46 protein-coding genes and 1 riboswitch (2 of these 47 only partly in view) are annotated in these 57,671 nt (G+C 67.2%); of the genes, 21 read left to right on the forward strand and 25 right to left on the reverse strand.

All coding sequences use genetic code 11. From position 1 onward, the window contains the following. Positions 1-583, reverse strand: partial view of a YibE/F family protein gene (locus ACZYZ7_RS09475; protein WP_463740778.1) — the beginning only. The gene continues 638 nt to the left of window position 1, outside the view; the window shows 583 of its 1,221 coding nt (coding positions 1-583); its start codon is at positions 581-583; its stop codon lies beyond the left edge, outside the window. 66 nt (positions 584-649) lie between these two features. Here ACZYZ7_RS09475 and ACZYZ7_RS09480 point away from each other — a divergent pair, with 66 nt between their 5' ends. Beyond that, positions 650-1,213, forward strand: a complete 564-nt coding sequence (locus tag ACZYZ7_RS09480) for a hypothetical protein (RefSeq protein WP_463740779.1) — start codon at positions 650-652, stop codon at positions 1,211-1,213. Positions 1,214-1,219: 6 nt separating this feature from the next. Here the strand turns inward: ACZYZ7_RS09480 and ACZYZ7_RS09485 are convergent, their stop codons facing one another. After that, positions 1,220-2,509 (reverse strand): pyridoxal phosphate-dependent aminotransferase, encoded by a 1,290-nt coding sequence (locus ACZYZ7_RS09485; RefSeq protein ID WP_167857696.1) that lies wholly within the window; start codon positions 2,507-2,509, stop codon positions 1,220-1,222. A gap of 236 nt (positions 2,510-2,745) precedes the next feature. Here ACZYZ7_RS09485 and ACZYZ7_RS09490 point away from each other — a divergent pair, with 236 nt between their 5' ends. Next, positions 2,746-2,988, forward strand: coding sequence for a hypothetical protein (locus ACZYZ7_RS09490; protein WP_135451939.1), 243 nt, complete (start codon positions 2,746-2,748; stop codon positions 2,986-2,988). A gap of 63 nt (positions 2,989-3,051) precedes the next feature. Here the strand turns inward: ACZYZ7_RS09490 and ACZYZ7_RS09495 are convergent, their stop codons facing one another. The 3 genes from ACZYZ7_RS09495 to ACZYZ7_RS09505 form a co-directional block, all read right to left on the reverse strand. Beyond that, positions 3,052-6,042 (reverse strand): (Fe-S)-binding protein, encoded by a 2,991-nt coding sequence (locus tag ACZYZ7_RS09495; protein ID WP_463740780.1) that lies wholly within the window; start codon positions 6,040-6,042, stop codon positions 3,052-3,054. A gap of 232 nt (positions 6,043-6,274) precedes the next feature. Then, a complete protein-coding gene (iniR, locus tag ACZYZ7_RS09500; protein WP_463740781.1) occupies positions 6,275-8,770 on the reverse strand; it encodes an isoniazid response ATPase/transcriptional regulator IniR in 2,496 nt (831 codons plus the stop codon). 9 nt (positions 8,771-8,779) lie between these two features. Next, entirely contained in the window at positions 8,780-10,570 is a 1,791-nt protein-coding gene (locus ACZYZ7_RS09505; protein WP_463740782.1) for an Hsp70 family protein, read from the reverse strand. A 197-nt stretch (positions 10,571-10,767) separates the two neighbouring features. On the opposite strand from ACZYZ7_RS09505, the gene ACZYZ7_RS09510 reads away from it, so the two are divergent. The 3 genes from ACZYZ7_RS09510 (at position 10,768) to iniA (ending at position 14,672) form a co-directional block, all read left to right on the forward strand. Next, positions 10,768-11,316 (forward strand): Rv0340 family IniB-related protein, encoded by a 549-nt coding sequence (locus ACZYZ7_RS09510; RefSeq protein ID WP_463740783.1) that lies wholly within the window; start codon positions 10,768-10,770, stop codon positions 11,314-11,316. A gap of 283 nt (positions 11,317-11,599) precedes the next feature. Beyond that, positions 11,600-12,739 (forward strand): IniB N-terminal domain-containing protein, encoded by a 1,140-nt coding sequence (locus ACZYZ7_RS09515; RefSeq protein WP_463740784.1) that lies wholly within the window; start codon positions 11,600-11,602, stop codon positions 12,737-12,739. Between the two features lie 94 nt (positions 12,740-12,833). Further along, positions 12,834-14,672 carry an isoniazid-induced dynamin-like GTPase IniA gene (iniA, locus tag ACZYZ7_RS09520; RefSeq protein WP_463740785.1) on the forward strand — a complete coding sequence of 613 codons (1,839 nt, stop codon included), beginning with the start codon at positions 12,834-12,836 and terminating at the stop codon, positions 14,670-14,672. On the opposite strand, the gene ACZYZ7_RS09525 is transcribed toward iniA, so the two are convergent. Both ACZYZ7_RS09525 and ACZYZ7_RS09530 read right to left on the reverse strand, forming a co-directional pair. Next, the gene (locus tag ACZYZ7_RS09525; protein ID WP_450069390.1) at positions 14,669-14,959 is read right to left on the reverse strand and encodes a hypothetical protein; all 291 of its coding nucleotides are present in this window, start codon (positions 14,957-14,959) and stop codon (positions 14,669-14,671) included. The genes iniA and ACZYZ7_RS09525 overlap by 4 nt on opposite strands. Continuing rightward, positions 14,956-15,270 (reverse strand): hypothetical protein, encoded by a 315-nt coding sequence (locus tag ACZYZ7_RS09530; protein WP_463740786.1) that lies wholly within the window; start codon positions 15,268-15,270, stop codon positions 14,956-14,958. Before ACZYZ7_RS09530 ends, ACZYZ7_RS09525 begins: the two co-directional genes overlap by 4 nt. 126 nt (positions 15,271-15,396) lie before the next feature. On the opposite strand from ACZYZ7_RS09530, the gene ACZYZ7_RS09535 reads away from it, so the two are divergent. Both ACZYZ7_RS09535 and ACZYZ7_RS09540 read left to right on the forward strand, forming a co-directional pair. Continuing rightward, positions 15,397-16,887, forward strand: coding sequence for a dynamin family protein (locus tag ACZYZ7_RS09535; RefSeq protein WP_463740787.1), 1,491 nt, complete (start codon positions 15,397-15,399; stop codon positions 16,885-16,887). A gap of 30 nt (positions 16,888-16,917) precedes the next feature. Further along, entirely contained in the window at positions 16,918-18,717 is a 1,800-nt protein-coding gene (locus tag ACZYZ7_RS09540) for an Hsp70 family protein (protein WP_463740788.1), read from the forward strand. Between the two features lie 58 nt (positions 18,718-18,775). Here ACZYZ7_RS09540 and ACZYZ7_RS09545 read toward each other — a convergent pair whose 3' ends face one another. Further along, positions 18,776-19,711: a type IV toxin-antitoxin system AbiEi family antitoxin domain-containing protein gene (locus ACZYZ7_RS09545; RefSeq protein ID WP_463740789.1), complete on the reverse strand. Its 936-nt coding sequence runs from the start codon at positions 19,709-19,711 to the stop codon at positions 18,776-18,778. A gap of 81 nt (positions 19,712-19,792) precedes the next feature. Beyond that, positions 19,793-20,251 carry a hypothetical protein gene (locus ACZYZ7_RS09550; RefSeq protein WP_450069385.1) on the reverse strand — a complete coding sequence of 153 codons (459 nt, stop codon included), beginning with the start codon at positions 20,249-20,251 and terminating at the stop codon, positions 19,793-19,795. Positions 20,252-20,376: 125 nt separating this feature from the next. Here ACZYZ7_RS09550 and ACZYZ7_RS09555 point away from each other — a divergent pair, with 125 nt between their 5' ends. Beyond that, positions 20,377-20,697 carry a hypothetical protein gene (locus tag ACZYZ7_RS09555; protein WP_463740790.1) on the forward strand — a complete coding sequence of 107 codons (321 nt, stop codon included), beginning with the start codon at positions 20,377-20,379 and terminating at the stop codon, positions 20,695-20,697. Positions 20,698-20,783: 86 nt separating this feature from the next. On the opposite strand, the gene ACZYZ7_RS09560 is transcribed toward ACZYZ7_RS09555, so the two are convergent. The 5 genes from ACZYZ7_RS09560 to ACZYZ7_RS09580 form a co-directional block, all read right to left on the reverse strand. Then, the gene (locus ACZYZ7_RS09560; RefSeq protein ID WP_450069383.1) at positions 20,784-21,716 is read right to left on the reverse strand and encodes an LLM class F420-dependent oxidoreductase; all 933 of its coding nucleotides are present in this window, start codon (positions 21,714-21,716) and stop codon (positions 20,784-20,786) included. A 21-nt stretch (positions 21,717-21,737) separates the two neighbouring features. Continuing rightward, positions 21,738-29,231, reverse strand: coding sequence for a BTAD domain-containing putative transcriptional regulator (locus ACZYZ7_RS09565; RefSeq protein WP_463741062.1), 7,494 nt, complete (start codon positions 29,229-29,231; stop codon positions 21,738-21,740). An 87-nt stretch (positions 29,232-29,318) separates the two neighbouring features. Next, positions 29,319-29,942 (reverse strand): TIGR03085 family metal-binding protein, encoded by a 624-nt coding sequence (locus tag ACZYZ7_RS09570; RefSeq protein WP_135451961.1) that lies wholly within the window; start codon positions 29,940-29,942, stop codon positions 29,319-29,321. Positions 29,943-29,960: 18 nt separating this feature from the next. Beyond that, a complete protein-coding gene (locus tag ACZYZ7_RS09575; RefSeq protein ID WP_463740791.1) occupies positions 29,961-30,509 on the reverse strand; it encodes a hypothetical protein in 549 nt (182 codons plus the stop codon). Positions 30,510-30,546: 37 nt separating this feature from the next. Continuing rightward, the gene (locus ACZYZ7_RS09580) at positions 30,547-31,266 is read right to left on the reverse strand and encodes an oxygen-binding di-iron domain-containing protein (protein ID WP_463741063.1); all 720 of its coding nucleotides are present in this window, start codon (positions 31,264-31,266) and stop codon (positions 30,547-30,549) included. A gap of 83 nt (positions 31,267-31,349) precedes the next feature. Here ACZYZ7_RS09580 and ACZYZ7_RS09585 point away from each other — a divergent pair, with 83 nt between their 5' ends. Continuing rightward, on the forward strand, positions 31,350-32,129 hold the full coding sequence (locus ACZYZ7_RS09585) for a hypothetical protein (RefSeq protein ID WP_463740792.1): 780 nt from the start codon (positions 31,350-31,352) through the stop codon (positions 32,127-32,129). 7 nt (positions 32,130-32,136) lie between these two features. Here the strand turns inward: ACZYZ7_RS09585 and ACZYZ7_RS09590 are convergent, their stop codons facing one another. The 5 genes from ACZYZ7_RS09590 to ACZYZ7_RS09610 all read right to left on the reverse strand — a co-directional run bounded on the left by ACZYZ7_RS09590 (position 32,137) and on the right by ACZYZ7_RS09610 (position 37,268). Further along, on the reverse strand, positions 32,137-33,288 hold the full coding sequence (locus ACZYZ7_RS09590; RefSeq protein WP_463740793.1) for a lipase family protein: 1,152 nt from the start codon (positions 33,286-33,288) through the stop codon (positions 32,137-32,139). Positions 33,289-33,350: 62 nt separating this feature from the next. Then, the gene (locus ACZYZ7_RS09595; protein WP_463740794.1) at positions 33,351-34,319 is read right to left on the reverse strand and encodes an ABC transporter substrate-binding protein; all 969 of its coding nucleotides are present in this window, start codon (positions 34,317-34,319) and stop codon (positions 33,351-33,353) included. A 29-nt stretch (positions 34,320-34,348) separates the two neighbouring features. Further along, complete coding sequence (locus ACZYZ7_RS09600; RefSeq protein ID WP_463740795.1) at positions 34,349-35,107, reverse strand: ABC transporter ATP-binding protein; 759 nt, start codon at positions 35,105-35,107, stop codon at positions 34,349-34,351. After that, a complete protein-coding gene (locus ACZYZ7_RS09605) occupies positions 35,107-35,946 on the reverse strand; it encodes an ABC transporter permease (RefSeq protein ID WP_450069377.1) in 840 nt (279 codons plus the stop codon). Before ACZYZ7_RS09605 ends, ACZYZ7_RS09600 begins: the two co-directional genes overlap by 1 nt. Next, positions 35,943-37,268: an aryl-sulfate sulfotransferase gene (locus tag ACZYZ7_RS09610; RefSeq protein ID WP_463740796.1), complete on the reverse strand. Its 1,326-nt coding sequence runs from the start codon at positions 37,266-37,268 to the stop codon at positions 35,943-35,945. Before ACZYZ7_RS09610 ends, ACZYZ7_RS09605 begins: the two co-directional genes overlap by 4 nt. Before the next feature lie 188 nt (positions 37,269-37,456). Between ACZYZ7_RS09610 and ACZYZ7_RS09615 the strand changes: the two genes are divergently transcribed. Beyond that, positions 37,457-38,428 (forward strand): LacI family DNA-binding transcriptional regulator, encoded by a 972-nt coding sequence (locus tag ACZYZ7_RS09615; RefSeq protein ID WP_463740797.1) that lies wholly within the window; start codon positions 37,457-37,459, stop codon positions 38,426-38,428. A gap of 24 nt (positions 38,429-38,452) precedes the next feature. Here ACZYZ7_RS09615 and ACZYZ7_RS09620 read toward each other — a convergent pair whose 3' ends face one another. The 3 genes from ACZYZ7_RS09620 to ACZYZ7_RS09630 form a co-directional block, all read right to left on the reverse strand. Beyond that, entirely contained in the window at positions 38,453-39,556 is a 1,104-nt protein-coding gene (locus tag ACZYZ7_RS09620; protein ID WP_463740798.1) for a DUF4272 domain-containing protein, read from the reverse strand. Between the two features lie 132 nt (positions 39,557-39,688). Beyond that, on the reverse strand, positions 39,689-40,066 hold the full coding sequence (locus ACZYZ7_RS09625) for a TetR-like C-terminal domain-containing protein (RefSeq protein WP_450069373.1): 378 nt from the start codon (positions 40,064-40,066) through the stop codon (positions 39,689-39,691). Between the two features lie 22 nt (positions 40,067-40,088). Further along, positions 40,089-40,301, reverse strand: a complete 213-nt coding sequence (locus tag ACZYZ7_RS09630; protein ID WP_463740799.1) for a TOBE domain-containing protein — start codon at positions 40,299-40,301, stop codon at positions 40,089-40,091. Between the two features lie 168 nt (positions 40,302-40,469). Between ACZYZ7_RS09630 and speB the strand changes: the two genes are divergently transcribed. The 8 genes from speB (at position 40,470) to lpdA (ending at position 51,100) form a co-directional block, all read left to right on the forward strand. Next, positions 40,470-41,471, forward strand: coding sequence for an agmatinase (gene speB / locus ACZYZ7_RS09635; protein WP_135451982.1), 1,002 nt, complete (start codon positions 40,470-40,472; stop codon positions 41,469-41,471). Between the two features lie 122 nt (positions 41,472-41,593). Next, a riboswitch (glycine riboswitch) is annotated at positions 41,594-41,686 on the forward strand. Positions 41,687-41,739: 53 nt separating this feature from the next. Further along, positions 41,740-44,613 (forward strand): aminomethyl-transferring glycine dehydrogenase, encoded by a 2,874-nt coding sequence (gcvP, locus tag ACZYZ7_RS09640; RefSeq protein ID WP_463740800.1) that lies wholly within the window; start codon positions 41,740-41,742, stop codon positions 44,611-44,613. Further along, a complete protein-coding gene (gene gcvT, locus ACZYZ7_RS09645; protein WP_450069370.1) occupies positions 44,610-45,719 on the forward strand; it encodes a glycine cleavage system aminomethyltransferase GcvT in 1,110 nt (369 codons plus the stop codon). Before gcvP ends, gcvT begins: the two co-directional genes overlap by 4 nt. A gap of 13 nt (positions 45,720-45,732) precedes the next feature. Beyond that, positions 45,733-46,131 carry a glycine cleavage system protein GcvH gene (gene gcvH / locus ACZYZ7_RS09650; RefSeq protein ID WP_463740801.1) on the forward strand — a complete coding sequence of 133 codons (399 nt, stop codon included), beginning with the start codon at positions 45,733-45,735 and terminating at the stop codon, positions 46,129-46,131. Between the two features lie 2 nt (positions 46,132-46,133). Continuing rightward, positions 46,134-47,402 (forward strand): serine hydroxymethyltransferase, encoded by a 1,269-nt coding sequence (gene glyA, locus ACZYZ7_RS09655; protein WP_463740802.1) that lies wholly within the window; start codon positions 46,134-46,136, stop codon positions 47,400-47,402. Between the two features lie 2 nt (positions 47,403-47,404). Next, positions 47,405-48,790, forward strand: coding sequence for an L-serine ammonia-lyase (locus ACZYZ7_RS09660; RefSeq protein ID WP_135451992.1), 1,386 nt, complete (start codon positions 47,405-47,407; stop codon positions 48,788-48,790). Between the two features lie 4 nt (positions 48,791-48,794). Beyond that, on the forward strand, positions 48,795-49,736 hold the full coding sequence (lipA, locus tag ACZYZ7_RS09665; RefSeq protein ID WP_450069366.1) for a lipoyl synthase: 942 nt from the start codon (positions 48,795-48,797) through the stop codon (positions 49,734-49,736). Next, complete coding sequence (lpdA, locus tag ACZYZ7_RS09670) at positions 49,733-51,100, forward strand: dihydrolipoyl dehydrogenase (protein ID WP_135451996.1); 1,368 nt, start codon at positions 49,733-49,735, stop codon at positions 51,098-51,100. The genes lipA and lpdA overlap by 4 nt, the downstream gene beginning before the upstream one ends. A gap of 514 nt (positions 51,101-51,614) precedes the next feature. On the opposite strand, the gene ACZYZ7_RS09675 is transcribed toward lpdA, so the two are convergent. Genes ACZYZ7_RS09675 through ACZYZ7_RS09685 form a run of 3 tightly spaced genes read right to left on the reverse strand, consistent with a single transcriptional unit; the run spans position 51,615 to position 54,163 of the window. Continuing rightward, complete coding sequence (locus tag ACZYZ7_RS09675; protein ID WP_450069365.1) at positions 51,615-52,400, reverse strand: creatininase; 786 nt, start codon at positions 52,398-52,400, stop codon at positions 51,615-51,617. Positions 52,401-52,418: 18 nt separating this feature from the next. Continuing rightward, entirely contained in the window at positions 52,419-53,219 is an 801-nt protein-coding gene (locus tag ACZYZ7_RS09680) for an SDR family NAD(P)-dependent oxidoreductase (RefSeq protein ID WP_286174606.1), read from the reverse strand. Between the two features lie 26 nt (positions 53,220-53,245). Continuing rightward, entirely contained in the window at positions 53,246-54,163 is a 918-nt protein-coding gene (locus tag ACZYZ7_RS09685) for an NAD-dependent epimerase/dehydratase family protein (protein ID WP_463740803.1), read from the reverse strand. Between the two features lie 184 nt (positions 54,164-54,347). On the opposite strand from ACZYZ7_RS09685, the gene ACZYZ7_RS09690 reads away from it, so the two are divergent. The 3 genes from ACZYZ7_RS09690 to ACZYZ7_RS09700 all read left to right on the forward strand — a co-directional run. Further along, complete coding sequence (locus tag ACZYZ7_RS09690; protein ID WP_463740804.1) at positions 54,348-55,850, forward strand: PucR family transcriptional regulator; 1,503 nt, start codon at positions 54,348-54,350, stop codon at positions 55,848-55,850. Positions 55,851-55,996: 146 nt separating this feature from the next. Beyond that, positions 55,997-57,622 carry a GMC family oxidoreductase gene (locus ACZYZ7_RS09695; RefSeq protein WP_135452004.1) on the forward strand — a complete coding sequence of 542 codons (1,626 nt, stop codon included), beginning with the start codon at positions 55,997-55,999 and terminating at the stop codon, positions 57,620-57,622. A gap of 8 nt (positions 57,623-57,630) precedes the next feature. Beyond that, positions 57,631-57,671: the beginning of a hypothetical protein gene (locus ACZYZ7_RS09700; RefSeq protein WP_450069361.1), read on the forward strand. It continues 352 nt past the right edge of the window; the window shows 41 of its 393 coding nt (coding positions 1-41); the start codon lies at positions 57,631-57,633; the stop codon falls past the right edge of the window.

Raw genomic sequence — 57,671 nt, forward strand, 5'->3', positions numbered from 1 at the left:
CCGCGAACGCCACGACGATGCCGATGATCGCACGCAGGCCCCGCCAGCGTGCCACCGCCACGATCACCACGGTGAACGCCGCGGCCAGCGCGATCAACGGCCAGGTGCGCTCGTAGTCGAAGAATGCGTAGCTCGTCGTACCGGCGGCATCGACCTGCCGGCTCACCCGGACATTGTCTCCGGCAACAAGATTCGGCTGCCCGGGCCCGGTGGTGAACTCGAGCAACGTCTTGGCGCCCTTGTTCGGGCCGGAATCGATGGCGACCAGGTTCTGCACACACGTGCCGGCACCCGGCTCGGCGGGCTGCGGCTTGGCTGTCAGCACACCTCCGGCCGACGGGCTGCCGCAATCGGCCAGCGTGCTGGACACCACGTGCCCGGCCTCGGTGGTGACGGCTCCGCCCGCGGCGTTCTGGAACGGCAGGGGGATGTCGACCCTCTGGTGGCTGGGCCACAGCACGGCCGCGCCGATGAGGACCGCGAGCCCGATGGCCACCAGCAGGCCGACGACGATGCGTGCGGCCAACGGGCCCAGCGGAGACGGGCCGGCCAGCGAATGGGAGTGGGAATGCGTGTGCGCCACCCGGACAGCCTAGAGCGGGTGGCTGTCGGGTTCCTGGCCTCCGCATGCGGCAGCGATACTGAGCGAGTGGGTAGGTGGTGGGTGTGGTTGCTCTGGGGCGGCCTGGCGTGCTGGCTGGTCGGGTTCTGGTGGCACTGGTCGCACACCTCGTGGTGGATCTTCGACATCCTGATGATCCCACTCATGGGCGCGCTGTATGTGTTTGGGCTGGTGGCGGTGGTTGTCGCGGCGATCAGAGGCCGCCGCTGGGTAGTTCTCGCGACGCTGGTGCCGGTACTGGTTGTCGTCACCGTAGTGGTGAACTCGACATGGATGGTGGCACCGCGAACCTGGTTCACGATGCACCGGCCGTTGTTCGAGCGGGCACTCGAAACCGATCCCGGGGCGGCGTATTACGGCAACGAATTGCCTTGGGCGTTACGGTTCCTCGTGGCTGAGGGGAGAGTGTCCAATCGAGGGGGTAGCCGCTTCTTTCCGCAATGGATCGGGATTCCCGACGATGCGGGCGGCTATCTGTACGACCCGAACGAATCCCCTGAAGGCGCCGACCTTTACGGCGACATCTGCACCAATCCCGTCGATCTCGGTGACGGATGGTGGATGTGCGGACTGCGCAATAACGGGTGGTAGTGGGCCTTACTGGCGGTAACTGGCCAGGAAGTTGCCCAGCCGCTCGATCGCGTGGGCCAGGTCCCGCGACCACGGCAGGGTGACGATACGCAGGTGATCCGGTGTGGGCCAGTTGAATCCGGTGCCCTGCGTCAACAGGATCTTCTCCTGCAACAGCAGATCGAGCACCAGTTGCTCGTCATCGTGGATGTCGTGCACTTCGGGATCCAGGCGCGGGAACGCGTACAGCGCACCGGCCGGTTTCACGCAGGAAACCCCGGGGATCTCGTTGAGCTTGGTCCAGGCGATGTCGCGCTGCTCGAGCAGTCGCCCGCCCGGCAACACCAGATCGTCGATGCTCTGATGACCGCCCAAGGCGACCTGAATCGCGTGCTGCGCAGGCACATTCGGGCACAACCGCATGTTCGACAGCAGGCTGATGCCCTCGATGAAGCTGCTCGCGTGCTCCTTGGGGCCGGTGATGACCAGCCAGCCCGAGCGGTAGCCGGCCACGCGGTAGGCCTTGGAAAGCCCGTTGAAGGTGAGGGTCAGCAGGTCGGGGGCCAGCGTGGCCAGCGAGATGTGCTTGGCGTCGTCGTAGAGGATCTTGTCGTAGATCTCGTCGGCCAACAGCAAGAGCTGATGCTTGCGGGCCAACTCGACCATCTGCTCCAGGGTTTCGCGGCTGTACACCGCACCCGTTGGGTTGTTCGGGTTGATCACGACGAGCGCCTTCGTGCGCTCGGTGATCTTTGACTCGATGTCGGCGACATCGGGATTCCAGCCCTGGGTCTCGTCGCACATGTAGTGCACCGGGGTGCCACCGGCCAGTGCGGTCGAGGCTGTCCACAGCGGGTAGTCCGGCGCGGGGATGAGCACCTGATCGCCGTTGTCGAGCAGCGCCTGCAGCGTCATGGTGATGAGCTCGGAGACGCCGTTGCCCAGATACACGTCGTCGATGTCGAATCGGGGGAAGCCCTCGACCAGTTCGTACCGGGTGAATACCGCGCGGCGCGCGCTGGCGATGCCCTTGGAGTCGGAATAGCCCTGCGCGTTCGGCAGCGCCTGGATCATGTCGCGCATGATCACGTCGGGTGCCTCGAAGCCGAACGGCGCGGGGTTGCCGATGTTGAGCTTGAGGATGCGGTGACCTTCAGCCTCCAGCCGTGAGGCATGTTCGTGTACCGGTCCACGGATCTCGTACAGGACGTCCTGCAGCTTCGTGGACTGGGCGAACGTACGCGGCTTCGGGTGCTGACCGGTCTGCCACGGCAACTGATGGGTAGTCACGCTCACCATGGTCTCATCACCGTCCACTGAATTTGGAATTTGCCGAACCAGTAGGTGGCCACCGCCACAACCGTTCGAGTTGCCAGAGCACATGATCTGTGGGCGCACCTGCCATTCGAATGGCAACCCGCTGTGGGTTCGCTTGGGTGGCCACGCGTGGGCCAAAAAGCTACGAAACCATGGCTGCAACGCAAACGGCGCTTGATTTCCCTAGGTCAGGGGATGTTTCGTGCCGCAATCCTCCGACACGATTGGCAGTCCACATGGCACGAATCAGCGGCAACATCCGGGTCCAGACGCTCGCCGCGGTAGTCGGCGGCAGCGCCGTCGTCGCAATGGGAGTCATTGCCGCGACGTTTGGCGGCGCACCGGAAGGTCCGGCAACCGTCGTCTCCGGCGGATCGATGACCCTCGGTGAGACCACGACCGTCACCTACACCGGCACGATCGCCCCGGTGGTCGCCGTGCCTCCGGTGAAAGCCCCGCCCTACGGCGCCAAGAGCTGATCCCGATACGCCGAACGGCCACCTCCGTTGTGGAGATGGCCGTTCGGTGCGTTAGGGACGTGCTCAGCGCTTACCGGGACGCTTGACCCCGGCCTTCATGCCCAGGCCCACGACCGGAGGTTCCGGCTTGGCGGGCTCGGCGGGCTTCTCCGCTGCCGGTTCCGGCGTCGGCTCGGCAGCAGGTGCCGCCGGGGCGGCCGGAGCTGCGGGCGCAGCCGGGGCGGCCTTCTTGGCCCCCGGACGACGCGCACCCGCGGCGATGCCCAGGCCCACGACCGGCGGTTCCGGCTTGGCCGGTTCTGCCGGTGCGGCGGGAGCTTCAGCAGCCGGAGCCGCAGCGGCGGCCGGTGCCGCCGGAGCAGCTGCCTTCTTGGCGCCCGGACGCTTCGCGCCGGCCGCCATGCCCAGACCCTTCACCGGGGCCGCAGGCGCGGCCGGGGCCTCGGCTGCGGGAGCGGGAGCGGCCGACGCTGCCGGAGCAGCAGTCTTCTTGGCGCCCGGACGCTTCGCGCCACCGGCGATGCCCAGACCCTTGACCGGGGCAGCCGGAGCGGCAGGTGCTTCGGCAGCCGGGGCAGTCGACGCGGCAGGTGCCGCAGCCTTCTTCGCACCCGGACGCTTCGCGGCACCAGCCATACCCAACCCGGTGACCGGCTTGGTGGCAGTCGCTACCGAAGCCGAGGCAGCGGGTGCCGCCTCAGCCGCCGGGGCGGCTTCCTCGGCGACCGCGGGTGCCGGTGCCGCAGCTTCGGCCTTGGCCTCCGCTTCGGCGCGTGCCTCGGCCCGCTTCTCGGATTCCTTTGCCGCCGTGCCCTTCTCGGGCAGCTTGATGGCGCTCTTGTCCAGCGAGTTCAGCAGCAGCTGAGCCACGTCGAGCACTTCGGCCTTCTCGACATTGCGGGCAGCGGCCACGTCGTCGACACCGTCGGTGATCATCACGCGGCAGAACGGGCAGCCGGTCGCGATGGTCGAGGCGGTGTCCATTGCCTCTTCGGTGCGCTCGACGTTGACGCGCTTGCCGATGTGCTCTTCCATCCACATGCGCGCGCCACCGGCACCACAGCACAGGCCGCGGTCGGCGTGGCGGGGCATTTCCTTCAGCGTCACGCCGGAGGCCTCGACCAGCTCACGCGGAGCCTCGTAGACCTTGTTGTGGCGGCCCAGGAAGCACGGGTCGTGGTAGGTGACCTCGGGGCCACCGGTGGACTTGACCGGCACGAGCTTCTTGTCCCGGACCAGGCGGTTGAGCAGCTGCGTGTGGTGTACCACGGTGTAGTTGGCGCCCAGCTGCGGGTACTCGCGGCCGATGGTGTTGAAGCAGTGCGGGCAGGTCACCACGATCTTGCGGTCGACGGTCTCGACACCCTCGAACAGCTCGTTGATGGTCTCGACGTTCTGCGCGGCCAGCTGCTGGAACAGGAACTCGTTGCCGGAGCGGCGAGCCGAGTCACCCGTGCAGGTCTCGCCGGTGCCCAGCACCAGGAACTTCACGCCGGAGGCGGCGAGCAGTTCGGCGACGGCCTTGGTGGTCTTCTTGGCGCGATCCTCGTAGGCGCCGGCGCAGCCGACCCAGAACAGGTACTCGAAGCCGTCGAAGCTCTCGACGTCCTCGCCGTAGACCGGCACGTCGAAGTCGACCTCGTCGATCCAGTTGGTGCGGTCCTTGGCGTTCTGGCCCCAGGGGTTGCCCTTGAGCTCCAGGTTCTTGAACAGCACGCCGAGCTCACCGGGGAACTCCGACTCGACCATGACCTGGTAGCGGCGCATGTCGACGATGTGGTCGATGTGCTCGATGTCCACCGGGCACTGCTCGACGCAGGCACCGCAGTTGGTGCAGGACCACAGCACGTCGGGGTCGATGACGCCGCCCTGCTCGGCAGTGCCGACCAGCGGGCGCAGCGCCTGCTCGGGGCCGGAGCCCTCGATGCGGGCGAAGCCGTCTTCGGGCACGCCGTGCCCGTGCAGGCTGTCGCCCAGCTTGGCGAAGTCGACCGAGCCGTCCTCGGGCATCGGCTTGCCCTCGATGATGTAGGGAGCCTTGGCGAACAGGTGATCGCGCAGGTTCATCATCACGAGCTTGGGAGACAGCGGCTTACCCGTGTTCCAGGCCGGGCACTGCGACTGGCAGCGACCGCACTCGGTACAGGTCGCCATGTCGAGGTTGGCCTTCCAGGTGAAGTCCTCGATGCGGCCCTTGCCGAACACCGCGTCTTCAGCGGGATCCTCGAAGTCGATCTTCTCGCCCTTGTACTCCATCGGCAGCAGCGGGCCGAGGCCGTCGGGCAGACGCTTGAAGGTGACGTTGATCGGGGCCAAGCCGATGTGCAGGTGCTTGGAGTGCAGCACGATCAGCAGGAAGGCCAGCATGACGCCGAGGTGGGCGAGCAGTGCCAGGCTCTCCAGCCAGACGTTGGCGGTGTGGCCCAGCGGAGCCAGCAGCGCGGCCATGCCGTCGGAAAAGAAGGCGCCGGACTGGTAGGGGAAGTTCTCGCCCAGCACGTTGACGGCCGCACCACGGAACACCGCGTAGGTCGCGATGACCAGGAAGATCATGATGAGGATCGTCCAGGCGCCGCCATTGTGCGAGCCGTAGAAGCGGGACTCGCGGCCCAGTTGCTCGGGGTTCTTACGGATACGGATGATCGCGAAGACGATGATGCCGGCCAGCACGGCGACGGCGAAGAAGTCCTGAAGGAAGCCCAGTACCGCCCAGCGGCCGACGAACGGGATGTGGAATTCGGGGTTGAACAGCACCCCGTAGGCCTCGAGGTACACCGTGGCGAGGACGAAGAAGCCCCACATGGTGAAGAAGTGCGCGATGCCGGGGATCGACCACTTCAGAAGCTTCGACTGAGCGAAGACTTCCTTGTTCTGGTTCAGGAAGCGCTGGACCAGATGGTCCTTGCGGCCACGCTCGTCGCCGACCTTCTGTCCCGAGCTGATCAGCTTGGTCAGCCACAGCACGCGCTTGGCGGCGAACGCCAAAACGACGAGCGTGGCGAGCACACCGATAATCAGCCGTGACAGAGTCAGGGTGTGTTCGAGACTCCCCACAGAAACGCCTCCATTTCGCGAGTTACCGGCCGGTAACTTAGGCATAGTTACCCGTCGGTAACTTAGCTTCCTTCAGCTCATAGTGACATTTAGGTGTTTCTCACCGCTACCGAGGCTTACCTAACTTTGAGGTAACTGTGGTACGGGTCTCAGCCCCCCCCGGCGATGGGGGCCACGTCAGTAATTCGAAAGTGGCAAAGAATGCGAATGTCGAAAACGGCATTCGCGCCTTCTAGCCCTGGGGCGCCAACATCGCCCGCAACATCGAGAGCATCTCCGAGCGGGACTCGGCGCCGAGCCGTCGCCGAATCCGGGCGACATGGTGCTCGACGGTCTTCGCCGAGATGAACAACTGACTGCCGATGTCGCGGTAGGGCATCCCGAGCAGCAGCAGTTCGGCCACCTCGCGCTCGCGGTCGGACAACTTGGTCGACGACGGCGTCGGTGCGGTCTGCGTCGAGGCGACGACCGGGGCGCCTGAAACGACCTCGACCTCCTCGACCGCACTGGTCTGCTTGAGATCGCGGGCCAGCTGCAGCATCGCCTGCGACACCCGGGCGTCCGGGGTCTGCAGCGCGGCCTGGCTGGCCAGCCGGGTGCCATCCCAGGTGAGGCCGAACTGGGACAGCGCCCGCGCAGCGGCCGTCACCTCGTCGATGTCGACGTGGTTGGCCAGCACCCGCAACCAGGTCCGCCCGCCATTGGCCAGCGCCCGGGCGAAGGCGCTCTGCCCGGCCGCGGCCGTCAATGCCTGCCCATGTGGGGCGACCGCGCCGGGGGAGTTGGCCAGAATCCCGGCGTGCACACCCGCCCAGTGCAGCGGCACCGACCACAACACCGGATTATCGAGGGCCGCAAGCAGATTCCACGCCTCGGCCAGCGTGTGCTCCAACCGGTCGACCTGACGCATGCGGGCACCGGCCACCCACAACTCGCCCAGCGGCAGCAGCGAGAACAGATCGATCGAATACTCAGCCAGGACTTCCACCGCGGCATACCAATACTTCTGTACTGCGCCGCTGTCACCGCTGCGCCGGGCGATCGCGGTACGCAGCGCGGCGGCCCACAACGCGTCGCGCCGGTGCAGATCCTCACCCGCCTCGGCGGCGGCAGCGTCCGCGCCGGCCGGACCGAGCTGACCGTCCTGCATCTTGACCCAGCCCAACAGCAAGCGGTGCCGAGCCGCGCTGAAGGCCTCGTCTTTTCCGCCCGCACGCACTGCGCGGCTGATCACACTGCGCGCCCGCACCGAGTCGCCACCGTGCAGCGCCGCCAGCGTCACCAACGCCGCCGGCGTATCGGGGGCGACGCCACCGGCCTGATATTCGGTCGTGACGGCCTGTCCCAGCCGGGCCACGGTCACGGAGAACGGCTGATCCAGCGACAACACCAAACCTTCGGCCAGGCTGCGGGCCGCCCGTGCTGTCGAGGTGGGCGGCCCGGCCGCCTCTGTGCCTGCCGATGCCCGCGCGGCCTCGCCGTCGCCGGCCGCGAGAAACGCCGTCGTGCTCGCCGAGCTGACCAGGACATCCGGATACGGACCGAGCCAACGGAACAGGTCGGCGGCTTGGGCGGCGCCGCCGTCGTGCATGGCGACACTGGCCGCGACCCGCACCGCGGTGGCCCGTTCGGCCGGGTCCTCGGAGCCGAGCAGTTCGTCGGCCATCCGCGCCGCGGTGGTGCAGTCCCCGGCCAGTGCCAGGGCATCGGCCAGGCGGGTGCTCACCGCCGCCGCGCCGGCCGTGACCGCGGCGCGGTAGAGGCGGGCCGCCCGCGCGGGCCGGGCGCGGCTGTGGGCGGCGTGTTCGGCGAGCGCCTCGGCCAGCCGATCGTCGCGTAATCCGTGCTCGGCCAGCCCCGCCGCGAGGTCGGCCGACAAGGTGGACAGCTCGAGTTGCGAAGCGAGAAGGGAGGTTTCGATCTCGTGGTGGCGGGCGGCGCCGGCGATCTGGGCGAGTGACTCGTGAACCATCCGCACGAACCGCCGGTCATGCGACGGCTCCACCAACCCGCCGGCCCGGGCCCGATCCACCAGGACCGACGCCTCGGCGCCGGTCAACCGCAGCGCCGCCGCGACGTCGTCGGGACCGAGATCGTGACTCAGTGACAGGATCAGCAGCGCATCGCGAGTGTCGTCGTCAACCCGACGCAACCGCTGCAGCAACGCGAACCGGGCCGCATCGGCCGGCGCATCGACCGCATCCGTGGCCGCCCGCAACAGGAATGGCAATCCGGCTGTCGCGGCCAGCACCGATCTGACGGTCTCCTGGGTGGCCGAGGCTCCCAGCGTCGTGCTCAGAAGCCGACCCACCTCGGCTGTCGGTATGGGCCCGAGGCGTGCCACCGGGTTCTCCCGCTCCAGCGTGGTGGCCAACGTGACCAACGGAGGGCGATGTGTCAACGGCTCGCTCGCCACCACGACGGTCGACGCTGGATCGGCGACTTTCTCTGTGAGAAAGCCGATTTCGCTGTCGCCGAGCAGATGTGCGTCGTCGACGACGAACGCCGCCTCAGGTGCGTCGTCCGGCCGGGGCGCACGGGTCAACACGACACGGTCGGCCTCACGCAGTGCGGTGCGGACCGCGGCGAGCACCGTGCTCTTCCCGGTTCCGATCCCGCCGGACAGCAGCAGCTTGACCGGTGCCGTCGGGTCGGCCAGCACCGCAGCGATCGCCGATCGGGCAGCCAACGGAAGCTCCGGAACGGACTCCGGTGCCGGGGCGGTCATGGTGACTGCCTAGGAGACGCCGTCGTCGGCACCCTCGGCCGCCGCAGTGGTCGTGACCGGCGGCTGGGTGGTGGTCGGCGGCTTCGTTGTCGTCGGGGGCTGCGTGGTTGTCGTCGGCGGTTGCGTCGTGGTGGTCGTTGTCGTCGGCGGCGTTGTCGTAGTCGTTGTGGTGGTCGTCGTTGTCGTGGTGGTTGTGGTCGGACTGGTCGTCGTGGTGGTTTCCGGTGCCGACGTCGTCGTCTCCGGCGGTGGCGGTGGCGGAACCACGACCGTGGTCGTCTTGACCCCGTCGGGACCCTCGGTCACGGTGGTGACCGGCTCAGGCGGCGGCCCCTCCGGAGACGGGCCCATCGAATAGGTGGTGCTGGTCTCAGTCACGGGCGTGGAATCACCGGTGGTGCTGGTCAAAGTCACCGCGAGGCCGCCCGCAGCCAACAGAGCGGCCGCGGCCGCGGCTCCGAACAGGATCGGCGGGCGTTTGTACCAGGCCAGCGGTGCCGGACCGGCGTCGAACATCTCCTCGTCGTGGCTGAACTCGACGGACGGTCGCGCCGCCGTCGTGCCCGCGGGAGTCTGGTAGTCGCCGCCCGCGTACGGCACCGGCTCGTTGCCGGGCGCGTCGTCCTGCGACCAGGCCAGGGCGCCGACATTCCCCGCGTCGGCGGCCGGAGCCTGACTCGTCGGGGCCATCCCGGTCGGTAAATCGGCGGCGGCCACCTCGGGAGCCAAACCCGTCGGCGCGTCGGCAGCCGCCACCATGGGGGCCATCCCCGTCGGCGCGCCCGCGTCGACGACCCGCTCGGCGACCAGCGCTGCCCCGGCCGCGACGTCGAACTGCGGGCGTGCGGTGGTGGCGACCGCTGCCCGCAACCGTTCCGACAGTCGCTGGGTAACAAGAGGAATCGCCGCACCGCCGCCCACAGTCGCCACCGCGGTCACACTCGACAGCGCAATGTTGTTGCGCTGCAACGTGTCTTCGATGACATCCAGCAGTCCCGCCAACGGCGCGGACACGAGTTGCTCGAGTTCGGGGCGGGTCACCCGGACATCGGAGTTGAATCCCGGCAGCTCGGTGCGGATCACGGTGGCGGTGTTGGCGGACAACTGCTCTTTGGCCTGACGGCATTCAGCCCGCAGCCGGGCCAGCGATCCGACGGCCGCGGTGCCCGCCGGGTCGGCATCGTTGGCCGACGCGACCCCGCTGAGCACGTGGTTGAGCAGGGCCTGGTCGATCAGGTCGCCGGAGAAATCGGGATAGCGCACGGTCGGACCGATGGTGGCGAACGCCGCACCGGCGTCGGCGAGTGTCACGCTCGTGCCGCTGCCGCCGAAATCGCACAACACCACGACGCCGTCGGCGGGCAGCCCCGGATCGGCCTGCAGGGCCGCCAGCGCGGTCAGAGAGTCCGGCACCAGGCCCGGCGCGGTGCCATTGGGGGCCAGTCCGGGATAACGAGGCAGTACATCGCGCAAGGCGCTGACGGTGCTCGGACCCCAGTGCGCCGGGACGGCGATCACCACCGGCGCTCCGCCACCGGCCAGGCGGGCCATCGCGGCCAACGCCTCGGCCAGCACCAGCTCGCCGCGGTGCTGGGACCCGTCGGCGGCGACCAGGGGAACCGGGTCGCCCACCCGTTCCACGAAGCCGGCCAGCGGCAACCCGCTGCCGGTGTACTCGCCCACGTCGGGGGCACGGTCGTTGTGCAGGGTGAGGATCGATCGGCGGATCACCGGGTGGCGGCCCTCGCGGGCTGCCACCAGGTTGGTCATCCCGATCGACAACCCCAGTGAGTCGGTCATCAGGCGTCACTCCTGTTGTCTCGGCCGAACCTCACCCTAACGGCTGAGACCGCCAGAGCCCGTGATTGATCCCCTAGTGGCGTCGATCCCCTAATGTCCACCCCCCTAATGGTGGGCGGGCAGGGGTGGGTTCGGCACCGATCCCAGCACCCTCACAGCTGGCTAACATTCAAATCGAACTGTTGAGGAGGTGGAGCATGGCGAACACATTGCTGGACTTTGTGATGTCGCTGGTACGCGACCCCGATGCCGCTGCCCACTATGCCGCCGATCCGGCCCAGGCCATTGCCGATGCCCATCTGACCGATGTGACCAGCGCGGACGTCAACAACCTGATTCCCGTCGTGTCAGAGTCGCTGTCCATGACCGGCACGAACACGGGGTTCGGCGATCTCGGTGCGGCCGACCCGGGCGGCAACGTCTGGGCCAGCGGTGCGGCGACGGCGGCGTTCGACGCCTTCGGCGATCACGTGCCGCTCGATTCCCCCAACGATGCCTGGGACTCGACCCCCGGCCAGGTCATCGATCAGTCGGGGTCGCTGGACCACCTCGTGTCCTCTGCGCCGGCCATCGACGATCCCGGCCTCGTGAATCAGCCGTTCGATGACGTATCGCTGCAGCTCAACGAACCTGTCATCGAGGATGCACCGGTCGTCGATGCAATGCAGGCTGACGGCTGGGCCCAGCCCATCGTCGACGACCAACACCACACCGACAGTGGCGGCGGATTCGACATCTTCGACTGATCTGCCCCAGCGTTCCAACAAGCGCACGACCCAAGTGGTCGTGCGCTTGTTGCGTTTACCTGCGGAAACGTCAATAGTCTCGGGGCTGGCCACCCCTGCCCCTACGTATCCCCTAACCCCCTACTGGGGCAGCCCCCTCCACCCCGGGTAGGGGCGATACGGGGAGGGGAATCGACCCCGTTTCCGGGGCTGCGGCGAATCCATAACGTTGTCTCCAGATCGCCGGACAGCCCGGCGGGGGGACTCACCAGAAACTCCCAGAAACATCCGAAAGGTTGGAGACATGACCACTCTGATCGACTTCATCCTCGAGCTCTTCCGCAGCCCGGCCGCCGCGGCGGCCTACGTCGCCAATCCCGAGGGCGCACTTCGGGACGCGGGCCTGCCCAACGTGTCGGCCGCCCAGCTCGCCTCCGTGGCGGCATCGGCCGCTCCGGCCGGCATCGCGTTGGGCAACGGCGACCCGGTGTACGGGCTGCAGCGAGCCGTGGCCGACTACCACAGCATCGGCTCCCCGTTCTCCCCGCAGACGGCCTTCACCTCTCAGCCGACGTTCGCGCCGGAGACCAACACCGATTTCATGAGCGGCAACTCCACGGATCTGGCCAGCCACAACAACACCCCGATCATGAGCCCCAACCAGGACGCGGGCGCCAACGCTCAGCAGGGCGCGTTCAACCTGGGCTTCGGTGACATCACGCTGGGCAACAAGACCACCACCACCAACACCGCCACCGACGGCGCCGTGGTCAACACCGGTCACTCCAGCGGTCCCATCGTCACCGGCGACGGCGCCGTGCTGGGCCACGGCAACACCGTCAACAACGGCGATGTCTGGGCAGGTTCGGGTTCCCACGTCAACGTGGGTGAGGGCAATGCCATCCAGGACAGCTCGCAGCACGCCGGCGGCAATGTCATCTCCGGCAACGACGGACCGGTGATCAGCGATGTCGACATGAGCGGCGGTCATGGCGGTGGCGCCAGCGCCAGCGGTGGCGGCGGCCTGCTCGGCATCGGTGGCGGACACGCCAGCGGCGGCGACGGCGGCAACGCGGGCAGCATCGTGATCAGCGACAGCTCCAACCACGCTGTCGGCGGCAACCAGACCACCGCCGGTCACGACGTGGGCAGCGGCAACAGCAGCGTGATCGACTCGTCGGTGCACAGCTCGACGACGACCACCAGCTCGACCACCAGCTCGACCACCAGCTCGGCCAACACCTCGCTGTCCGACCACTCGGTCAGCGACAACTCGATCCACGAGGACAGCTCGGTGCACAGCTCCAGCTCCGTGCACAGCTCGGTGACCGACGACTCCGTGCACCAGGTGGGCGGGCTCAACAGCAGCTTCGCGCCTGAGACCCACACCAACACCCACCTGGACACCTCGTCGCACAACGACGTCGGTTTCCACGGGTTCTGATCCGCACCAGTCAGCGACGGGCGGGGACTCCCAGACCTGGGGAGTCCCCGCCCCGTTCGTGCGCATACGGTGGATTCCGCAGGAGGGAACTTCCATGACCCAACCGACGCAACCGACTGACCCCCGCAAGGTCAAGGTGATCGTCGAGCTCATCGACCACACCACCAAGATCGCCGCCGCGCGGGATCGTGGCGATCTCGTGGAACGGCTGAAAGTGGCCAATGTGCGGATCAACGATCCGCAGATCCGGGTGGTCATCGCCGGTCAGCTCAAACAGGGCAAGAGCCAGTTGCTCAACTCGCTGCTCAACGTCCCGGTGGCCCGCGTCGGCGACGACGAAAGCACCGTGCTGGCCACCGTGGTCTCCTACGGCGACCAGCCCACGGCGCGGCTTGTGGTGGCGCGGCCCGACGGCGCCGAACCCGAGCTGATCAGCATTTCGCCCTCGGACCTGACCACGGATCTGCGCCGGGCACCCGAAGCCGGCGGCCGTGAGGTGCTGCGCGTCGAGGTGACCGCGCCCAGCCCGTTGCTCAAAGGCGGGCTCGCATTCATCGACACCCCGGGTGTGGGCGGGCATGGGCAGCCCCATCTGTCGTCCACGCTGGGGCTGCTGCCCGATGCGGACGCACTGCTGATGGTGAGTGACACCAGCCAGGAATTCACCGAGCCAGAGATGATCTTCATCCGGCAGGCGATCGAAATCTGCCCCGTGGCAACGATTGTCGCGACCAAGACCGACCTGTATCCGCACTGGCGGGAAATCGTCGGCGCCAACGCCCGTCATCTGCAACGGGCCGGGATAACGACCCCGGTCACTCCGGTGTCCTCGGTGCTGCGCAGTCATGCCATCCAACTCAACGACAAGGAACTCAACGAGGAGTCGAACTTCCCGGCCATCGTGAAGTTCCTGTCCGACCGCGTGCTCTCGCGCGAGAACGATCGTATTCGCGATCAGGTGGTGGCTGAAATCCATTCGGCCGCAGAGCATCTTCTGTTGGCGGTGGATTCCGAGCTTTCGGCCTTCAACGATCCGGGCGAACGTGAGCGGCTGACCGCGGACCTGGAACGGCGCAAGGAGGAAGCCCAGGAGGCGTTGCAGCAGACGGCACTGTGGCAGCAGGTGCTCAATGACGGTATCGCCGATCTGACCGCCGACGTCGATCACGATCTGCGCCACCGGTTCCGCAATATCACCGCACACACCGAGAAGGTCATCGACTCCGGCGACCCCACCCTGCACTGGGCCGAGATCGGCGCGGAACTGGAAGAAGCGGTGGCCATCGCGGTCGGCGACAACTTCGTCTGGGCGTACCAGCGGGCCGAGGCCCTCGCGGCCGAGGTGGCTCGCACCTTCACCGAGGCCGGTTTGGAGGCGGTGCAACTGCCGCAGATCGACGCCCGCGATATGGGCGCAGGATTCGGCGAGATGAAATCGCTGGCCCGCCTGGAGGCCAAGCCGATCAAGGCCGGGCACAAGGTCATCACCGGCATGCGCGGCTCCTACGGCGGTGTGCTGATGTTCGGCATGCTCACCTCCTTCGCGGGGCTGGGCATGTTCAATCCGCTGTCCCTCGGCGCCGGCCTGGTTCTGGGCCGCAAGGCCTACAAGGAGGACATGGAGAACCGCATGCTCCGGGTGCGCGGTGAGGCCAAGACCAACACCCGCAAATTCGTCGACGACGTGGCGTTCGTCGTCGGCAAGGAATCTCGGGACCGGCTCAAAGGCATCCAACGTCAACTGCGCGACCACTACCGCGGGATCGCCAACCAGACCACGCGCTCGCTCAACGAATCGCTACAGGCCACCCTGATGGCCGCGAAGATCGAAGAAAACGAACGCAATACCCGCGTCGCGGAACTGGAACGTCAGCAGAACATCCTCAAACAGGTCGTCCACCACGCCACGAATCTCGCGGGCGAGGGCGCCTAGGCTCCGGCGTAGGAGACAGCGAGGACGATGGCCGCGATCGTCGCGGTCAACGGAGCTGCCAGGCAGCCGATCAGCATTCCGAGGCCGACCTGCGTTGTCTTGCCGCCCGAGAAGTAGAACAGGCCCCCGATTGCAGCCACGATCAGGAGTGCGGGCAAGACAAAGTAGAGCAGGAAGATCACGAAGTATCCCATTGTCACAGCGGCGAATTCGAATATGAGGCTGGTGACCAGAGCCGCGACGAAGCTGAGGGGGCCGAACTTGGTCGGCGCGGGGTTGTCCGTCATTCGTAGATCCAGAATGCAGCGACCAGCCAACCGATCAACACCGCTGCCGCCGAGCCGGCGACGGCCAGGCCGACGCCGCGCAAACGCGAAGACCGAGCTTTGAAGAGCACGATGCTCATCACGAGGGCGATCACCGTTGACGTCGCGGCCCCGGCCGACATCATTGTCCGGTGCGTGTCGCCGACCAACACCCACTTTCCCGCCGCCCAGGTGGTCGCCAGGAAGAGTGTCAGCACCAACTGGAACACCAGCGGTACCGACCAGGTGGCTGTCCGCCAGGTGTCGGAATTGACTCTGCTCGCAGTTTCCATGTGCTGCACCTCCGTGCCGGCGGACCGAGAGGCTGACCCCGTGATCGCCTCGGTGAACATTCAACCGTGTTCGGCACGCTTTAAGCTCGAAGGGTTGACTGGCGGCGAAAGGTTGGACTCCGCAGCGTGAGCACGGCGGATCAGGTGCGTTCGATTCTGAGCGGCACCATGAAGGCGTACCGAGGTGACCCGGCCTATCGCAATCGGCCCGACGTGCACAACGAGCTCGACCGCATCGGGCGCCGGCTCAACCAGCCGATCCGTATCGCGCTGGCCGGCACGCTCAAGGCCGGCAAGTCGACGCTCGTCAACGCGCTGGTCGGGGAGGACATCGCGCCCACCGATGCCACCGAGGCGACCCGCATCGTCACCTGGTTCCGGCACGGGCCCACCCCCAAGGTGACCGCCAATCACCGCGGCGGGCGGCGTGCCAATGTGCCGATCGCGCGGGATCCACATGATCGCGGTCTCACCTTCAGCTTCGCCGGGCTCAATCCCGAAGACGTAGTGGACCTCGACGTCGAGTGGCCCGCCGCCGAGCTCATCGACACCACGATCATCGACACCCCGGGAACCTCGTCGCTGTCGCGAGACGTGTCGATGCGGACCCACCGGCTACTCGTCCCCGAGGACGGCGTGCCCCGCGTCGACGCGGTGGTCTTCCTGTTGCGCACGCTCAACGCCGCCGACATCGCCCTGCTCAAGCAGATCGGCGAGCTTGTCGGCGGGTCGTCCGGCGCACTCGGCGTGATCGGGGTGGCCTCCCGGGCCGATGAGATCGGTGCCGGCCGCATCGACGCGATGATGTCGGCCAAGGACGTGGCCAAGCGGTTCACCGAGGAGATGGACAAGACCGGGATCTGCCAGGCCGTCGTCCCGGTGTCCGGACTGCTCGCGCTCACCGCCCGCACCCTGCGGCAGAGCGAATTCGTCGCGCTGCAGAAGCTCGCGAGTATCGAGCCCGCTGATCTGACGAAGGCGATGCTTTCGGTGGACCGGTTCGTGCGCGAGGACAGTGCACTGCCGGTCGACGCCGCCACCCGCGCCGCGCTGCTGGACCGGTTCGGCATGTTCGGCATCCGAATCTCGATCGCGGTGATGCACGCCGGGGTGTCCGACTCCGTCGCCCTGGCCGACGAACTGCTGGAACGCAGCGGCCTGATCGCGCTGCGCGACGTGATCGACCAGCAGTTCGCGCAACGTTCGGAGCTGCTCAAGGCGCATACGGCGCTGCTGTCGCTGCGGCAGTTCGTGCAGGCGAATCCCATCTATGCGACGCCTTACATCCTTGCCGACATCGATCCGCTGCTCGCCGATACGCACGCCTTCGAGGAGCTGCGGCTGCTCAGCCTGTTGCGCTCGCGGCCCACGACGCTGAACGAGGACGAGATGGCCTCGCTGCGTCGGATCATCGGCGGCTCGGGTACCGATGCGGCAAGCCGGCTGGGACTGCAACCCGACGCCCCGTTCGACGGGCCTCGCTCGGCCTTCGCGGCGGCGCAGCGCTGGCGGCGGCGGGCCGATCATCCGCTCAACGATCCATTTACGACGCGGGCCTGCCGGGCCGCGGTGCGCAGTGCCGAGGCGCTGGTCGCCGAGTACTCGTCGCGCCACTAACGAATCAGGGCCCTCCGTCGACATACAGGTATGCGTGATTGCCTGGGGTTGTCCGTGGGGGCGACCAATCTGGTGGCGATCGCCGATCATGCGCCGCTGGTGCGGCGGGCGGTGTCCGCACTCGGCGACGGCTCGGTCATCGGCGGATTCGTCGAACGGGTCGGCGATCCGGTGCCGCTGGTCGCCGCCGACGGTTCGACCCATCACGCCGAACGGTTACTGGCCGGCGCCGTCGAGGCGCTGACGCGAGAGACCAGCCCGACGCATCGACCCGACGTGTCGGTTGTGGCGGTGCCCGCGCATTGGAATGCGGGTGCCCTCGACGCTGTGCGCCGCGCGATGCCCGGAGTTCGGGTGGTTCCCGATTCGGTCGCGGCGTTGACGGCCATCCAGTCGCATCCGGGTCTGCCCGCCCGCGGCGTCGTCGCCCTGTGCGATTTCGGCGGTTCCGGCACCAGCCTGACGCTTGCCGACGCTTCTGCAGGGTTCGCCACCATCGGGCAGACGGTGCGATACCAGGACTTCTCCGGCGATCTGATCGACCAGGAAGTGCTGCGACACGTCCTGAGCGACCTGGATGCCGAACCGGCCGGGACCGCAGGGGTGGCCGCATTGGGCCGGCTGCGCGAACAGTGCCGGGCCGCCAAGGAACGGCTGAGCGATGAGAGCGCCACCAGCTTGGCCGGTCCTGCGGGCGCGATCAGACTTACCCGCCCTGAGCTGGACGCGGTTGTGGATCAGCCGCTGGGCGGCGTGATAGAGGCTCTGCTGGACCTGCTGCGCCGCAACGGTATTCACCCGGCGCAGCTGGCGGCGCTGGTGACAGTCGGCGGCGGAGCGCGGATACCCCTTGTCACCCAACATCTTTCCGATGCTTTCCGATTGCCGGTCAGCACCGTGCCGCAGGCCCAGGTGATCGCGGCAGTCGGGGCTGCGCTGCTGGGCCGACGCGGTGCCGACGAGACCGCGACGCAGGTGGCGTACGCGTCTGCTCCCGTCCTCGGCACCGGGACGATCGCGACATCTGCTCTGGCGTGGTCGGTGTCTGACTCATCGGCTGAGGTCGCCGAGTTTGTTCCGGAATCGGTGACCGACGACTCGGCCCGGCCGGAGTTCGTGTTCTCCGAGCCCCCTGTGCCGCCCGCTGCTGCGCGTGTTCCCTGGTATCGGCGCGGGGGAGTGGTGGCGTACGCGGCGGTGTTCCTGGCCGTCGTCGGCACGGTCGGCATGGTGTTGTCGGCACGGGCCGACCGCCTCGATGCCGCCGCGACCGGATCCAGCCTTGCGGCGCCGCAGACGGTTCCGGCCGAGTCTCCGTTGGTCCAGGCCGCGCCCGCACCGCCGACCCGGACCGTGGTGGTGCGCGATCCGTCGTGGCCAGGACCTGGCGCGCCCGCGCAATCCGCGCCGCAGCCCGCAGCTGCGCCACGGTTGGTGCAGAGTCGTCAGACCGCGCCGCTTGCCCCGGCCCCACAGGCGCCCCAGCCTCAGCCTCGACCGGCCGCGCCGGCTCCTGTGCCCGTGCCTGTGCCTGTGCCTGTCGCGATCCCGCCGATTCCGGTGCCGCCATTGGTGTTTCCGCCGGTGACGCTCCCACAGTTGCCGATCCCGACGTTCAAGCCACCGGTGTCTGAGCCGTCGCCGTCACCGAGTCCTTCGCCGTCGCCTTCGCCCACGCCGGAACCCACTGCGGCGCCTGAGCCGACGCACACTCCTTCACCTTCGCCGGAGCCCACACATACCCCCGAGCCGACGGTTGAGCCCACACATTCGCCAGAGCCGACCAAGGCGCCAGAGCCCACACCCACATCGGTGGCGCCTTCACCCTGATACGGACTTAAATCGAGGATTCCTGCTTGATGTTGACTGGAATCCTCGGTGTTGACGACTACGCGGCGCGGTCGAGTCGAGTGAACTCACACCGCGGCCCACACGGGTGGCCGGCCACTGCGAGCCCGTGCCGTTGCAGCACCTGAGCGATCTTGCTCGCGGTCTGACACGGCCGGTCGAAGACTTGCCCGTAGGAGAGCCTGACTGTCGAACGGCCGTCGACGGCGGCGTCGAGATCCCGTTCGAAATCCGCATCCCGCCTGGTCGTCGAATCGTGGTGGACCCGGCCGTCGAGCTCGACGATGAGCTGTTCGCCGTACTCGGCATCGCGATAGCAGACACCGATGGATGACGCGGCCCGCTTCTGTCGCTTGGCCTTGGGTAGACGATGCGCGCGCTCGACGCGAACGAGATAGCCATGCTCGAGAACCGCGCAGGTGCCGTCGGCGATATCGACCAATACCGCGCGTAACCACCGGCGACGGCGTACCCGCGCCCGAGAATCGAGCACTCGCAGCAGCCGATGCGCAGTGGTTCGCCGCGATTGGCAGGCGTTGGCCAGGACCGCGATGGCATCGAGTTCGGACGCGGCGCGGCACGCGACATCAAGCGCGGCTTCGTCGTAGCGCATCCGCGGTGGGCTGACGTTCCACAGCACCCGCGCCTGAAGGTTCGCAAGGTGGTGAATGCGGACTCCCGCCGGTTCAGCCAACATCGCGCGCTGTTGCGCGACGGCTACATGGATGGGCAACGCGTCGGCTCCAAGGGCAGAATCGAAGCACAGTGCGGCCGGAGCCGCGTAAAGCACTGCCGCCCAAGCGCGTTGCGACCACGTCAGTGGTCCGGTGTGATCGACGTACACGCCCACGTGGACCCGCGCCCACTGATTGCGTCTGAGTAGTCGCCGGATCTCGTGCTCTTGCAGGCCCGCGTCCAACGCCTGCCGGCGCGAGATCACCCCATCCTGTTGGCGAAGCACATCGTCAACGTCCACCAACTCGATACTTCTGGAGAGCTGCGACGGCGGCCAGCAGCATTTCGAGGACCTGTGGATAACCAGCTGCGCCGCGTCAGGTTACGGATTACCCGCAGGCGTTGTCGTCGTCACCGGCGCAGTTGTCGTGGTGGTGGTCGGCGCGGTCGTCGTGGTCGTGGTGGTGGTCTCGGTGGTGGTTGTGGTTGTGGTCGTGGTGGTCTCCTCGACCGTCGTGGTGGTCGGCGCCACGGTCTCGGTGACAGTGTGAGTCGGCGCGGGAACCACCGGCGCCGTGGTGACGACCGATGTAGTGGTCGTCGGTGTGGTCGACGTGGTGGTTGTCGTGGACGTCGACGGGGAGTCTGACGAGAACAGCTGCACCAGGGCATAGATGACCAGCGCCGCGATGACTGCGCCCCCGGCGCCCATGCCGATCAGTGCGGCGGGCTTGCGGTACCAGGGAACGGGCTCGGGAGTGGGCGGCGCGGAAGGCTCGGAGTACTCGCCGTAGCTGGGGGCGTATTGGGTGGGCTCGTCGTCGTCGTAATAGTTCGACACGCGCCGATGGTAGGCGGGTTCAGCCGCCAGGTGCCGGATACAGCGTGCGTGTCACGTTGGTGCGGGGCCGGCTGTGCGTCGTGGTCGGGTACTCGCCGTAGCCGGCGCTGCTCGACTCCGTGGTCGTGGTAGTTGTCGTGGTCGTCGAGGTGGGCGAAGTCTCGGACGTGGTCGAGGTCCCGGAGGTCTCCGAGGGCGACGTCGTCGTGGTGTCGGACTCGCCCGGCACGCCGAACTCGGTGGTCACCGGAAGCCGACTGGTGGTGGTCCGGGTCGTGGTGGACTTCGAGGACTTCACCGAAGTCGACGAAAAGCTGGGTGGGACGAAATCTATCGGCGCGTCCTCGGGCCCGCCGGAGCCCGTCAGCGCGATCGCCATCCACACCACCAGGCCGATCACGGCGAGGGCCGCCGCGCTGGCCCCGGCTACCGCCGGCGTCGAATGATGCCAGGGCACCTCGGGAGGCCGCCCTTGATCGTCGTCACCGGTCACGGGCACCGATACTATGCCCGGCGCTGGAGCGGGCCTCGGTCAGCTCAGCTGACGGATGACATCGCTGGCGAACAGCTCGATGTGATCGAGATCGGACTGGTCGAGCATCTGCAGGTAGACCCGCTGCACCCCGGCCTCCAAGAACGGCCCCAGCTTGTCGACGATCTCGGCGGGTGTGCCGACCAGCGGCGAATTGCTGCGCAGCTCGTCCACCTCGCGGTTGATCGCCGCGGCCCGTTTGGTGATCTGCGCTTCGTCGCGGCCCGCGCACACCACGAACGCCGCCGAGTAGGTCAGGGAGTCCGCTGCTCGTCCAGCCGCGGTCACCGCGTCGGCGACCCGCGCGAACTGCGTCTTGAGGAGGTCCAGCGGGACGAACGGCACATTGAACTCAGAGGCGAACTCGGCGGCGAGTGCCGGTGTGCGCTTGGCCCCCATGCCGCCGATGACGATCGGCGGGTGCGGAGCCTGGGTGGGCTTGGGCAGCGCCGGTGAGTCGACGACCGTGTAGTGCTTGCCCGCGAAGTCGAACGTCTCGCCGACGGGGGTGTCCCACAGGCCGGTCAGGATGCGCAGCTGCTCTTCGAGCCGGTCGAAACGCTCACCCAGTGGCGGGAACGGGATGGCGTAGGCCTGGTGCTCGGCCTCGAACCAGCCGGCGCCGAGGCCCAATTCGACACGGCCACCGCTCATTTCATCGACCTGCGCCACGGAGATGGCCAGCGGTCCGGGGTGGCGGAACGTGGCCGAGGTGACCATGGTGCCCAGCCGGATCGTCGAGGTTTCGCGTGCGATGCCGGCCAGCGTCACCCAGGAGTCGGTCGGCCCGGGTAGGCCGTCGCCGCTCATCGCCAGGTAGTGGTCGGACCTGAAGAACGCCGAATAACCGAGAGCTTCGGCTGCGCGGGCGACCGCGAGCTGATCGGAGTAGGTAGCGCCTTGCTGGGGTTCGACGAACACACGGAAGTCCACGGGGCCAGCCTATCGGCGATCTCAAGTGGGCGTTGTCGGGTGACTCAGCTCGTCGAAGCGGGTGAGCGCGGCGTCGAGGTCGGCCTCGTCGAACACTTCACAGCGGCTGATCAGGTTGCCTTCGACTGTGAAAAGGTCGATCAGCCGCCATTCACCGTCAAAGTCCTCTCGCGAGGTTCCTTTCAGCACCTGGGTAACGACGGCTCCGAGCTCGGTCAGCCGATGTACTGCCTCGATGCAGACGCTGGGTTCTGGGATGACGGCCCACACGGCACCGACAAATGTGGCCAGATCGACCGCATCGACCGACAGGACCGGTCGATGATCGATGTACGGCATGTTCGGCGTTGTCGCGGGGACTTCGTGTCGTTTGAACGCTGCTTGGGCGCCTGTGATGACCGACCATGTGCGCGCGTACGCAGCGGCCTCACCGGCGAGGTATCGCGCGTCGAGTTCTGCGAAGGCGGAGTCGATGTCGTCGGGATCGAACACGACGTGAGCCGCTAGTTGACTATTGGCATCGATCTCGACGATGCCGATCATCTCGGTATAGAACGAGTCGGGCTGTTGGTCTTGCCCGGAGAAGCGAAGACGACGAAGGGCAAGGCGTTCGCCGCGGGTTGCGATGACATTCGCCGTCACCTCTACGCGCTCGGTGACATCAGCGATGACCTTGACGTTCTCGATTTCGGTCTCCCGGCCTTTTCGAAGGCCCGCGTTCAACGTCTGACGACGATCGTCAAGGGAAAAGTCTTCCGTCAGAATCTCGGCCATGGCGCGCCAGGTCCGATCCGGGAAATGCCCCCAGAATCGTTGGTCTACTTGACTTGCCGCATTCTCGAGGTGCGGCGTCGGCCGACTGAGTTCGTCGAATCGCGTGAGCGCAGCGTCCAGGTCTTCCTCGTCGAACATCTCGCTGCAGTTGAACAGCTCGCCTTCGAGGGTCATGAGGTGGATCTCGCGCCACTCCGCCTCGAAGCCCTCCCGCGAACTTCCGTGCAACGCATGGGTTACGACTGCGCCGCGATCGTTCAACCGATGTACGGCCTCGATGCGGAAGCTGATGTCCGGAATCTGGTCCCAGGCGCGGCGGGTGTAGTCCTTGATATCGCCGGGTGCGAATGATGTCACTCGCCGGTGGTCGACGCTCACATGATCGGCGGTTGTCGGGGGCATTTCGCGCCGGTTGAGCGCAGCATATGCGCCCACGACCGCCGACCACGAATGTGCATGCTGCGCTGCTTCGCCGGCAAGATAGCGAGCCTCGAGTTCGGTGGAAGCAGCGTCGAAGTCGTCGGAGTCGAACAAGACGCTCGTCGTGATCCTGTTGTCGGTGCGGGTTCCGATGATGGTCAGCAGCTCGATGCCGAACGCTTCAGGCCGGTGCCGGCCACCCGATACGCGAACACGAGTGAGCGCGAGGTGGTCCCCGCGGGTCGCGACCACGACCGACTCCGAGTTCTTGACCCCGAGGCCGACGACGGCGTGCAGATTCGCGATCTGGGCGTCCCGACCGCGTTGGATACCGCTGTTGATGACCCGACGGCGATCGTCGCTGAGGGCATCGTCGGCGATCATCGCCGCCATGGCATCCCAGTCGCGGCCCGCGAGATACGCGTTGAACTTGTCGTATGTCCGGCTCGCGGTGTTCCCGAGACGTCGAACCGGCGGAAGCAGCTCTTCGAACCGCGCCAGCGCAGCGTCGAGGTCTTCCTCGTCGAAGACTTCGCAGCGGTTGACCAGATCTCCTTCGAACGTGATAACGCTGATCGCTCGCCACTCGGCGTGGAAACCGTCTTGGGAGGTTTCGTGCGCCATATAGGTGTAGACCGCTCCAAGATTGTTGAGCCGATGCACCATGTCGACGAAGTGGCTCAGGTCAGACGTGAAAGTCCATGCGGCGCTTAGCAACGCAGGCATCTCGCCGGGTGCGACCGGGGTCCCCCGCCGATGATCGATGTTCACCCAATCTGGCGTGGTCGGGAAAAGTTCGCGCCGGTTGAGCGCGGCAAAAACCTGCATGGTGCGCAACCACGTCTGCGCATGCGGTGCGGCTTCACCTGCGAGATACCGGGCGTCGAGTTCAGCGAGGGCGGCGTCGAGGTCGTCGGGGTCGAAGGTGACTAGAGCGGAGATGCGCTCGTCGGCATCCACGACGACGACTTCGAGGACATTGACCTGGAACGCGTCGGCCTGTTCGTCGCCGACTTCGTAGCGGGAGCGCCTGAGCACGAGGCGCTCACCGCGCGTGGCAACGACGGTTGCCGCCGTATTCCCGACGCCGATGTCGCCGGCCGCGCGTGCGTCTTCGAGCGCGGCAACCCGACCGTGCCGGACTCCGGAGCCTACGAACTGACGACGATCGTCGCCGCAGAAGTCGTCGGCCAACATGGTCGCTATCGCATCCAAATCACGGTCCGCCAAGTAATTCTGGAGAAGTTCGTACGTGCGATTTGCCGTGTTCTCCAGCTTCGGGGCAGACCGACTGAGTTCATCGAAACGAGCCAGCGCGGCGTCGAGGTCGGCCTCGTCGAACATCTCGATGCGGCTGAGCAGGTTGCCTTCTACGTTCGCAAGGCAGACTTCCCGCCATTCGGCGTCGAAGCCGTCTTGCGAGGTACCGCTGACCGCCTGAGTGAAGACCGCTCCAACGCTGCCCAGCCGAAGAACGGCCTCGGCGTAGATGCTGACGTCCGGCGCGAGATCCCACGTGGCACGTATGTATGCGGTCAGGTCGCCGGGCGCGAACCCTCTCGCTCGCCGGTGATCGATGTTGACCCAGTCCGGCATGAACTCGGGCATTTCGCGCCTGTTGAATGCAGCAAGGGCCCGCGCGATGGCGGACCATGTTTCCGAACAAGGCGCCGCTTCACCGGCGACGTATCGAGCGTCGAGATCCGCGATGGCGGCGTCGAGGTCGTCGACGTCGAAAGCGACGACGGTCTCGACCAACCCGTCAACTACCTCGGTTACGTTGAGCGATTCTGCGTCGAAACCGTCGCGCCCGTAGACATTTGCATGGCTGAGGCACAGATGTTGGCCCCGCACCGCAAGAGTTGTTGTCGAGATGTTCACGGCGCCCAAGTCGGCGACCGCGCGGATGTTGCGGAGTGCGCCGGCGCGGCCGTGGTGCTCTCCGCAGATTCCCCGCCGCCGATCATCGATCCAGACTCCGTCGGCGAACAGCGGACCGATTTCGTCCCAACGGCCGGCGGCGAACAGCTGATTGATCCGATCGTTGATCTGGGTCGCGCTGTTCTCCAATGACGCTCGCGAACGTTCTTGCTCGAATCGCGCGTACTGGGCGTCGAGTTCGGCGAGCGCGGCATCCATGTCGTCGAGGTCGAACCAAATCTGCAGGGCGATTCGACCTTCCTCGTCGATGCCATACAGCTGTAGAAACTCGTCCTCCGGCGCACCGGGACTTTCATCAGCGGTGCCTATGCTCACCCGTGCGATTGCGAATTGCTCGCCGCGTACGGCAGAGATGACAAAATCCGCCCGCATGACCCCGCTCTCGAGATCGCACCGCGTCTGGTGCATCACTTCGTATGGTGTGAATGCGGTCCGCTCGAAGCCGACGAGCTTGCGCCGACTCTCTACTGAGCCTTCGGGTGCAAACATCCGCTCGAATTCGTCCCACGCCCCGGCCTCGACAAGTGCCGTAGCACGTTCGGTCGCTTCGATGGCCGCGGTGTGAATCTCGACCGGCGCTTCGGGCTGAGCGGGTGCAGCCGGGGGAGCCGGGTGCACCGGCATACCGAGATGGTCGCGCGCCTTTTCGACCAGTGCCACAGCTCCTTTGAGCTCGTACAGCTCGGCGGCACGCTCGGCGGCGGCCCGTGCGCCGGCAACATCGCCGGCGTCACCCAGGACGGTTGCCAAGGCAAGGCGCGCGTCACCGTGATCGACCAACGCGTCGGTGCGCTCGGCAATGGCTACGGCCTCCTCGGCCACCCGCCGGGCCTCATCGTGCGCGCCGCGGCGGGCCAACAGCTGTGCCCGGACCGTCCGCCAGGTGATCGACGCCTTCAGAGCGTGCCCCGCCAGTCGCTCACTCTCCGAACACAGTTCGTCGGCCTCAACGTCTCGATCCAGCAAGAGGCAAGCACGGGCCAACAGCGCGGCTGTCTCGGCGGCGTCTGCGTCGAGGCCCATCCGGCGGAAACCGTTGTAGGCCAGGCGAAGATGCAGCTCGGCTGCGTCAGGATCGTCGAGCACCAACTCGACGATGCCGGCGAAGTGCTCGACTTCTAGAAGCGCATGGCGCAGTCCCAGTTCGGTGACCGTGCGTCGCGCGGAGTCGATCATCCGCCGGGCGGCAGCGGCCCGCCCGCGGAACGCCTCCAGGACCGCTTGGCAGCGCGTCGACGTCGCTTCTACTGCGGGGGAATCGGTGGTGATCCGCAGCAGACGCACCACGTCAAGGCACCGCCCGCCCGCACGCGGAACCGGATTGGGCCCCCACAGCGCGGCCAACGGGGCGCCTGCAAGCACCGCGTTCACCAAGCGGTGCTCATGCGCCTGGCGTGCTGCGGTGAGCGCGTTGTCCAACGCGACTTCGCAGTCGGCGACGCGCCCGAGGCGTGCCAGGCACCCCGCCCGAACTGTGTGGGCTTTGGCTTCCCCTGCGGGGTCGTTTAATTCGGCCAGCGTTGCGGCGGCGGCCGCTACCGAGGATTCGATCTCGTCCAAGTGCTCGGGATCGACGAGCATCGAGAGTTGGCCGTCGAAGCACGTGGCCCATGCCGCGAGACGGGCTGAATCACGCGTTCCCTCTTTCAGTTGCGTGACCACACCTGCCGCCGACGACACATCGCCCGCAGCCAGCAGCGCCTCACAGCGCGCCACCAGAAGCTCGACGCGCTGTTCGTCGCGGTCGGGCAACTCGTCGTCCAGCTCCTCCAGCGCGTGCAGGGCACGGTCGTAGAGGTCGGCGGCGCCCTCGTATGCCAGTCGCGCCATCGCCTGGTCCGCAGCGCGCCGGCAGTACTCGACGGCCTTGACCGCGTTTCCCGCCCAAGCACATTCGAAGTAGTGGTGGGCCAGTTCAGCCAGCAGCTCGTCATCGGCGCCCGGCATCGTCTCCAACGTTGTGGCGATCCGCTGGTGCAGCCGCATGCGCCGCACGGATGCCAGTTCGGCGAGCAGCGATTGCCGGACGATGGCGTGGTTGAAGCGGTAGAGCCCACCTGGCTCCTCGATGACGATGCCGGCCTGACATGCCTCGTCGAACGCGTCGACCAGATCCTGGCCGACCACGTGCTCGACCAGTTCTAGGGCGAACTGGCTGCCGACGACCGCTGCCGCGGCCAGTGCCTTGTTCGTCTCAACCGGAAGCCGGGAGAGTCTGCGGCTCACGGCTTCCCGGACACCCTGCGGCAGGGTGCTCGGGTCCCAGTGCCCACCGCTCTCGTCCACATGGCGCAATGCCTCGATGAGGAAGAACGGGTTGCCACCGGTGACCGACGCCAACGCGCGGGCCAACTCTTCGTCGTGGTATCCGGCCTCGGCAACGTAAGTGCTGACGTCGTTCTCGTCGAGGCCGCCCAGGGTAATGCGGTTGGCGCTGCCATCGCGGTGAAGGTCGGCGAGCATCGCCGCCAGCGGGTGTGAACGGTCGAGGTCGGTACTGCGGTACGTGCCGATGATCTGCACTCGGGCGTGCTCGCCGAAGCGAAGGAGGTGGCGAAGCAGCAGCAGGGTGGGCTTGGCCGCCCAGTGCAGGTCGTCGAGTACCAGGACGATGGGTACGTCGACCGAGGCGATGCCCAGCAGCGCCACCACGGCATCGAACAGTGCATAGCGTTCGGTGTCCGGGTCGCCATGGGGCGGTGCGGCGAGATCGGGGAGGACGTCGGTCAGACCGGGAACCAGGGGCAGTAATGCCTCGATGCCACGCATTCCGCGCAGCTGGTTCGTGCCGACGCAGGGCACGAGTGTGCGCAGGGCTTCCGCGAACGGCTGGTAGGGGGCACCGAGGTCCTCGTCGGAACGGCCGTACAGCACGACCGCGCCCTGTTCATAGGCCTGCCGGCACCATTCGCCGGCCAGGCGGGTCTTGCCCACACCTGGTTCGCCCGCGATCAGGACCGCGGCCGTGCCACCGGTGAGCGCCGACTGCCAGGCGGCGAGAAGTTCTGCGAGCTCACGACCACGCCCGACGAACGGGCCGGGCCCGCCGAGCACCGCGGGCATCGCCGGCCGCTCGATCGGCGTATCACCTGTCGGCGGTGAGCTTTCGGCGGTCTGGAGGCGGAGCTCGAAGATGTGCTCGGGCCGTGCCAGGTTCTTCAACTGGTGCATGCCCAGATCGGCGAGCACAACGTCGTCGGACAAGGAATCGATGACCAGCTCTGCAGTCGCACCCGAACACAGGATCTGACCGCCCGAGGCCTGCGACCGCAGCCGGGCGGCGCGGTTGACGGCGCGACCGAAGTAGTCGCCGTCACGGAGCTCGGCCTCGCCGGTGTGCAGCGACACACGGATGCGCATCGGCTCGGCCAGCTCCCACGGCTCGTGGAAGATCGCGTCCTGCAACTCGATCGCGGCGGCCGCGGCCGCTGACGGGCGGTCGAAGACCGAGAATGTGGCATCACCCTCGCCACGCGTCTTGATCAGCCGTCCGCCGCGGGATGTGACAACCTGTTCGACGAGTTCGTCGTGCCGCGCCAGGGCGAGCGCCATGGCATCGGCGTCTGCCTCCCATGCGGCGGTCGACCCCTCGATATCCGTCAGCAGGAAGGTCACTGCCCGCGTCACTGACGGAACATGTTGCGTCGCAGGGACCTCGAGCTCGGCATCCTGGGCGACGATCGCGGCCTCCAGCCGCCGAAGCTCGGGTCCGGGGTCGACTCCGAGCTCATCGGCCAACAGCGAGCGGGCCCGTCGATAGGCGCCGAGCGCCTCACCTTGCCTGCCGGCACGGTACAGCGCGAGCATCAGTTGGCCCCAACGTCTTTCGCGCAACGGCGCATCCGCAACGGCAGCTTCGAGATCGCCGATGATCTCCGCGGCACGGCCAGTCGCAAGGAGTGCATCGGCCCGGTCCTCGATCAGTGCGGCGTGGCTCTCGATCCACCGGGTCTTCTCGGATGCTCCCGGCCGGCCGTCGGGCAGTTCCGGGATTCCCCGCCACAGGGTTACCGCCTCATCGAACCGGGCCACCGCACCGCTGGTGTCACCGGAGCTGAAGGCGTCCCGGCCCGATTTGGTGAGCGACTTGTAACGCGAGGCATCAGTCTCGGCCGTGTTCAGACGCCACCCGATGCCCTCGGTCAGCACGAAGCCGTCGCCGAGGGCGTGACGCAATGCGGAGATATGGGTCTGTAGGGCCTTGGCGGCGGTACGTGGCGGATCGTCGCCCCAGAGCAATTCCATGAGCACGTCGGCGGGTACCACCGCACCGCCGTGCAGACCGAGCATCGTGAGGATGGCGCGCGGCTTCGCGCCCGGTATCACGACGGTCGCACCGTCCAATCGGACCTGAAGAGGTCCCAAAACCTCCAGTTCCACCGATGAAAGCGTACTCACGCGCTAATCGTCGGGGTGGCGATTCAACGCATGATCAAGAAGGAGTAAAGCGGGGGACTGCCTGGTGTTTTACAGTCCGCGACGGGCGGCGCGCAGCGCGGCGACGGCATCGTCGTCGCCCGCGAACGTCACGCGGGCCGGCTCTCGGCCCGCGGCGAACAACAGCAGCTCGCCCGGCTCCCCGGTCACCGTCACCGCCGGACCGGCGCCGACGGTGGCCAGCGTCTTGCCCGCGGGGGTGGTCAATGCCACCCGGGCCGGGGATCTGCCCATCGACATCCGGGCCATCGCGGCGATCCCGCGCGACAGCGCGGATACCGTCGCACTGTCGAGATCCCTTGGCTCCCAGTTTGGTTGGGCCCGGCGCACATCCTCGTTGTGAATGAACATCTCGGCCACATTGACCAACGGGTCCAACAGCTTGAACGGGGAGTACAGCGGAGGGCCCGCAGCGATCTGGTCCACCAGGTCGCCCCATTCGGTGCTTTCGGTGACCTTCTGCTGCACGCGCTCGGTGTAGCCCGCGAGCTGAGGCACCAGGATGCCGGGGGCGGCGTCGAGTCGACGCTCGCGCACGACGAGATGGGCGGCCAGGTCACGGGCAGTCCAGCCCTCACAGAGGGTGGGCGCATCAGGGCCCGCGGCGCGCATGGACTCGACCAGGGCGGCACGCTCCCGCTGAGCGATAGTCATTGACCAACTCTAGAAGCTCTAGAAGGTTTTCACCCCTTCGACAGCGATGACCATTCCGTGCCCGCTGCCGTCATTGCTGATGCGGGTACCGTCCTCGCGCGCATCGATGGTCCAGCCCACCGCGCTGTACGTGCGGTAGTCGAGGGTGACCACCGGAATGTCACCGAGGTTGCCCACTACCCACTTGATCTGGCCATCCGGGGTGAGCCTGATGCCGTTCGCGTGTTCGCCGTCGATCACCGGTGCATTGGTGAAGTCCGATTCGCAGCCGACCTCCTGCTTGGACAGCTGGCAGCGGGTCCGCCCCGATTTGGTCTCGATGAAGACGTACCCGTTCTCCGGCTGCAGCGGGGTGGCGCCGGACGGCGCATGGGAGCTGCTGGGCGGGGCCGCGGCGGTGGTGCTCGGCGAGGGCGCCGGACTGGACCGCGTGGGCCGCGCGGTCGGGAAACTGGGCTCGGTCGGTGATTGCGGGCTGGTGCTCGGGGTGCCTTCGATACTCGATTGGCAGCCCGACAACAGCACACCCACAGCCAGCAGGGCGCCCACCGGTTGCCACGCCTTCACCGCGCCAAGGCTACGCATCGCCCGTAATCAGGGCGGGTTATGACGCGCCGAAAAACCCTGTGTAACCGTCGGCCAGCGCGCGCAGCTGCCCGGCCCCGTCGCCGTGGTACGACGCGCCGTGCATGATCGCCAAGGTGGTGGGGTTCAGCCCGGCGAGCTGGGCCAAAGTGGGCATCAGATTCGTGGTCAGGCCGGTGGCCTGGAACAGCGCCTCGGCTTCCAATGCCGGTGCCACACAATCAGACTCGGTGAGGGCCGGACACTGGCCGGTGTGGGTGAACAGGTCACCGGCGAGCAGCGTCGACGTCGCCTCGTCGAACCACAGCCCGGCTTCCCAATTGTGCGGCACGTGCGGTGTGGCGATGAAGCGCAGGCGGTGTCCGCCGACGTCGTGCGGGGTCTCCGCGGGCGCGGTGACGGGAGGACGGTCGCACATGTCGTTCAGCGACAACATGATGGCCAGCGGTCCGTGGATCACCTCGGCATGCGGTGCGGCCGCCAGGAACTGGTTGACCGCGCCACACTCGTCGGCTTCCAGGTGCCCGAACGAGATCCAGCGCAGCCGGGCCAGCGCCAGGACCCGATCGATGGCCGCGGAGACCTGCGGGAACAGGAACCGCTGACCGGTATGGAACAGGAACGGTTCGTCTCCGGTCAGCAGGAACTGGTTGAAGGTGAAGCCGTGCTCGGTGATCCCGGGTATCCAGGTGGACAGCCGGTAGATGTCCGGGGCGATCTCGTCGACACGGGTTTCCAGGTCGGAGGCCATGACTCCATGGTCCGCCTCCGGGGAACCTGAAGTCTTGGGATTTTCCCAGCCGCGTCCCCTACCGTCGTCGCGTGCCCGGAAAAGCCCTCGATGCGTTTCTGGACTCCCCGCTGTCCGGAATCGTGCCGTGGGCTCTGATGGCGATCCTTGCCGGTCCCGGCCGCTATGAGATCGCCGTGTGGGGTGCGCTCGGATTCTCGCTGCTGGTGCTGGCACTGGACCGTCGCCGCAACATTCCGGTGCACGTGCTCGAGATGCTCGGCGTGGCCTTCTTCGTGGTGCTGGCCGTCGTCGGCCTGGTGGCCTCCAGAGGGCAGAAGACGTGGCTGGAGATGTGGTCGGGGGAGATCACGAACGCCTCGTTGGCGATTTTCGCCCTGGTCAGCCTGATGATCGGCCGGCCGTACACGACGGCGTACGCGCGCGACGTCACCCCGCCGGACCATTGGGACACGCCGCTGTTCAAGCGCACCAACATGGTGGTGACCGCCGTGTGGGCGGCGGCATTCGGCTTCTCGGCCTCGGTCGGCTTCTTCGGCGATGTGGTCTACGGCAGCACCGACAACTTCTGGACCGGGTGGATTCTTCAGCTGGCCGCGCTGTTCTTCGCGGTGGCCGTCACCGAGTTCTATCCCGAGTACGCCCGCGCCAAGGACGCTGCGCACACCCACCATCCGGTGCCGTCATGGTCGCAGGTGTTCGAGTGGCTGCCGCCGTTCGTCCTGGCCACCGGCGTCGCCGGGTGGCTGCTGGCGACGGTCAGCAGCGGGGTGGCCTCTGACCTGGTGGTGGTCGGCGCGTTCGGGACGGCACTGCTGCGGTTGCGTGACCAGCGGGCTCGGGCACTGTAGGTAGGTGTCAGCGTGGACAGGTGCTGACCGTTTTCCCGGCCATCACGGTGTTCACAAAGTCTTGTACGTCCGGTAGTGAGGCGCCGATGACGCCACGGTGGTCCTGGCCGGCATACACCCGGTAGTCGACTGCGACGTCCTTGTCGCACAGGGCTTTTGCCAGTGCGTCGACACCAGGTTGGGTAACCGCGGTGTCGGCGGTGCCCTGCCCGATCAAGACCGGTACCCCCGGGCTGAGGCGGGTCGGATCTTGGCGGCCGAGGTAGTCCTGCAGCGGGGTCACATTCGCATCCGCCGCGAAGACCTGTGCCGACGGCACCGGTGCGACGGCGCGGATCTGACCGATGCACGCAGTGCGGGCCGCGGTCAACAAGGGCTGCGCTTGCGGTGTGAAGATCTCATCCGGCTCGATGGCCGGATCGACCACGGCGGCGCCGAGTGCCAGCAGTGGTAGGAAAGCTTGTGTTCCAACGGCTTCCGGACTTCCGGAGCGTGCAAAGCCGACTGCCTGGCTCATCCCCACCCCGCCGGGTGCGAGTGCCGCCGCGCCTTTCAGATCGAGTTCGGGTGCGCGCTGCCCACCATCCTGCGCGGTGAACAGCGCGGCCTGCCCGCCCTGGCTGTGGCCGATGGCAACCCAGTCCGTGCCGATGCCGGAGTTCAGTTCGCGGGCCGCCCGCACGATGTCGGTGACGGTGTTCGCCTCGCTGGTGCCGTCGACGTAGGGATGCCCGCCGGGGGTGCCCAGCCCCTGGTAGTCGGTTTGGACGACGGCGTAGCCGCGCGCCACCCAGGTGTCGAGCATCGTGGTCACCGGTCCGAGGTAGTCGTGGGCCAGACCGTCGGGCGTATCGACCGAGGGGGCGCAGGTGTCGGCGTAGCCGGTGGTGCCGTGGGCCCAGGAGATCACCGGCCAGCCGCCCTCGGGCGGCGGCGACTTCGGGACGGCCACGGTGCCTGACACCACGATGGGTTGGCCGTGCGCATCGTCGGAGACGTAGGTGATCAACCGGGTCTCACCGCTGGGCAGCGCGGCGGTGGTGGTCAGCGGCCGTGCGGTGAGTAACTGCCCGGGATGCAGCCCGGGTTGGGTGGCTGTCGTACAGCCGGTGAGCACGGCCGCGGCGGCCGCAGCGGCGAGTAGGCGATTTCTGGTCATGGCTGCCATTGTGTCGACCGCTGCACTACCGGAAGGCGGTGTTTCCGTCATCGGCTCCGCGCCTATGGGGCCGACTGCGGCAGGAACTGTTTGTCGAGGAACTTTGCGTAGTCGGGCAGTTGCGTGCCCGGGTCGATGGACTTCTGCGTCTTGGCCCACGCGCCCAGTTCGGCCAGCTTGGCGGCCAGGTCCGGCTTCAGCTGCAGAGTGAAGTCGAACTCGTCGAGCACGGTGCCCAACAGTTCGGGGTCCAGCTGGGTGGCCTTGGCGACGGCGTCGGTGGCGGCCTTGTCGTGCTGGGACAGGGCAGTGCCGGCGTCACCGACTGCGGCGAGGAAGGCGGTGATCGCCGTGCCCTTGGTCGAGACGGCCGATTCGGTGGCGACGAACAGGCTGTGCTGGTTGTAGGTTCCGCCGGTCAGCGCCACGGCGTCGTCGCCGAGGGCCTTGATGGTCTGCGCCTGGTAGGGCTGGAAGATCGACACGGCGTCGACATTGCGCTGGGTGGCGGCGGTGACGATCGCCGACGGCGCGACCTGGACCAGCTCGGCCTTGATGTTGTTCTGCGCCAAGGCGTTCGACACGAAGTAGGCAGCACTCGTGCCCAGCGGAGTGCCGATCGACTTGCCGGCCAGATCCGCGACGGTGTTGATGCCCGCGCTGCGCCGGGCGACGATACGGGAGCCTTCCCAGCGGGAACCGTCGGCGATCACCCGCAAGGTGGGGGTGCGGGTCAGCGCGGCCGAGGTCGGCACATCGGCCGCGGTGGTGATGTCGACCTGACCGGCGGCCGCGGCCTGCAGTGCCTCCACGCCGGACTGGAAGTTCACCACCTTGACGTTCACGTTGTGCTTGCCGAACAGGCCGGTGTCGGCGGCGACGGGGATCTGTGCCCAGGACGGGTCGACGACGAATCCGACGGTCAGCTGATCGGCGTTCGCGGTACCCGAGTCGGTGCACGCGGTGGCTGCCACAGTGAGTGCGGCAGCGGCAACTGCTGCGGCGACGATACGCCGAAGAGGAGTCTTCACGGTATGGGTTCCTTTGTGGGGGTGGGGGATCAGTGGACGGCGTGGTCGATGCCGAGCTGGTGGTGCAGGGTCTTGCGGATCTCGCTGTAGCCGGGTTGATCTGCCAGCGCGTCGGCCGGCCGGGGGCGACTCAACGGGTTGGTGATCTGATCGGCGATCTGCCCGTCGCGCAGCACGCTGACGGTGTCGCCGAGCCGGATCGCCTCGTCGATGTCGTGCGTGACGAAGACGATCGTGCGGTTCAACCGCGTCCACAGATCGATCAGCAGATCCTGCATGCGCAGCCGGGTGAGTGCATCGAGCGCCGCGAACGGTTCGTCCATCAGCATCACCGTCGGCTCCCCGGCCAGCACGCGGGCGATGCTGACCCGTTGCCGCATACCGCCGGACAGCTCACCGGGGCGCTGGGTGGCCACCTCGTCCCGCAGGCCCACCAAGTCCAGCAGTTCGTGAATCTTGTCCCGGCGCTCAGGTTTTGACAGCCGCCGGGCGGCCAGGGCGAAGTCGATGTTGTCGGCGACCGACATCCACGGGAACAGCACATCGCGTTGGAAGGCGACGCCGCGCCGGGGATGCGGTGCGGTGACCGCCTCGCCACTGTCGGTCACCGATCCGGCGGTCGCGATGATGAGCCCGGCCAGACAGTGCAGCAGTGTCGATTTGCCGCTGCCCGAGGCGCCGACGAGGACGGAGAACGACCCGTCGGGAATGGTCAGGGAAATGCCCTTGAGCGTCGGCCCCTGCTTGCCGGGGAACTGCACCACGAGGTCGTGGGTCTGGATGGCCATCAGCGCTCCTCTTGAGCCCAACGGGTGAACGGGGACGTGACCGAGGCGACCAGCAGGTCGCACAGCGCGCCGACGATGCCAAGGATGATCAGGCAGAAGATCAGCCGGTCGGCCTGGGAGAAGAGCTGTGCCTGGGAGATCCGGTACCCGATACCCGCGGTGGTGCCGGTCATCTCGGCCACCACGATGAGCACGAAGGCCATCGCAGCCCCCACCCGCAGACCCGATGCGATGTCGGGGGCGGCTTCGGGCAGCACCACCTTGGACAACGTCTGCCAGCGGCCGGCACCCAGGCACCGGGCAGCCTTCAGATAGTCGACCGGTGTGCTCGCCAAACCGGAGTGGCTGTTGATCCACACCGGGACGAAGACACCGAGTGCTATCACCAGCAGCTTGCTGTTCTCGCCGAGCCCGAACCACAGGATCGCCAAGGGGACAAGGCCGATCGTCGGGATCGGCGAGAACACCCGGAGCACAGGTTGCAGCAGGTTGCGCCCCGGCTTGGTGGTCGCGGTGAACACCGCGACGACGATCCCGGCGGCGGCACCGATCGCGAAACCGACTGCCGCCCTGCGCAAACTGGCGACGATGTCGTCGGCCAGCAGGCCCTCGGTCCACAGGGTCTGCCCGGCGGCGAGGATCTCGGGCACGCTCGGGAACAGCTGCCGCGGGAACCGTCCGGTCGCCACGATCAGCGACCACAACGCCGCGGCGATCCCCAGTCCGGCCACCGTCCAACCCAGGACACCCAGCCGGGCGAACGCAGACCGCACCCGGGCCGGGCCCGGGTATCGGCGCGCGCTCGCCGCCGGTGTCCGGACGGCCAAACCGGCTGTCATGGACGGCTTCCCGCTTCGGTGCCTACTGCGCGCAGCGGTTCGCGCGAAGTGACCGCGGGCACCCAGGCGAACGGCACGGCCTGCGACCGGTATACGAGCGCGGTCTGGGTGAGCCGGTCGACCCCGGGCACCCTGGTCTGCTTGACCTCGGGCTCACCGGCCACGCCGTAGCCCTGGTACGGGCTGTGGTACTCCCACACCACATCGCCGTCGGGCGTGACCTGGAACAGCCGCCCCTGCATCCCTTCGGTGATCAAGGTGTTGCCGTTGGGAAGCCGCTGGGCATTGCTGACGAACGAACTGAAGAAGGTCCAGGACGGCAGACCCGAGTCTTCAGCGGTGTATTGCCACACGATTTCCTTGGTGACGGGGTCGATTTCGAGAATTCTGGATCCGGCGTAGATGCCCAGCGATGCGGCCGGGTACCCGGCGCCGCCCTGGTTGTCGAACACCAGGATGTTGCCTTCCCCGGGAAGGCCCGCGGCGATCATGTGCGGGTTGTGCTGCCCGGAGGTCTGATCGACCGGACGTGGGACCTTGTGCACGCTGATCCGCTGGTGCTGGGCGCCGGGCTCGGCGTCGTAGTAGGGCCCCAGCTGCCAGGCGATGGTTCCGGACGACTTGTCGATCAGCGCGATGATGTTGGCCTTGCGGAAGCTGATCAGGATGTTGTCGGGGTGGAAGACGGAGTCCGGATCGTCGATGTACCACCGGTTGGGTCCGAGGGGCTTGGCGCTGTTCATCTCCAGATAACCCCAGGGATCGTCGGGGTCGCGGGCGACGGTCTGGCGCAGGGCATCCCAACCCGCTTCGGAGAATCCGAACTCATCGAGGTGGTCCCCGGCCAGCCACTGCCAGACGATCTCACCCTCGGGTGTGACCTCGTAGAGTCCTTGGTCGCCCACGGTGTGCTCGCCGAGAGCGGTTACCACCCGGGGAACGGTGACCAGGATCAGGCGATTGCCGTTGGGCAGCAGCTCCCAGTCGTGGTTCTGCCGGGCCGCGCCACCAGGTGCCTGCGTGCCCCACTCCCAGACGACCTCGCCGTTCCAGTCGAGTTGGCCGACGGTGCCGTTGGCGTAGATGCCGCCACGAGCGTCTCCGCTGTCGGACAGCTGCACCCCGACGTCGCCGAGGCGCCCGCCGTTGAGCGCAGGGTCCAGAATGCGCGGTGGCACACCGGCATACGGCCACTCGTGCACCACGGTGCCGTTGAGGTTGATCACCCGGGTCGTTCCGTCGGCGCCGGTGAACAGGATGTAGCTGTCGTGGACAAGTTCGGGATCGAGGTAGCTGACTCCACTGAGACGTACGAATGCCATGTCAGTCACTCCACCAACGTCCGGTTACAACCACGGGTCCTCCTCGTTACGGTTCTAATCGATTAGCGTGAGGCAGGCGAAGCGTGGGCGGAACCGTCACAATCGAGGTGATTGAAACTCTTTCGAGCGGTCATCGACGAGCGGAGGGTCCAGCCGTTGTGAGTGGGAAACGTCCGACACTGGCAGATGTGGCCAGCCGCGCCGGCACCTCGACGGCGGTGGTGAGCTACGTGCTCAACAACGGTCCGCGTCCGGTGTCAGAATTATTGCGGGCCAAGGTGATCAGTGCGATCGACGAGCTGAACTACCGGCCCGATGTGCGGGCCAGGGCGCTGCGCCGGTCGCGGCGATGGCGGCAGATCGGCCTGTTGGTCCCCGACCTCACGTTGCCTCTGTTCGGCGAGTTCGTGGGGCGGATCGAGATCGAAGCCCGGGCGCGCGACCACCTGACCTTGATCGGTAACACCGGTTACGACCCCGAGCGGGAACTTGAGTTCGCCGCCGCGTTCTCCGAGGTCGGTGTCGACGGACTGCTGGTGGTCGGTGCCGCGAACGCTCCGCAAACGGCGAATCTCTGTCGGCAGGAACGTATTCCGGTGGTGTGGATGCACAACATCCGCGGTGAGGTGGAAGCCGACATCGTCGGGGTTGATCACGTGAATGCCGGCGAACTCGTCACCCGGCACCTCCTGGAGGTCCATGGTTGTCGTGACATCGCGTTCGTCGGCGGTTTCACCGAGGACGATGTCCAGCACGGTGACCGCGAAACCGTGCAACAACGGTTCGAGGGCGTCGCCTCCGCCGTGGGGCAGGATCTCCCGCTCATCCGGACCGATCTCACCCCGGCCGGCGCGTACGCCGCGGTCGGCGAGTTTCTGCGTGGCGGGCAACGCGTGCCGCAGGCGCTGGTGGTCGGAACATTCGGCCAGGCCGCCGCGACGGTCCGTGCACTGGTCGATGCCGGACTGCGCGTGCCCGAGGACATCCGGGTGGTCGGCTTCGACGGCGCCGCCGTCGACTATGGGCAGTTGCGGCTCACCGCGATCCAACAACCTGTCGACGCGCTCGCCCGCCTGGCGTTGGGCCGATTGCTCGGGGATCACTCCGACGACGACATCACGCCGACGCTGCGGGTGGGGGAGACCTGCGGGTGCGAGTGAGCTAGGCCTTGCTGGGCGCCGGATTCAGGTGGGCGTATCCACCTCGTCCCAGGCGCTGTCCTCGAATCGCACCAGCCAGTTCAGCGCGTAGTGGCGCTCGACGACCACACCGCGGTCCAGGCCCTCCGGCGCGGGCAATTCCTTGAGCTGCGCCTGGCGCACAAGCCAATGAAGCCGATAGTGCAGATCGAGCGCGTCCAGGATCTCGCTGCCGGAGCGCATGCGCATTGCGCCCAGGACACCCTGAACATCCGTCGCATCGAGCATGGTGCGGGTGGCGCGGGGGACGTCGCAGATCGCATCGGGGAACGGCAGGACATCGAGCAGGCCCATGGCCCACTGCAGCACGGCAAGGCACTCGTAGCGCCAACCGAACTGGGCGACCTCCGACTGGGTCGGCGCCTGATCGAATAGGAAGGCACGTTCCTTGGGCGTGAGCGCGGCCTCGGCCGATGGCAGCCGCTGCAGCAAGGTGTCCAGCGGCAGCGCCTCGCCGCTGGCCATCGACTCGGCACGCACCGCTACCGCCAGCAATGCAAAGGCCCGCTCGGCAATCTCCTGCGGCGTGCGCTGCCGCAGTTCGGGCTCCGAGATCAGCGGCGGCAGGGATGCGGAGGGCGACAGATTTCTCGCCGCCAGTTCGGCCTCGGTCCGCGCCTTACGCTGCCATGCCTGATCGGGATAGGGCAGCGCGGCGCCCGGGTCGGCCTCGGCACCGCCGGCGGACAACAGCACGCGCCCTTGCGGATCGCGGATACCGCCATCAGGCAGGAACACGATCGCATTTGCGCGCTGCGCCCACTGCGCCAGCGCATCGAGCTGCGCTTCATCGATGGTCAGGCTCCAATGCTGCTGCACGCGTTGCAGGTGCCGCATGACGTGATAGCGAGTGCGCGTCATCTGGCCATCTCCGCGACTCAGTACATAGCCCGCGAATCCCGCCAGGTGCTGCGCAAGCTCCGGATCGGAAAGGTCGCGGTGGCCGTTCAAGGCATGCGGGAAACCGGGCACCGGAACATCGCTGCGGGTGCAGTACGCATTGACCAGCACGCCATCGCCGTCCGGCTCACTGTCCACGTGATCCGGTTTCGACGGAACGCCCTTCAGGCGCGCAAGCAGCCTCTTCATCCATGGACTCCCTCTGGTGATTCGAAGGCTAGCGGCTCTGCCCGCCGATGCTCGCACAGCATGGCGCGCGAGATGCCGAGCAGGCGTGAGGTGGCCAGCTTTTTGTCGCCGGTGGCTGCGGGTGCACGTGAGCTAGGCGGGAAGCAATCCCCGCAGAGCGGTTCGGGCCAGCCGGCGGGCGTTCTCCTCGGTGAGCACACAATGCCCCGTCATGCGGCGGAAGATGAGCGGCCCGAACAGGATGTCGATGACGTCATCGATCGCGATGTCCGCGTCGGCGTCGCCGCGCTCCACCCCGCGCTGCCACAGTTCGGTGATCGCCGCGCGTCGGCCACCGAGGAAGTACTCGCAGAAATACGCTGCGCCCGTTTGATCTTCGACGCACGCCGCAAGCAGCTGGGCGAATACTTCACCGCGGGCACTGGCGTAGAACGCCGACACGCGTACCACTTGCTCGGTGAGATCGACTGAGGTGCTGCCGGTATCGGGCAGTGGCAGTGCCTCGGCCATCATGGTTCCGAATGCCCCGACGTCAGTCGACGCCGAGCATCACCTCGGTGGACTTGACCAGCACCGTCGTCGCGGTGCCCGGTGCCAGGCCCAGCTCCTCGACGGCTTCCTTCGTGATGGAGGCCGTGACGATCTGGTCACCGCCGTCGAGCTTGACCTTCACGGTCGCCATGACGGCGCCGATCGTGACCTCGGTGACCGTGCCGGTGAGCTGGTTACGGGTGGACAGACGCATCGCGGACCTCCATCGATCAATGGCTGACGTGCGGCTCTGACGATAGTGATTGTGCAATTGCTCAAAGGGACTCGTCAGTGTTTGGGCATTATCTGCTCGCTACGGGTGTGCGCCGGGAGTGATGCTGACTCTCAACAAACCGGCGAGTCGAAAGGCTGGAAACCACAGATGAGCACGCAGAACGGCATCATCGGCGCACTGCCCGCCACCAAGGTCCCCCGCTACGCCGGGAAGGGCACCTTCGCCCGGATCGCCGACATCCACGAGGTGTCCGACTATGACATCGCGATCCTCGGCGTGCCCTTCGACGGCGGCACTTCCTACCGGCCCGGTGCCCGGTTCGGTCCGATGGCCGTCCGCCAGGCTGCGCGCACGCTTCGCCCCGGCTATCACGTCGAACTCGGCGTCGCGCCGCTCGACCATGTGCAGGTGGTCGACGCAGGCGACGTCGCGGTCACGCCGTACAACATCGCCGAGGCCTGCCAGCAGATCCAGGATCATGCCTCCGACATCCTGGCCGGCGGCGACCGCCGGATCGTGTCGATCGGCGGTGACCACACCATCGCGCTGCCGAACCTGCGTGCTCTGCACGCCAAGCACGGTCCCGTCGCGCTGGTCCACTTCGACGCCCACCTGGATACCTGGGACACCTACTTCAACGCCCCGGTCACCCACGGCACGATCTTCCGGCGGGCGTTCGAGGAAGGGCTGCTCATCGAGGATCACTCGATCCACGTCGGCATCCGCGGCCCGATCTACGACCAGATCGACCTCGACGACGACGCCCGCATGGGGTTCAAGATCATCCGGGCCGGTGACCTCGACGTGATCGGCACGGACGCGGCCGTCGATGTGGTGCGCCGCCGGGTCGACGACCTCCCGGTGTACCTGTCGATCGACATCGACGTGCTCGACCCGGCCTTCGCCCCGGGCACCGGCACTCCCGAAGCCGGTGGCCTCACCTCGCGCGAACTGCTGAAGATGCTGCGCAAGATGTCCGGGCTCAACATCGTCGGCGCCGACGTCGTCGAGGTGGCCCCCGCCTACGACCATGCCGAGATCACGACCGTGGCAGCGGCCACCGTGGTGTTCGACATCGTGTCGCTCATGGTCGCTGGACGGGTGTCAAATCTGCCCGTCAACGGAGAAGTTGCGGCCACAGCGCCGTAATCGAGTAGCATCCGTCACATAACTCAATACGTCGTTGACGCATTGTGGGAGAACCTCCGATTCCGGAGGCGCCGTAGGAGCAACTCCTCCCCGGGAATCTCTCAGGCCCAATACCGCAGTGTCGAGACAACTCTGGAGAACAGCGCTATCGCGCTTACCGAAGGGGACAAGCGCAACGCGCTAAAGCTCTCAGGTTTCAGGACAGAGCGGGGAGGTGTCACTTCACGACGCATCGTGTAATCGCGATGCCCGAAACCGGAGTCACCTCATGCCTGAGTGCACCGCAATTGTCAACGACGACAACTCTTTTCGCGACCGACACATCGGCCCCGACCGTGTGGGCGAGCGGCACATGCTGGATGTTCTCGGGTTCGCAACCACCGATGAGTTGATCGACAGCGCGGTGCCGCAGCAGATCCGCTGCCCCGAAGACTTGCGGCTGCCCGCCGCGCGGTCCGAACAGCAGGTGCTCGCGGCGCTGCGCGAGCTGGCCGACCGCAATCAACAGCGGATTCAGATGATCGGTCTGGGGTATTCCGACACCATCACTCCCGCTGTCCTGCGCCGCAACATGCTCGAGTCGCCTGCCTGGTACACCGCCTACACGCCGTACCAGCCGGAGATCTCGCAGGGCCGACTGCAGGCGCTGCTCACCTTCCAGACGTTGATCGAAGACCTCACCGCGTTGCCGGTGGCCGGTGCATCGCTGCTGGATGAGGCCACCGCGGTGGTGGAGGCGATGCTGTTGATGCGGCGGGCCAACAAGTCCGTGTCGTCCAACCGTGTGGTTCTGGACGCAGATTGCCTGCCGCAGACGCTCGCGGTGGTGCGCGGGCGGGCCGAGGCCGTCGGCATCGAGGTCGTGGTCGCCGATCTGACCGAGGCGCTGCCGGACGGTGACGCCTTCGGTGTGGTCTTCCAATCCCCGGGTGCGAGCGGACTGGTCCGTGACCTCGCCCCGCTCATCGCCGCGGCGGGCGAACGCGGCATGCTCACCACGGTCGCCGCCGACCTGCTGTCGCTGACCCTGATCACGGCCCCCGGCGAGCAGGGCGCGGACATCGCGGTCGGCTCGGCTCAGCGATTCGGCGTGCCGCTGTTCTTCGGCGGTCCCCACGCCGGGTACATGGCGGTGCGGTCCGGTTTGGAGCGCATGCTGCCCGGCCGCCTGGTCGGCGTATCGGTCGATGTCGACGGCAAGCCCGCCTACCGGCTGGCACTGCAGACCCGTGAGCAGCACATCCGCCGCGACAAGGCGACCAGCAACATCTGCACCGCGCAGGCATTGCTGGCCAACGTCGCCGCCATGTATGCCGCCTACCACGGACCGGAAGGGTTGCGCGCCATCGCAACCCGCGTCCACCAGCACGCCGCCGCGCTGGCCGACGGCCTGCGGGCCGCCGGTCGCGAGATCGTCCACGACGGGTTCTTCGACACCGTGCTGGTGCGTGCCCCGGGCACCGCTCACGAGATCGTGGCGGCGGCCGACCGGGTCGGTATCAACCTGCGGCTGGTCGACGCCGACCACGTCGGCATCTCCTGCGACGAGTGCACCACCGACGAGGTCGTCGGGCGCGTGCTCGACGTGTTCGGTGCATCGCCGGCAGCCGCCGATCATCTGTTCGCGCTGCCCGCCGACCTGCTGCGCACCTCGGAGTACCTGCAGCACCCCGTGTTTCATTCGCACCGGTCGGAAACGGCGATGCTGCGTTTCCTGCGGGAGCTCTCGGACCGGGATCTGGCACTGGACCGCACCATGATTCCGCTCGGATCCTGCACCATGAAGCTCAACGCCGCTGCCGAGATGGAGCCGATCAGCTGGCCCGGGTTCGCCGGTATCCACCCGTACGCGCCGGCCGAGCAGACCGCGGGTTACGTCGAGCTGATCGGCAACCTGGAAACCTGGCTGGCCGAGATCACCGGCTACGACCGGGTTTCGTTGCAGCCCAACGCCGGATCTCAGGGTGAGCTCGCCGGCCTGCTGGCGATCAACGGCTACCACCGGTCGCGCGGCGAGGACCACCGCGACGTCTGCCTCATCCCGCAGTCCGCACACGGCACCAATGCGGCCTCGGCGGTCCTGGCCGGGATGCGGGTGGTCGTGGTGAAGACGGCCGCCAACGGCAACATCGACCACGATGACCTGGAGGCCAAGCTGGCCGGCCACGACGGACAGGTCGCGGCGATCATGCTCACCTACCCGTCCACCCACGGTGTGTACGAAACCGATGTCCGCACCGTGTGTGATCTCGTCCACCGCGCCGGCGGGCAGGTCTACGTCGACGGCGCCAACCTGAACGCACTGGTGGGGCTGGCCAAACCGGGCGAGTTCGGCGGCGACGTCTCACATCTCAACCTGCACAAGACGTTCTGCATCCCGCACGGTGGCGGTGGCCCGGGCGTCGGGCCCGTCGCGGTCCGCGCCCACCTGGCACCGTTCCTGCCCGGCGACCCGCTGCAGGACGGCCCGGCGCCGGTTTCGGCGGCCAACTACGGTTCGGCCGGCATTCTGCCGATCACCTGGGCCTACCTGGCGCTGATGGGTCCGGACGGATTGACCGCGGCCACCAAGGCCGCGGTGCTGGGCGCCAACTACCTCGCGAAGTCGTTGACCGGGCATTACCCGGTGCTCTACACCGGGGAGACCGGGTTGGTCGCGCACGAGTGCATCCTCGACCTCCGGGAGATCACCAAGCGCACCGGAGTGACCGCGGAGGACGTCGCAAAGCGGTTGATCGACTACGGTTTCCACGCTCCGACACTGTCCTTCCCCGTCAGCGGAACGCTCATGGTGGAGCCCACCGAATCCGAGGACCTGGCCGAACTGGACCGGTTCATCGCGGCGATGATCAGCATCCACGACGAGATCAGCCGCGTCGGCTCGGGGGAGTGGGCGCTCGAGGACAGCCCGCTGCGGCAGGCCCCGCACACCGCAGAACAGGTCACCGACGCCGAGTGGGGCCTGCCCTACAGCAGGCAGTACGCGGCGTATCCCGTTGCCTCCCTGCGGCTCAACAAGTACTGGCCACCGGTTCGCCGCATCGACGGCGTGCACGGCGACCGCAATCTCGCCTGCTCGTGCCCTGCACCCGAGGCGTTCCAGACCGACATCGCCGAGAGCCTTCAGGAGGTTTTTGCATGACCGACAACAACACCCCGGCTTCCCCGCTGCTCGACGAACATCGGGGGCTGGGCGCCGCATTCACCGACTTCGCCGGGTGGGCAATGCCGCTGAAGTACGGCAGTGAACTGGCCGAGCACAAGGCGGTCCGTGAGACTGCCGGGCTGTTCGACCTGTCCCACATGGGCGAAATCTCCGTCACCGGACCCCAGGCCGCCGAGGCGCTGGACTTCGCGCTGGTCGGCGAGGCGTCCAAGATCGTTATCGGCCGGGCCAAGTACTCGCTCATGTGCGACGCCGACGGCGGGGTGATCGACGATCTGGTGGTGTACCGGCTCGGCGACGACCGCTTCCTGGTGGTCGCCAACGCCGCGAACGCCCCGACCGTGGCACGCGAATTGGCCGGACGCGCGGCACAATTCGACGCCGACGTCGACGACCAGTCCACCAGTACCGCACTGATCGCAGTTCAGGGGCCCGCAGCGGAAGGCATCGTGAGCTCACTGGTGCCGGACGAGCAGCTGGAACTGGTCGCGCACCTCAAGTACTACGCGGTGACCGCGGCACAGGTCGGCGGCATCGATGTGCTGTTGGCGCGTACCGGCTACACCGGCGAGGACGGCTTCGAGCTCTACGTGCCCAACGCGCAGGCCGTGGCGTTGTGGCGGTCCCTGCTGGCCGCCACCAGCGAGGTCGGCGGGCTGCCTGCGGGTCTGGCTTGCCGCGACACCCTGCGGCTCGAGGCCGGGATGGCGCTCTACGGACACGAGCTCACCCGCGAGCTCAACCCGTATGCGGCCGGCCTCGGCAAGGTGGTCCGCCTGGGTAAGGAGTTCATCGGACGTGAGGCGCTGCAAGGACTTTCCGAGCAGCCGGTCTCGCGCGTCCTGGTCGGGCTGAAGGGCGCAACCCGTCGCGCGGCCCGGGCCGGTTACACCGTCGAGAACGACGGGGCCGCGGTGGGAATGGTGACGTCAGGCGCGTTGTCGCCGACCCTTGGTTACCCGATCGCACTGGCCTACCTCGACACGGGTCTGGCCGAACCCGGAACCGTGCTGCAGGTCGACATCCGCGGCAACAAAGAGCAGTTCGAAGTCACCCCCGCCCCGTTCTACCGCCGCAGCTGAAAGGACCCCCGACATGACGAATCAGACAATCCCCGATGACCGTAGCTACACCGAGGAACACGAATGGGTGCTGATCGCCCCCGGTGCCGCACTGCCGGACACCCCGGTCAAGGTCGGCATCACCTCGGTCGCCGCCGCTGCGCTCGGTGACCTGGTGTTCCTCGACCTGCCCGAGGTCGGGTCGACCATCACCGCGGGCGAAAGCTGCGGTGAGGTGGAATCCACCAAGACCGTGTCCGAGCTGTATCCGCCCGTGAGCGGCACCGTCACGGCAGTCAACACCGCAGCCGTCGACGATCCCGCCCTGGTCACCTCTGATCCGTACGGATCGGGCTGGCTGTTCGAGGTCCAGGCGACCGAGGCGGGAAACCTGTTGACGGCGGCCGAGTACACCGAGAAGAGCGAGGCCTAGCCATGAGCATCCTCGACGAACGCCTGGCCGACTTCGATCCCGAGATCTACTCGGCGATCGGCGACGAACTGCACCGGCAGCGGTTGGGCCTGGAGATGATCGCCTCGGAGAACCATGCACCGCTCGCGGTCATGCAGGCCCAGGGCTCGGTGCTGACCAACAAGTACGCCGAAGGGTATCCCGGCCGGCGCTACTACGGCGGCTGCGAACACATCGACGTGGTCGAACGGCTCGCCATCGACCGGGTGAAGTCGTTGTTCGGGGCGGAATTCGCCAATGTGCAACCACATTCGGGTGCCCAGGCCAACGCCGCGGTCATGCACGCGCTGATCAAGCCGGGCGACACGATTCTCGGCCTGTCCTTGGACTGCGGTGGGCACCTGACCCACGGCATGCGGCTGAACTTCTCCGGCAAGCTGTACAAAGTCGCCGCGTACGGGGTGTCCAAGGAGGACTTCCTCATCGACATGGATGCCGTTGCCGAGGCGGCGCGCGAGCACAAGCCGCAGCTGATCATCGCCGGATGGTCGGCCTACCCGCGGCAGCTGGATTTCGCCCGGTTCCGTGAGATCGCCGACGAGGTCGGTGCCTACCTGATGGTCGACATGGCTCACTTCGCGGGCCTCGTCGCCGCCGGTCTGCACCCGTCGCCGGTGCCGCACGCCCACGTCGTGACCTCCACGACGCACAAGACTCTGGGCGGGCCCCGGGGCGGCGTCATCCTCACCAACGAGGCCGACATCGCCAAGAAGATCAACTCCGCGGTGTTCCCCGGCCAACAGGGCGGACCGCTGGAGCACGTCATCGCGGCCAAGGCGGTCGGATTCAAGATGGCTGCCCAGCCGGAGTTCGCCGAACGCCAACAGCGGGTCCTGCGCGGTGCGCGGATCCTGGCGGAGCGGCTGAGCCGGCCCGACGTGAAGGAAGCGGGAATCACAGTCCTCACCGGCGGCACCGACGTGCACCTGGTGCTGGTGGATCTGCGTAACGCCGCGATCGACGGGCAGCAAGCCGAGGACCGGCTCGACGCCGTCGGCATCACCGTGAACCGCAACGCGGTGCCCTTCGATCCCCGGCCGCCGATGGTCACCTCCGGGCTGCGCATCGGCACCCCGGCGCTGGCCGCTCGCGGGTTCGGTGACGAGGACTTCGCGCGCGTCGCCGACGTCATCGCCGCCGCGCTGATCGCCGAGGCCGATGCCGACACCGAACAGCTTGCGGCGCAGGTTCGTACGCTGGCCGAGCAGTTCCCGCTGTACCCGGAGCTGTAGCCATGCCGGTCAGCGTGTTCGACCTGTTCTCGGTGGGGATCGGCCCGTCGAGCTCACACACCGTCGGCCCGATGCGGGCGGCCGGCATGTTCGTCGACGAACTTGCCGGGCGCGACATGGTCGATCGTGTCGCCGAGGTCAGGGTGGATCTGTTCGGCTCGCTGGCAGCGACCGGTGCCGGGCACGGCACGATGCCCGCCATCCTGTTGGGTCTCGAGGGCTATCGGCCCGAGACGATCGAGACCGACGAGATGGAACGGCGGCTGGCGACCATTCGCGCCGACGGGAAGATCCTGTTCGCCGGCCGGATCGTCATCGCGCTGACCGAATCCGATATGCATCTGGAGCCGGGCCGGCAGCTCGCCCAGCACCCGAATGCCATGACGCTGACGGCGTTTTCGGCCGGTGGTGACGTCGCGTACCGCGAGACGTACTTCTCGGTCGGTGGCGGTTTCGTCGTCACTGAAAGCGCGCCGGCCCAGCGGGAAGGGGCGGGAGCAGACGCCACCGGTTCCTTCCGTTCGGCCGCGGAGTTGCTGGCCCTGACCGAACGGGACGGGCTGTCGGTGAGCCAGGCGATGATGCGGCAGGAATGCGTGAACCGAAGCGAAGCCGACGTGCGGGAACGCCTCCTGCACATCCGCGACGTGATGGTCGCGTGCCAGGCCAACGGGATGGCCCGCGACGGCTATCTGCCCGGCAACCTGCAGGTCCGGCGGCGCGCCAGGGACTGGTTCGTGCGGCTCAATGCCGAAGACCCGCAGCGTGACCCGGCTTTCGCCGAGGACTGGGTGAACCTCGTGGCGCTGGCCGTCAACGAGGAGAACGCGTCGGGCGGACGGATCGTGACGGCGCCCACCAACGGTGCGGCCGGGATCATCCCGGCGGTTCTGCACTACGCGTTGCGCTACACCCCGGCCGGAATCGCCGACCCGGACGACACCACCGTCCGCTTCCTGCTGACCGCCGGGGCCATCGGATCGCTGTACAAGGAGCGGGCCTCGATCTCGGGTGCCGAGGTCGGTTGTCAGGGTGAGGTGGGCTCGGCGGCGTCGATGGCTGCCGGAGGACTGGCCGAAATCCTGGGTGGCACACCGCAACAGGTGGAGAACGCCGCCGAGATCGCCATGGAACACAGCCTCGGCCTCACGTGCGATCCGATCGGTGGCCTGGTGCAGATCCCGTGCATCGAACGAAATGCCATCTCGGCGGGTAAGGCGATCAACGCGGCCCGCATGGCGCTGCGCGGCGACGGCACCCACCGGGTGAGCCTGGACCAGGTCATCGAGACCATGCGTGCCACCGGAATGGACATGAGCTCCAAGTACAAGGAGACATCCATGGGTGGGCTGGCTGTCAACGTCGCTGTCAACATCGTCGAATGCTGAGGAAATGACCGTCACCCCAGAAGGCCGCCGGCTCCTGCGACTTGAGGTCCGCAACGCGCAGACCCCGGTCGAACGCAAACCGGCCTGGATGAAGACCCAGCTGCGGACCGGCCCGGAATACCGGGAGCTGGCCGCCCTGGTGCAGCGCAACGACCTGCACACCGTGTGTCAGGAAGCGGGCTGTCCCAACATCTTCGAATGCTGGGAAGCCCGGGAGGCAACCTTCCTGATCGGCGGCGACCAGTGCACCCGGCGCTGCGACTTCTGTCAGATCGCCACCGGCCGCCCCGAGCCGCTGGACCGGGATGAACCGCGGCGCGTGGCCGAATCCGTGGCCGACATGCAGCTGCGCTACGCCACCGTCACCGGGGTGGCGCGCGACGACCTGCCCGACGGCGGCGCCTGGTTGTACGCGGAGACCGTGCGGCAGATCCACGCGGCCTGCCCGGGCACCGGCGTCGAACTGCTCATCCCGGATTTCACCGGCACTCCCGAACAACTCGACGAAGTCTTCGATGCGGCACCGGAAGTGCTCGCGCACAATCTGGAAACCGTGCCGCGTATCTTCCGCCGGATCCGGCCGGGCTTCGACTATGAACGCTCGCTCGCAGTGATCGAGCGGGCCCGCAGTCAAGACCTGATCACCAAGTCGAACCTGATCCTCGGCATGGGGGAGACCACCGAGGAGATCGTGGCTGCCCTGCGGGATCTGCACGCTGCCGGCTGCCAACTGGTCACCATCACCCAGTACCTGCGGCCCACACCGCGGCACCACCCCATCGAACGCTGGGTCACCCCAGATGAATTCACCGAACTCGACGGCATCGCCCGCGAGATCGGTTTCCTCGGAGTGATGTCCGGCCCGCTGGTGCGTTCGTCCTACCGAGCGGGGTGGCTCTACACCCAGGCCCGTACCGCCATCGAACTTTCAAGGAGCGTCTCGTGAGCACAGCAGATATCGTCATCCTCGGCGGCGGCCCTGGCGGGTACGCGGCCGCGATCCGCGCGACCCAGCTCGGCTTGTCGGTCATCTTGATCGACGAGGCCCAGGTCGGCGGAACCTGCCTGCACCGCGGATGCATCCCCACCAAGGCCCTGCTGCATGCGGCCGAGGTCGCCGACAGCGCGCGCACCGCAGCACAATTCGGGGTCAACGCGACCTTCGACAGCATCGACCCGGAGAAGCTGCACGGCTTCAAGAACACCGTGGTGTCACGGCTGCACAAGGGCCTGTCCGGGCTGATCGACGCCCTGGGCATCACCGTCGTCAACGGCCGCGGCCGGCTGACCGGGCCCACCACCGTCGAGGTCGACGGCACCACCATCACCGGCAAATCGATCGTGCTGGCCACCGGATCGGCGCCGAAGCTCCCCGGTCTCATCGCGCCCTCCGAGCGGGTGCTCACCAGCGATCAGGCCCTGGAACTGGAGACCATCCCCGAATCGGCGATCATCCTCGGCGGCGGCGTGATCGGCGTCGAATTCGCCAGTCTCTGGGCTTCGTTCGGCACCAAGGTGACCATCGTCGAAGCACTGCCACGGCTGGTGCCCAACGAGGACGCCGCCATTTCCACCTATCTGGAGCGGCTGTTCCGTCGTCGCCGCATCACCGCCAAGACCGGAGCCCGCGTCACCGCGGTCGCCACCGATCACGGCGACGTGCGAGTGACCCTGGAATCCGGCGACGAGTTGTCCGCTGATGTGCTGCTGGTTGCCGTCGGCCGGGCCCCGCGTACCGCCGATCTCGGGCTCGACGAGGCCGGAGTGACCCTCGACGGTGGGTTCGTGGTGACGGATGACGCGCTGCGTACCAGCGTGCCGAGCGTCTACGCGATCGGCGACATCGTCGGTGGACTCCAGTTGGCGCACAGGGCATTTCAGCAGGGCATCTTCGTCGCCGAGCAGATCGCCGGCCGCAACCCTCAGCCCGTCGCGGACCTCGGTATCCCACGGGTCACGTACTGCAACCCTGAGATCGCCTCGGTGGGGCTCACCGAGGAGGCGGCGCGGGAACGCTACGGCGACGGCGTGGAAACAGTCACCTACGACCTGGCCGGCAACGGGCGCAGCCAGATCCTCAAGGCGTCCGGCGCGATCAAGCTCGTCGTCGATCCGGCCGGTGCGGTTGCGGGCGTACACATGATCGGCCACGGGGTCTCGGAGCTGATCGGCGAGGCCCAGATGCTGTACAACCTGGGCGTCAAGGCCGACGAGGCCGCTCGATTCGTGCACGCCCACCCCACACAGAACGAGGCATTGGGAGAGGCGCTGATGGCTGTGTCCGGCGCGCCGCTTCACCTGCACGGCTGAGGATGCTGACGGCCGTGGCGGCCGGCGGGCGGCGAGTCACATCCGCCCCGGCAGCCACGGCCGTCGAAGCCTTATCCGATCTGCCCGCCTGTTAGCGACAATCCAGCGACAATCGCCAGATGGGCAACATCAGCCTCATCAAACGCATTGTCGCTGACCACTTCTGACGCACCAGCTCCACCGGTCTCGTCAACCTCACCAGTCCAGTGCCCGGCTATCAGCGACTCTGTCGCTAGTAGTCGGGCAACTCGAAATCCGTTGCATACGTGGCTGATGAGGTGTCAGTGGTGTGAGTAGTGAACGCCGACGTGACGGACGGTGCCCACGATAGGTATGGGGCGATTGTCGCTGAAAAGTCGCGCATAGGCGGGCACAACGACACCCCGTTGCTCAGCGGTGACTACTGGGACAAATGTGAATGGCGCGCCGCGACACATTTCGCGCGGCGCGCCATTACACAGGACCTACGCGGCACCGCCGCCACAGGATCTACGCGGCACCGCCGCCACAGGATCTACGCGGCACCGCCGCGGCGGCCCCCGAACTCCTCATCCAAGATCGCCACCAACCGGTCGACCATCCACTCGGTGAGCATCTTGCCCTTGTCGGCGGTGGCCGCCTCGGGAGACGACAGAACACCACTGGCCGTGGACATCCGGGTGTCGATCGGCAGCACATCGTGGTTGACGACCCGCTCAGGTGCGTCGGCCTTGATGTGCTCGGTCCGCACCAGGTGCGGTGCGTGGTGCAGCAGCAGCGAGGTCTCGATGACGGCGGCATGCTCAAGCGCCAGACCGGGGAAGCCTTCGGGCCAGATGGCCTGCTGGCGGTCCACGGTGAAATCGGGGTTGGCGTCCTCCATCACCAGAATCTTCAGTTCCGGGTGCTTCTCGGAGATCAGGAACGCCGGCTCGTAGATGAAGCCGCTGTTCTCGTAATGCCAGTTGTACAGCACGATGTTGCGGAACCCGGCCCGCTTCAGCTCACTGAGGATGTCCTCGAGCAATGCGATGTAGGTGGTGGCGCGCAGCGACAGGGTGCCCGGGATATGTTGTCCGCCACCGCTACCCGGACGGCTGCGGTAGCCGAACGGAACGAACTGCCCGACGACCAGGTCGGTGCGACGGCTGGCCTCCTCCAGCAGCTTCTCGGGGATGAGCCAGTCGGTGCAGACCGGCAGATGGTGGCCGTGCTGTTCGGTCGAGCCGATCGGGATGGCGACCGGGATGTCGGCGCGGGCCGCCTCGGCGATCTCCGACCACGTCATGTCCCGGTACATCCGGGGCTTCTGCTCAGCCATAGTCAAACTCCTTGTAGGTCAGTTGTTGTGGGAGACGCCGATGTTGCCGGCGGGAATGCAGCTCGAGCGTCCGCCGTCGACGACGAGGTGGGTGCCGACGGCGTAGCTGGCGCGGTCGGACAGCAGGAACACCACGGCCTCGGCGATCTCCTGCGGTTCACCGAACCGTCCGACTGCGACGCTGGACTCGATCTCGGCGATCTCGGCCTCGGCGTCGGCGCTGTCCTCGAACTCGACCATGAGCAGCGGAGTGCGGGTGGTGCCGGGACACACGGAGTTGACCCGGATGCCCCAGGACGCCAGTTCCGCCGCGGCACTGCGGGTCATCGCCACGATCGCGCCCTTGGTCGCGGTGTAGGCGACGAAACCGGGCTGGCCCATGAGCGCGAGTTCGGAGCCGGTGTTGACGATGGCGCCGGCGCCCCGGGGCTGCATGACGCGGGCCGCCTCGCGCAGCACGTAGAACGACCCGGCCACGTTGATCGACATCAGATCGTCGAGGGCCTCGTCGGTGGTCTCGACAAGCGGCGCGACGCGGGATATTCCGGCGTTGTTGAGCACGGCGTCGATGGGACCCAACTCGGCCTCGACCCGGTCGAACGCCGCGCGCACCGCGGCCGAATCCCGCACGTCGACGCTGACCGGCAGGGCGCGCCTGCCGTGTCCTTCGACGAGCCGGACGGCCTCGGACAAATCGTCCTGCGGCCGGGCCAGCACCGCCACGTCGGCACCTTCGCGGGCCAGGGTGGCGGCGGTGGCCAGCCCGATGCCTGAGGAGGCTCCGCTCACCAGGGCAATGCGGCCTGTCATCTCACCCATGTGCGTGTCCTTTTCGTCTCGGTCCGTCACAGCTTCTCGGTCGCCCGGATCCACTCGATCTGCTTCTCCAGGCCCTTCTCCAGCGTCCAGGCCGGCACGTAGCCGAGGTCGCGCTCCGACCGGCCCAGATCGAACTGGACCTGGCGGTCCCAGTCGGGCAGGTAGCCCGGGCCGATCTCGAACCGGGCATCGGGCAGGAACTTCTTCAGCAGGTCGGCGGTTTCGAAGACGGTCTTGCGGTCGCCGCCCGAGACGAAGTAGGCCTGCTGGGTCAGGTTGGCGGTGGTGGACGCCAGCCGGGCGGCGGTGGCGACGTCGTCGACGTAGACGAACTGGAACCCGTGATCACCACCGGATTCGAGGGCGAAGGTCTCGCCGCGCAGTCCGGCCCGGATCATGTCGCCGAGCAGGCTGGGCATCCACAGGCCCGGCCCGTACACCTCGGTGATGCGCAGCGACACGATTTCCATGTCGTAGAGCGAGTTGTACGTGCTGCCCAGCAACTCGCCCGCCACCTTGGTCACGCCGTAGACGGTGGTGGGGGCCGGCTTGACGTCTTCGGTGACCGGGCCGGCCTCGGTGATGTTGCCCAGGGCGCACTCCGAGGAGAAGAACACGATGCGACGGACGCCGGTCATCCGGGCTGCTTCGTACACCGCAAGCGTGCCGTCGGCATTGGCGGCGAAGGTGGTGACCGGTAGTTCGATCGAGATCGCCGGATGGCTCTGCCCGGCGGTGTGGATGATGCGGTCCACCTCGTAGGCGCGGAGGGTTTCGGTCAGGCGCGGGATGTCGAACAGTTCGCCAAGCACCGGCACTACTCCGTCGCGGGGGTCGACGGAGTAGTCCCGGTTGTACATGATGACGCGTTCGCCGCCGGCGAGCAGTTGGTCCACCAGGTGACGGCCGACGAAGCCGCGGCCGCCGGTGACGAGTGTGGTCATGGCAATCTTCCTCTATTGGTGGTAATTAGATTGTGCTGCAACATATTTGGTCGGATCAGTTGGTGCTGGTTTGGCCGGCACGCATGTTCAGTGGTCCTGTGTGGACCAGAATGCCCCGCTGCTTGTCCCGCGACAACAGACGTATCGTCATACGTTTAGAGGGTGCCGTGGGTCATACTGTCGTATGTCCTTGACCGTGAGAGACGTGCTGGCGCACCCGTCGTTGCAGTCGGCGAGCCCCGCCGTGCTCAGCGGTGGCGACAACCTCGATCACCCCGTGCGCTGGGTTCATTCCACCGACCTCTACGACATCGCGGGCCTGCTGCGCGGCGATGAAGTGCTGTTGACCAACGGCGTCGGCCTCATCGATGTGGGCGAGGCCGGTCGCCGGCTGTACGTCCGGCGATTGGCCGAGCGAGGCGTGGCCGGGCTGTTCTTCGAGGTCGGAAGGACATTCGCGCAAGTACCGCCGGAGATGGTCGAGGAGGCGCTGCCGCTGGGGTTCACGGTGGTCGAGCTGGCGCCGACCCTTCGGTTCACCGAGGTGGCCGAGGCGGTCAACAGTGAGCTGATCAATCGTTCGGTCTCGCGGTTGCGCTACGCCGACGAGACGTCGCGGGCGCTGTCGGAAGCGCTGGCCCGGGGCGCGACCCTGAATGAACTGATCGATCAGGTCGCCTCGATGCTCGGGACGTCGGCCCGGCTGAGCGACTATGCGGGACGCGTCATGGTCGAGTCCAGTGCCGGCGACGGCGCCGGTGCCGAGCGCTCCGAGGTGCCGGTCATGGTCGACGGAACGGCTTGGGGCCGGCTGTCGGTGGATCCGCAGGGCGTACCCGAACTGCTCTGCGCCGCCGTGCTCGACCGTGCGCCCACGGTGCTGGGGCTGTGCCTGATGCGGGAGCAGACGGGCATCGCGGGCACGCTCCGGGCGCAGCAGCTGGTGCTCGATCAGCTGGTGGCGAATCAACCCGTCGAACACAGCGCGCTGGAATCGCGGCTGCGCGCGGCGGGCATCGCGACGACGGGCCAACGCTACGTATGCGTCGCGATCGACCCGGAGCGCGTCGAATCGGTTGCCTCGGTGGCGGATGCCCTGATGGGTCAGGTCGGCCACGGCATCTTCGGCCTCGTCGACGGTCTGTTGTGCGGCGTGTTGGCCATGCCCGCCGGGGTGCCGTCGACCGAAGTCCTCGATGCCGTGCGCGAGGCCGCGCGCGTTGCCCGACTTCCACGAAACCGTCTGTGCGCCACAGCTAGTCGTGTGGTGGGCGAGATCGACCTGCTGCCCAGGGCCATGGTGGAGGCGCGTGAGACGCTGCGGCTCGGTCAGGGGCTGAGGGAGGCCGGCCCGGTGATCGGCGTGCAGGCACTCGTGCTGGAGCGGCTGTTGGCCCACCACGGTGACGCCGATGCCATGCGCCAATTCGTCGACGACCAGATCGGCGCGCTGGAACGCAGCGACGGAGCCAAGGGGAGCGAGCTGGTCCGCACCCTGGAAGTGCTGATCGCGTGCGCGGGTAGCAAGGCGGAGGCCGCCAAACGCCTGCACATCCGCAGGCAGTCCCTCTACTACCGGCTCGACCAGGTGGCCCGGCTGCTCGAGGTCGACCTCGACGAACCCGGGCAGTTGACCACCCTGGCGGTCGCCATTGCGGCCCGCCGGTTACAGCACATGTCCCGTTGAGGCGGCTGATCAGCCCAAACTGACAGGGCGTTGACAGTGTTTGTGCGCTTGCACAAGGCGGGTCCTGCACTTTGTGCGGATCAATTCTCGCCCTCCAAGGTGTGACGCACGCATCATTATTCGCACAGCAGCCCATCTGACCTGGAGTGCGACGAGTGAACACCCGAGAAATCCATGACGAACCCGACGTCCTGATCGTGGGGGCCGGAGCCTCCGGCGGGGTGGCGGCCCTCGAACTGGCCCGCCACGGACTCAAGGTCGTCTGCCTTGAGCAGGGCGACTGGAACCTGCCCGACGACTTCACCGCCGGCAAGCCGGAGTGGGAGCTCACCCGCCTCAAGCAGTGGAATGCCAGCCCCAACGTGCGGCAGAATTCCGCCGACTATCCGATCGACAGCACTGAGAGCCCCGTCGAACCGTTGATGTTCAACGGTGTGGGCGGCAGCACCATCATGTTCTCCGGACACTGGGTGCGCCCCATGCCGTCAGACTTCCGGGTCAAGACCCTCGACGGCGTCGCCGAGGACTGGCCGTTCACCTACGAGGATCTGCGGCCGTTCTTGGACGAGGTCACCCACCACATCGGGGCGTCCGGACTGGAAGGCGACCCGGCCTATCCGGACCCGCACACCTTCCCGCTGCCCCCGCTGCCGATCGGCAAGTACGGCCTCGTCGCGGCCAAGGGAATGAACAAGCTGGGCTGGCACTGGTGGCCCGCGCCGAACGCCATCGCCTCGCGCAAGTACAAGAACCAGGAAGCCTGCATGCGCTACGGCGCCTGCGAATCCGGCTGCCCCGTCGGCGCCAAGGCCAGTACCGACATCACCCACTGGCGTGACGCGATCAAGCTCGGGGTGCAGCTGGTCACCGGAGCCCGGGTCAGCCGAATCACCACGAACGACCGCGGACTGGCCACCGGTGCCGAGTACATCGACCGCGACGGAATGCTGCAGCATCAGGCCGCGCGGGTGACGGTGGTGGCGGCCAACGGCATCGGCACGCCCCGGCTGCTGCTGAACTCGGCCGAGGGCGGCCTGGCCAATTCGTCGGGCCTGGTCGGCAAGCGGCTGATGACGCACCCCTACGCCTCGGTCTACGGCGCATACGACGAAGACATGGAGACCTGGCTCGGCCCGGCCGGCCAGGCCATTCAGTCCCTGCAGTTCTACGAGACCGACACCGACCGCGGATTCGTGCGCGGTGCGAAGTGGAACCTGATGCCGACCGGTGGCCCGCTGGCCCAGACGTTGTGGGAGCCCGGCGACAACTGGCGCGACGGCTTCGGCGCCAACTTCCATCCGCGGCTGGCGAGCACCTTCGGTCGCTACACCGAATGGGGCATCACCACCGAGGACCTGCCCGACGAATCCAACACCGTGACACTGGATCCCGACGTCACCGACTCCGACGGCATCCCCGCGGCCAAGATCCACTACGAGATCGGCGAGAACTGCCAGCGCATGCTCGAGTTCAACGTCGCGCGGGCCGTCGAGGCACACGAGGCCGCCGGAGCCGTTGACGTGCACCCGGTTCCGGTGGTTCGGCACAGTGCCTGGCACTTGCTGGGCACCACGAAGATGGGCACCGACCCGGCCACCTCCGTCGTCGACGAATGGTGCCGCACACATGACGTCCCGAACCTGTTCATCGTGGACGGCAGCACCATGGTCACGTCGACCGGTATGAATCCCACCGCCACCATCATGGCGGTCGCCCTGCGGTCCATGCGGCATCTGGCCGAGACCCGCTCCAGCATCCCGACTGCATTCTGAGGACCGTCATGCTCAATTCCGAACAGCGCCAGGTGTTTGCCACTCTGGC

It is taken from the genome of Mycobacterium sp. IDUB_17, from assembly GCF_055419465.1.

Coding starts and splice junctions, on each gene's coding strand:
- ACZYZ7_RS09490 (WP_135451939.1), top strand. CDS start 2,746: ATGGCACGAATCAGCGGCAACATCCGGGTCCAGACGCTCGCCGCGGTA.
- iniR (WP_463740781.1), bottom strand. CDS start 8,770: ATGACCGCCCCGGCACCGGAGTCCGTTCCGGAGCTTCCGTTGGCTGCC.
- ACZYZ7_RS09505 (WP_463740782.1), bottom strand. CDS start 10,570: ATGACCGACTCACTGGGGTTGTCGATCGGGATGACCAACCTGGTGGCA.
- ACZYZ7_RS09510 (WP_463740783.1), top strand. CDS start 10,768: ATGGCGAACACATTGCTGGACTTTGTGATGTCGCTGGTACGCGACCCC.
- ACZYZ7_RS09515 (WP_463740784.1), top strand. CDS start 11,600: ATGACCACTCTGATCGACTTCATCCTCGAGCTCTTCCGCAGCCCGGCC.
- iniA (WP_463740785.1), top strand. CDS start 12,834: ATGACCCAACCGACGCAACCGACTGACCCCCGCAAGGTCAAGGTGATC.
- ACZYZ7_RS09525 (WP_450069390.1), bottom strand. CDS start 14,959: ATGACGGACAACCCCGCGCCGACCAAGTTCGGCCCCCTCAGCTTCGTC.
- ACZYZ7_RS09530 (WP_463740786.1), bottom strand. CDS start 15,270: ATGGAAACTGCGAGCAGAGTCAATTCCGACACCTGGCGGACAGCCACC.
- ACZYZ7_RS09540 (WP_463740788.1), top strand. CDS start 16,918: ATGCGTGATTGCCTGGGGTTGTCCGTGGGGGCGACCAATCTGGTGGCG.
- ACZYZ7_RS09570 (WP_135451961.1), bottom strand. CDS start 29,942: ATGACTATCGCTCAGCGGGAGCGTGCCGCCCTGGTCGAGTCCATGCGC.
- ACZYZ7_RS09590 (WP_463740793.1), bottom strand. CDS start 33,288: ATGACCAGAAATCGCCTACTCGCCGCTGCGGCCGCCGCGGCCGTGCTC.
- ACZYZ7_RS09600 (WP_463740795.1), bottom strand. CDS start 35,107: ATGGCCATCCAGACCCACGACCTCGTGGTGCAGTTCCCCGGCAAGCAG.
- ACZYZ7_RS09605 (WP_450069377.1), bottom strand. CDS start 35,946: ATGACAGCCGGTTTGGCCGTCCGGACACCGGCGGCGAGCGCGCGCCGA.
- ACZYZ7_RS09610 (WP_463740796.1), bottom strand. CDS start 37,268: ATGGCATTCGTACGTCTCAGTGGAGTCAGCTACCTCGATCCCGAACTT.
- ACZYZ7_RS09620 (WP_463740798.1), bottom strand. CDS start 39,556: ATGAAGAGGCTGCTTGCGCGCCTGAAGGGCGTTCCGTCGAAACCGGAT.
- ACZYZ7_RS09625 (WP_450069373.1), bottom strand. CDS start 40,066: ATGGCCGAGGCACTGCCACTGCCCGATACCGGCAGCACCTCAGTCGAT.
- ACZYZ7_RS09630 (WP_463740799.1), bottom strand. CDS start 40,301: ATGCGTCTGTCCACCCGTAACCAGCTCACCGGCACGGTCACCGAGGTC.
- speB (WP_135451982.1), top strand. CDS start 40,470: ATGAGCACGCAGAACGGCATCATCGGCGCACTGCCCGCCACCAAGGTC.
- gcvP (WP_463740800.1), top strand. CDS start 41,740: ATGCCTGAGTGCACCGCAATTGTCAACGACGACAACTCTTTTCGCGAC.
- gcvT (WP_450069370.1), top strand. CDS start 44,610: ATGACCGACAACAACACCCCGGCTTCCCCGCTGCTCGACGAACATCGG.
- gcvH (WP_463740801.1), top strand. CDS start 45,733: ATGACGAATCAGACAATCCCCGATGACCGTAGCTACACCGAGGAACAC.
- glyA (WP_463740802.1), top strand. CDS start 46,134: ATGAGCATCCTCGACGAACGCCTGGCCGACTTCGATCCCGAGATCTAC.
- ACZYZ7_RS09660 (WP_135451992.1), top strand. CDS start 47,405: ATGCCGGTCAGCGTGTTCGACCTGTTCTCGGTGGGGATCGGCCCGTCG.
- lipA (WP_450069366.1), top strand. CDS start 48,795: ATGACCGTCACCCCAGAAGGCCGCCGGCTCCTGCGACTTGAGGTCCGC.
- ACZYZ7_RS09675 (WP_450069365.1), bottom strand. CDS start 52,400: ATGGCTGAGCAGAAGCCCCGGATGTACCGGGACATGACGTGGTCGGAG.
- ACZYZ7_RS09680 (WP_286174606.1), bottom strand. CDS start 53,219: ATGGGTGAGATGACAGGCCGCATTGCCCTGGTGAGCGGAGCCTCCTCA.
- ACZYZ7_RS09685 (WP_463740803.1), bottom strand. CDS start 54,163: ATGACCACACTCGTCACCGGCGGCCGCGGCTTCGTCGGCCGTCACCTG.
- ACZYZ7_RS09690 (WP_463740804.1), top strand. CDS start 54,348: ATGTCCTTGACCGTGAGAGACGTGCTGGCGCACCCGTCGTTGCAGTCG.